At 37.0% G+C, this 57,671-nt stretch carries 59 protein-coding genes and 1 tRNA gene (2 of these 60 cut by a window edge); 20 read left to right on the top strand and 40 right to left on the bottom strand.

The features are described 5' to 3' along the window. From I6J03_RS04320 to I6J03_RS04305, 4 genes are all read right to left on the bottom strand, one after another. Positions 1 to 902, bottom strand: partial view of an OmpA family protein gene (locus I6J03_RS04320; protein WP_003012537.1) — the 5' portion only. 415 nt of this gene lie to the left of the window's left edge; 902 of the gene's 1,317 nt are visible here — the first part of the coding sequence; its start codon is at positions 900 to 902; the stop codon falls past the left edge of the window. A gap of 152 nt (positions 903 to 1,054) precedes the next feature. Further along, on the bottom strand, positions 1,055 to 2,377 hold the full coding sequence (locus tag I6J03_RS04315) for an OmpA family protein (protein ID WP_003012540.1): 1,323 nt from the start codon (positions 2,375 to 2,377) through the stop codon (positions 1,055 to 1,057). 252 nt (positions 2,378 to 2,629) lie between these two features. Then, positions 2,630 to 3,481 carry a universal stress protein gene (locus I6J03_RS04310; RefSeq protein ID WP_003012544.1) on the bottom strand — a complete coding sequence of 284 codons (852 nt, stop codon included), beginning with the start codon at positions 3,479 to 3,481 and terminating at the stop codon, positions 2,630 to 2,632. Then, entirely contained in the window at positions 3,478 to 4,335 is an 858-nt protein-coding gene (locus tag I6J03_RS04305) for a universal stress protein (protein WP_003012546.1), read from the bottom strand. Before I6J03_RS04305 ends, I6J03_RS04310 begins: the two co-directional genes overlap by 4 nt. Before the next feature lie 360 nt (positions 4,336 to 4,695). Here I6J03_RS04305 and alaS point away from each other — a divergent pair, with 360 nt between their 5' ends. The 3 genes from alaS to I6J03_RS04290 all read left to right on the top strand — a co-directional run bounded on the left by alaS (position 4,696) and on the right by I6J03_RS04290 (position 9,217). Next, positions 4,696 to 7,311 carry an alanine--tRNA ligase gene (alaS, locus tag I6J03_RS04300; RefSeq protein WP_201694163.1) on the top strand — a complete coding sequence of 872 codons (2,616 nt, stop codon included), beginning with the start codon at positions 4,696 to 4,698 and terminating at the stop codon, positions 7,309 to 7,311. A gap of 17 nt (positions 7,312 to 7,328) precedes the next feature. Then, entirely contained in the window at positions 7,329 to 8,423 is a 1,095-nt protein-coding gene (locus I6J03_RS04295) for a TlpA disulfide reductase family protein (RefSeq protein ID WP_003012552.1), read from the top strand. A 101-nt stretch (positions 8,424 to 8,524) separates the two neighbouring features. Further along, positions 8,525 to 9,217 (top strand): response regulator transcription factor, encoded by a 693-nt coding sequence (locus I6J03_RS04290; RefSeq protein ID WP_003012554.1) that lies wholly within the window; start codon positions 8,525 to 8,527, stop codon positions 9,215 to 9,217. 48 nt (positions 9,218 to 9,265) lie between these two features. Here the strand turns inward: I6J03_RS04290 and I6J03_RS04285 are convergent, their stop codons facing one another. Then, positions 9,266 to 11,179: a DUF3857 domain-containing protein gene (locus I6J03_RS04285; RefSeq protein WP_003012556.1), complete on the bottom strand. Its 1,914-nt coding sequence runs from the start codon at positions 11,177 to 11,179 to the stop codon at positions 9,266 to 9,268. Further along, positions 11,179 to 13,152 (bottom strand): hypothetical protein, encoded by a 1,974-nt coding sequence (locus I6J03_RS04280; RefSeq protein ID WP_003012557.1) that lies wholly within the window; start codon positions 13,150 to 13,152, stop codon positions 11,179 to 11,181. The genes I6J03_RS04285 and I6J03_RS04280 overlap by 1 nt, the downstream gene beginning before the upstream one ends. A 166-nt stretch (positions 13,153 to 13,318) precedes the next feature. Between I6J03_RS04280 and I6J03_RS04275 the strand changes: the two genes are divergently transcribed. After that, positions 13,319 to 13,891 carry a helix-turn-helix domain-containing protein gene (locus tag I6J03_RS04275; protein WP_201694161.1) on the top strand — a complete coding sequence of 191 codons (573 nt, stop codon included), beginning with the start codon at positions 13,319 to 13,321 and terminating at the stop codon, positions 13,889 to 13,891. 6 nt (positions 13,892 to 13,897) lie between these two features. Here I6J03_RS04275 and I6J03_RS04270 read toward each other — a convergent pair whose 3' ends face one another. Then, positions 13,898 to 14,356: a DUF1801 domain-containing protein gene (locus I6J03_RS04270; protein WP_003012562.1), complete on the bottom strand. Its 459-nt coding sequence runs from the start codon at positions 14,354 to 14,356 to the stop codon at positions 13,898 to 13,900. 17 nt (positions 14,357 to 14,373) lie between these two features. After that, positions 14,374 to 14,844 (bottom strand): thioredoxin,-like protein, encoded by a 471-nt coding sequence (locus tag I6J03_RS04265; RefSeq protein WP_201694160.1) that lies wholly within the window; start codon positions 14,842 to 14,844, stop codon positions 14,374 to 14,376. Positions 14,845 to 15,019: 175 nt separating this feature from the next. Here I6J03_RS04265 and I6J03_RS04260 point away from each other — a divergent pair. Further along, positions 15,020 to 15,093, top strand: a tRNA-Pro gene (locus tag I6J03_RS04260). A 182-nt stretch (positions 15,094 to 15,275) separates the two neighbouring features. Here the strand turns inward: I6J03_RS04260 and I6J03_RS04255 are convergent. After that, positions 15,276 to 16,115, bottom strand: coding sequence for a tyrosine-type recombinase/integrase (locus I6J03_RS04255; RefSeq protein WP_039990626.1), 840 nt, complete (start codon positions 16,113 to 16,115; stop codon positions 15,276 to 15,278). Positions 16,116 to 16,476: 361 nt separating this feature from the next. On the opposite strand from I6J03_RS04255, the gene I6J03_RS04250 reads away from it, so the two are divergent. Then, positions 16,477 to 17,340, top strand: coding sequence for an aminoglycoside 6-adenylyltransferase AadS (locus tag I6J03_RS04250; protein ID WP_003013318.1), 864 nt, complete (start codon positions 16,477 to 16,479; stop codon positions 17,338 to 17,340). Positions 17,341 to 17,529: 189 nt separating this feature from the next. Beyond that, on the top strand, positions 17,530 to 17,985 hold the full coding sequence (locus I6J03_RS04245; protein ID WP_003013292.1) for a GNAT family N-acetyltransferase: 456 nt from the start codon (positions 17,530 to 17,532) through the stop codon (positions 17,983 to 17,985). 369 nt (positions 17,986 to 18,354) lie between these two features. Here I6J03_RS04245 and I6J03_RS04240 read toward each other — a convergent pair whose 3' ends face one another. From I6J03_RS04240 to I6J03_RS04205, 8 genes are all read right to left on the bottom strand, one after another. After that, positions 18,355 to 19,029, bottom strand: coding sequence for a hypothetical protein (locus I6J03_RS04240; RefSeq protein WP_003013290.1), 675 nt, complete (start codon positions 19,027 to 19,029; stop codon positions 18,355 to 18,357). 4 nt (positions 19,030 to 19,033) lie between these two features. Beyond that, the gene (locus tag I6J03_RS04235; protein ID WP_003013289.1) at positions 19,034 to 19,945 is read right to left on the bottom strand and encodes a relaxase/mobilization nuclease domain-containing protein; all 912 of its coding nucleotides are present in this window, start codon (positions 19,943 to 19,945) and stop codon (positions 19,034 to 19,036) included. Further along, positions 19,926 to 20,288 (bottom strand): plasmid mobilization protein, encoded by a 363-nt coding sequence (locus tag I6J03_RS04230; RefSeq protein WP_003013287.1) that lies wholly within the window; start codon positions 20,286 to 20,288, stop codon positions 19,926 to 19,928. The genes I6J03_RS04235 and I6J03_RS04230 overlap by 20 nt, the downstream gene beginning before the upstream one ends. Before the next feature lie 70 nt (positions 20,289 to 20,358). Next, positions 20,359 to 21,240, bottom strand: coding sequence for a toprim domain-containing protein (locus I6J03_RS04225; protein WP_003013284.1), 882 nt, complete (start codon positions 21,238 to 21,240; stop codon positions 20,359 to 20,361). A 142-nt stretch (positions 21,241 to 21,382) separates the two neighbouring features. Next, positions 21,383 to 22,345, bottom strand: a complete 963-nt coding sequence (locus I6J03_RS04220; protein WP_224200403.1) for an AAA family ATPase — start codon at positions 22,343 to 22,345, stop codon at positions 21,383 to 21,385. A gap of 83 nt (positions 22,346 to 22,428) precedes the next feature. After that, a complete protein-coding gene (locus tag I6J03_RS04215) occupies positions 22,429 to 22,728 on the bottom strand; it encodes a helix-turn-helix domain-containing protein (RefSeq protein WP_003013280.1) in 300 nt (99 codons plus the stop codon). Positions 22,729 to 22,885: 157 nt separating this feature from the next. Next, positions 22,886 to 23,887: a coiled-coil domain-containing protein gene (locus I6J03_RS04210; RefSeq protein ID WP_003013276.1), complete on the bottom strand. Its 1,002-nt coding sequence runs from the start codon at positions 23,885 to 23,887 to the stop codon at positions 22,886 to 22,888. 4 nt (positions 23,888 to 23,891) lie between these two features. Continuing rightward, entirely contained in the window at positions 23,892 to 25,223 is a 1,332-nt protein-coding gene (locus I6J03_RS04205) for a site-specific integrase (protein ID WP_003013274.1), read from the bottom strand. Between the two features lie 460 nt (positions 25,224 to 25,683). On the opposite strand from I6J03_RS04205, the gene I6J03_RS04200 reads away from it, so the two are divergent. The 7 genes from I6J03_RS04200 (at position 25,684) to I6J03_RS04170 (ending at position 34,198) form a co-directional block, all read left to right on the top strand. After that, on the top strand, positions 25,684 to 26,928 hold the full coding sequence (locus I6J03_RS04200) for a site-specific integrase (RefSeq protein ID WP_039990341.1): 1,245 nt from the start codon (positions 25,684 to 25,686) through the stop codon (positions 26,926 to 26,928). Between the two features lie 173 nt (positions 26,929 to 27,101). Next, complete coding sequence (locus tag I6J03_RS04195; protein ID WP_003009976.1) at positions 27,102 to 27,380, top strand: helix-turn-helix domain-containing protein; 279 nt, start codon at positions 27,102 to 27,104, stop codon at positions 27,378 to 27,380. Positions 27,381 to 27,909: 529 nt separating this feature from the next. Further along, complete coding sequence (locus I6J03_RS04190) at positions 27,910 to 28,299, top strand: single-stranded DNA-binding protein (protein WP_003009978.1); 390 nt, start codon at positions 27,910 to 27,912, stop codon at positions 28,297 to 28,299. Positions 28,300 to 28,342: 43 nt separating this feature from the next. Further along, complete coding sequence (locus I6J03_RS04185) at positions 28,343 to 29,416, top strand: DUF932 domain-containing protein (protein ID WP_003009980.1); 1,074 nt, start codon at positions 28,343 to 28,345, stop codon at positions 29,414 to 29,416. A 52-nt stretch (positions 29,417 to 29,468) separates the two neighbouring features. Beyond that, positions 29,469 to 29,945, top strand: coding sequence for a DUF1281 family ferredoxin-like fold protein (locus tag I6J03_RS04180; protein ID WP_003009982.1), 477 nt, complete (start codon positions 29,469 to 29,471; stop codon positions 29,943 to 29,945). A gap of 462 nt (positions 29,946 to 30,407) precedes the next feature. Beyond that, positions 30,408 to 32,378, top strand: a complete 1,971-nt coding sequence (locus I6J03_RS04175) for an ATP-dependent nuclease (protein ID WP_003009983.1) — start codon at positions 30,408 to 30,410, stop codon at positions 32,376 to 32,378. Further along, on the top strand, positions 32,378 to 34,198 hold the full coding sequence (locus I6J03_RS04170; protein ID WP_201694159.1) for a UvrD-helicase domain-containing protein: 1,821 nt from the start codon (positions 32,378 to 32,380) through the stop codon (positions 34,196 to 34,198). The genes I6J03_RS04175 and I6J03_RS04170 overlap by 1 nt, the downstream gene beginning before the upstream one ends. 62 nt (positions 34,199 to 34,260) lie before the next feature. Here I6J03_RS04170 and I6J03_RS04165 read toward each other — a convergent pair whose 3' ends face one another. The 23 genes from I6J03_RS04165 to I6J03_RS04055 form a co-directional block, all read right to left on the bottom strand. Beyond that, positions 34,261 to 34,653: a response regulator transcription factor gene (locus tag I6J03_RS04165; protein ID WP_039990344.1), complete on the bottom strand. Its 393-nt coding sequence runs from the start codon at positions 34,651 to 34,653 to the stop codon at positions 34,261 to 34,263. Positions 34,654 to 34,986: 333 nt separating this feature from the next. Then, positions 34,987 to 35,271: a hypothetical protein gene (locus I6J03_RS04160; protein ID WP_003009993.1), complete on the bottom strand. Its 285-nt coding sequence runs from the start codon at positions 35,269 to 35,271 to the stop codon at positions 34,987 to 34,989. Positions 35,272 to 35,386: 115 nt separating this feature from the next. Then, positions 35,387 to 35,836, bottom strand: a complete 450-nt coding sequence (locus tag I6J03_RS04155) for a DUF3872 domain-containing protein (protein ID WP_003009994.1) — start codon at positions 35,834 to 35,836, stop codon at positions 35,387 to 35,389. Between the two features lie 12 nt (positions 35,837 to 35,848). Further along, positions 35,849 to 36,409, bottom strand: a complete 561-nt coding sequence (locus I6J03_RS04150) for a conjugal transfer protein TraO (protein WP_003009996.1) — start codon at positions 36,407 to 36,409, stop codon at positions 35,849 to 35,851. A gap of 21 nt (positions 36,410 to 36,430) precedes the next feature. After that, complete coding sequence (gene traN, locus I6J03_RS04145) at positions 36,431 to 37,324, bottom strand: conjugative transposon protein TraN (RefSeq protein WP_039990346.1); 894 nt, start codon at positions 37,322 to 37,324, stop codon at positions 36,431 to 36,433. Between the two features lie 23 nt (positions 37,325 to 37,347). Beyond that, entirely contained in the window at positions 37,348 to 38,694 is a 1,347-nt protein-coding gene (gene traM / locus I6J03_RS04140; protein ID WP_201694158.1) for a conjugative transposon protein TraM, read from the bottom strand. Continuing rightward, positions 38,681 to 38,965, bottom strand: coding sequence for a hypothetical protein (locus I6J03_RS04135; protein ID WP_003010003.1), 285 nt, complete (start codon positions 38,963 to 38,965; stop codon positions 38,681 to 38,683). The genes traM and I6J03_RS04135 overlap by 14 nt, the downstream gene beginning before the upstream one ends. Before the next feature lie 17 nt (positions 38,966 to 38,982). Continuing rightward, positions 38,983 to 39,417 carry a hypothetical protein gene (locus I6J03_RS04130; RefSeq protein WP_003010005.1) on the bottom strand — a complete coding sequence of 145 codons (435 nt, stop codon included), beginning with the start codon at positions 39,415 to 39,417 and terminating at the stop codon, positions 38,983 to 38,985. Between the two features lie 11 nt (positions 39,418 to 39,428). Then, positions 39,429 to 40,052 (bottom strand): conjugative transposon protein TraK, encoded by a 624-nt coding sequence (traK, locus tag I6J03_RS04125; protein ID WP_003010007.1) that lies wholly within the window; start codon positions 40,050 to 40,052, stop codon positions 39,429 to 39,431. 20 nt (positions 40,053 to 40,072) lie between these two features. Further along, positions 40,073 to 41,068 (bottom strand): conjugative transposon protein TraJ, encoded by a 996-nt coding sequence (traJ, locus tag I6J03_RS04120; protein ID WP_003010009.1) that lies wholly within the window; start codon positions 41,066 to 41,068, stop codon positions 40,073 to 40,075. Positions 41,069 to 41,070: 2 nt separating this feature from the next. Beyond that, positions 41,071 to 41,703: a DUF4141 domain-containing protein gene (locus I6J03_RS04115; RefSeq protein WP_003010012.1), complete on the bottom strand. Its 633-nt coding sequence runs from the start codon at positions 41,701 to 41,703 to the stop codon at positions 41,071 to 41,073. 27 nt (positions 41,704 to 41,730) lie between these two features. Continuing rightward, a complete protein-coding gene (locus tag I6J03_RS04110; RefSeq protein WP_003010014.1) occupies positions 41,731 to 44,232 on the bottom strand; it encodes a TraG family conjugative transposon ATPase in 2,502 nt (833 codons plus the stop codon). After that, a complete protein-coding gene (locus I6J03_RS04105) occupies positions 44,229 to 44,558 on the bottom strand; it encodes a DUF4133 domain-containing protein (protein WP_003010016.1) in 330 nt (109 codons plus the stop codon). Before I6J03_RS04105 ends, I6J03_RS04110 begins: the two co-directional genes overlap by 4 nt. An 11-nt stretch (positions 44,559 to 44,569) precedes the next feature. Then, complete coding sequence (locus I6J03_RS04100) at positions 44,570 to 44,875, bottom strand: DUF4134 domain-containing protein (RefSeq protein ID WP_003010018.1); 306 nt, start codon at positions 44,873 to 44,875, stop codon at positions 44,570 to 44,572. A 210-nt stretch (positions 44,876 to 45,085) separates the two neighbouring features. Continuing rightward, positions 45,086 to 46,924, bottom strand: a complete 1,839-nt coding sequence (locus I6J03_RS04095; RefSeq protein ID WP_003010020.1) for an Eco57I restriction-modification methylase domain-containing protein — start codon at positions 46,922 to 46,924, stop codon at positions 45,086 to 45,088. Beyond that, positions 46,924 to 47,520: an HNH endonuclease signature motif containing protein gene (locus I6J03_RS04090; protein ID WP_003010022.1), complete on the bottom strand. Its 597-nt coding sequence runs from the start codon at positions 47,518 to 47,520 to the stop codon at positions 46,924 to 46,926. Before I6J03_RS04090 ends, I6J03_RS04095 begins: the two co-directional genes overlap by 1 nt. A gap of 3 nt (positions 47,521 to 47,523) precedes the next feature. Next, positions 47,524 to 48,171, bottom strand: a complete 648-nt coding sequence (locus tag I6J03_RS04085) for a response regulator (protein WP_003010024.1) — start codon at positions 48,169 to 48,171, stop codon at positions 47,524 to 47,526. Continuing rightward, positions 48,168 to 50,684, bottom strand: coding sequence for a sensor histidine kinase (locus I6J03_RS04080; protein ID WP_201694157.1), 2,517 nt, complete (start codon positions 50,682 to 50,684; stop codon positions 48,168 to 48,170). Before I6J03_RS04080 ends, I6J03_RS04085 begins: the two co-directional genes overlap by 4 nt. After that, positions 50,677 to 50,877, bottom strand: a complete 201-nt coding sequence (locus tag I6J03_RS04075; protein ID WP_003010031.1) for a helix-turn-helix transcriptional regulator — start codon at positions 50,875 to 50,877, stop codon at positions 50,677 to 50,679. Before I6J03_RS04075 ends, I6J03_RS04080 begins: the two co-directional genes overlap by 8 nt. 86 nt (positions 50,878 to 50,963) lie before the next feature. Then, the gene (locus I6J03_RS04070; protein ID WP_003010032.1) at positions 50,964 to 51,599 is read right to left on the bottom strand and encodes a hypothetical protein; all 636 of its coding nucleotides are present in this window, start codon (positions 51,597 to 51,599) and stop codon (positions 50,964 to 50,966) included. A gap of 2 nt (positions 51,600 to 51,601) precedes the next feature. Then, a complete protein-coding gene (locus I6J03_RS04065; RefSeq protein WP_003010034.1) occupies positions 51,602 to 51,874 on the bottom strand; it encodes a DUF3408 domain-containing protein in 273 nt (90 codons plus the stop codon). Next, positions 51,874 to 52,278, bottom strand: coding sequence for a DUF3408 domain-containing protein (locus I6J03_RS04060; protein ID WP_003010036.1), 405 nt, complete (start codon positions 52,276 to 52,278; stop codon positions 51,874 to 51,876). Before I6J03_RS04060 ends, I6J03_RS04065 begins: the two co-directional genes overlap by 1 nt. A gap of 11 nt (positions 52,279 to 52,289) precedes the next feature. Beyond that, positions 52,290 to 53,057, bottom strand: coding sequence for a ParA family protein (locus tag I6J03_RS04055; protein WP_003010038.1), 768 nt, complete (start codon positions 53,055 to 53,057; stop codon positions 52,290 to 52,292). 678 nt (positions 53,058 to 53,735) lie between these two features. Here I6J03_RS04055 and mobA point away from each other — a divergent pair. The 6 genes from mobA to mobC form a co-directional block, all read left to right on the top strand. After that, complete coding sequence (gene mobA / locus I6J03_RS04050) at positions 53,736 to 54,167, top strand: conjugal transfer protein MobA (RefSeq protein ID WP_002993194.1); 432 nt, start codon at positions 53,736 to 53,738, stop codon at positions 54,165 to 54,167. 8 nt (positions 54,168 to 54,175) lie between these two features. Further along, positions 54,176 to 55,456, top strand: coding sequence for a conjugal transfer protein MobB (mobB, locus tag I6J03_RS04045; RefSeq protein ID WP_003010044.1), 1,281 nt, complete (start codon positions 54,176 to 54,178; stop codon positions 55,454 to 55,456). 96 nt (positions 55,457 to 55,552) lie between these two features. Further along, positions 55,553 to 55,927, top strand: a complete 375-nt coding sequence (locus I6J03_RS04040; RefSeq protein ID WP_002993197.1) for an ArsR/SmtB family transcription factor — start codon at positions 55,553 to 55,555, stop codon at positions 55,925 to 55,927. Next, positions 55,924 to 56,517 carry a mercuric transport protein MerTP gene (gene merTP / locus I6J03_RS04035; protein ID WP_002993200.1) on the top strand — a complete coding sequence of 198 codons (594 nt, stop codon included), beginning with the start codon at positions 55,924 to 55,926 and terminating at the stop codon, positions 56,515 to 56,517. The genes I6J03_RS04040 and merTP overlap by 4 nt, the downstream gene beginning before the upstream one ends. A 7-nt stretch (positions 56,518 to 56,524) precedes the next feature. Further along, complete coding sequence (locus tag I6J03_RS22825; RefSeq protein ID WP_002993202.1) at positions 56,525 to 56,731, top strand: GDCCVxC domain-containing (seleno)protein; 207 nt, start codon at positions 56,525 to 56,527, stop codon at positions 56,729 to 56,731. A gap of 201 nt (positions 56,732 to 56,932) precedes the next feature. Beyond that, positions 56,933 to 57,671, top strand: the 5' portion of a protein-coding gene (gene mobC / locus I6J03_RS04030; protein ID WP_002993205.1) for a conjugal transfer protein MobC. It continues 1,265 nt past the right edge of the window; the window shows 739 of its 2,004 coding nt (coding positions 1-739); it begins with the start codon at positions 56,933 to 56,935; its stop codon lies off the right edge, out of view.

The following is a 57,671-nucleotide window of genomic DNA, read 5'->3' as shown; positions in this document are numbered from 1 at the left end:
ACTTTAGTTCCTGAAGGTGTATTAGGACATTTGTCGTATTTATTAGCTACGCCATCACCGTCATCATCTTTCAGATCAGCATTTAACTGGTCAACCTGGGATTTAAGTGCATTATTAGCAGCTACTAAGGCTTCACGTTCAGCTTTCAACTGATCGTATTTGGCTGTGTAGTCATTTACTAAGGTAGCTACAGGGTTACTGTTGCTCAATGCTGGTTTTGAAGAATTTCCTAATGCAAATTCAACACCTGCATGTGCGTAAGAGAACAGGTCATGTTTGATTGTTCCTACACGTGCACCATCGAAATCCTGGTTAGCCCAGTTTAGTTGGTAACCCAGATCCAGGTTAACACCTTTAGAAATAGCGAATTTAAACCCGAAATCTGCAGGAACAAATAGTTTTGTTTTGGAATCATGCGTAGTTTCAGTGTTTCCTGCTTTTGTAGTAGGTTCAAAATTCAACGCACCTATACCTAACGCAAAATAAGGTTTAATAATACTGTTTAAAAATCTGAAGTTAGTATTGGCAAGGGTGAATTCTCCTGATAATGCTGCTGACCAGGGAGTCTTGGTTTCATAAGAACGGGATCCGTCTTCCGTTTTTCCGGCAACTTTTCCACCTAAGTACTGTGCTTTTAATCCAAAAGAAGGTGAAATTTGTTTTTTGATATAAGCACTGTATCCAATGTTGTTTTCCAGTGAATTGTATCCTCTGCGATTTACGCCGAACACATTGCTCAGATTTAATACACCTGCATTAACACCAAAAGACCATGTACGGTATTCAGATGATGATCCGAATGGTGTGGTTCCTTCAACAGTAGCTGTGCTCTGTGCAAATGAAGTACTTGTTAATAATCCGGCAATAGTGAATACTGCTGCTGATTTTAAATTTAATTTCATAAAACGAGTATTAAAATTTTCTGCAAATGTAATAAAATAACTTTATTTTTTTTCTTACAACGTTGTAGTATTTTGTTTACATTTCAAATGTAAAAAAGAAAGGCTAGCGGATTTCCGCTAGCCTTAACTTTTTTAAAAGAGTAGTTTATCTACTAATATAATGTGAACTCTACACGACGGTTTTGCTGACGGCCTTCTGCTGTCGCATTAGAAGCGATTGGTTGGTTTGGACCGTAACCTGTTGCTTCGATACGTGAAGGGTTAGCACCTTTACCTGATAAGTATGCTTTCACAGCTTCTGCACGTTCTTTAGATAATCTAAGATTGGTTTTCATAGAACCTGTGTTATCTGTGTGACCAGCTAATTTCAGGCTGAAGTTTTTCTCGATTAATAAAGAAGCTACACGGTCAAGACTTGGGTATGAAGTAGAACGGATAGTCGATTTACCAAGATCGAATTCAAGATTTTTGATCGCTTCGTCTACCACTTTTCTATCTTCTTCTGTAACTACAATTTTCTCTACTACTTTAGTTTCAGCAACCGGAAGCGGACATCCTGATCCGTCTACTTTAGTTCCTGAAGGTGTATTAGGACATTTGTCATATTTGTTAGCTACACCATCACCATCATCATCTTTAAGATCTGAATTTAACTGATCTACCTGAGATTTAAGTGCATTGTTAGCTGCTACTAATGCTTCACGTTCTGCTTTCAGCTGGTCGTATTTAGCAGTATAGTCATTTACCAGTGTTGCTACAGGGTTACTGTTGCTTAATGCTGGTTTTGAAGGGCTGCCCAATGAGAACTCTAAACCTGCGTGAGCATAAGAGAACAGATCATTTTTATAAGTACCTGCTGTTCCGCCATCGAAATCCTGATTAGCCCAGTTTAATTGGTAACCTAAATCCAGGTTCACACCTTTAGCAATTGCGAATTTCAATCCGAAATCTGCAGGAACAAAAAGTTTAGTTTGTGAATCCTGAGTAGTTGCTGTTCCGCCTACAGTTGTAGTTGGTTCAAAATTCAATGCCCCTAAACCGATTGCAAAATAAGGTTTAATGATGCTGTTGAAAAATCTGAAGTTTGTGTTAGCTAACGTAAACTCTCCGGATAAAGCTGCTGACCAAGGAGTTTTTGTCTCAAATGACTGCGAACCATCTTTGTACGCACCACCTACTTTTCCTCCCATGTATTGTGCTTTCAAACCGAAAGAAGGGGAGATTTGTTTCTTGATGTAAGCGCTGTATCCTACGTTATGATCTAAATCATCATATCCTTTACGGTTGAAACCAAAGATGTTACCTTGGTTAAGGACACCAGCATTCACACCAATAGACCATGTGCGGTATTGAGACGTAGAACCAAACGGGGTAGTACCTTCAATAGTCTTTGTGTTGTGTTCCTGAGCGAATGATGCTGTAGTTAACAATCCTGCTGCAGCGAACATTGCTGCTTTTTTGTAATTAATTTTCATATAGTGCGTTTTAAATGAATTTGTAATAATGTTATTTGTTACGAGACAATGTGCAATTCATCGGCCAAACTATATTAGGATAATTCTTTTTTGTATTTTTAATCTGTTTATATTCAGTAGTTTATATATTGAAATGTAGAAGGATAACTACAAGCTTTCCCTATACATAAAATGTCCCGATTTCGGGACATTTTATGTATAGGGCTGTATATTTTTTTGTAATTCTGAACAGGTTGTTCAAAAATATAAAACTCAGATTCGGGCAAAAAGATTGGGGATTTTACTTTGGAATGCGAGCTCTTTGGCAATGTTTTCAGAAAAAATATACCGGAAAAAGTTCTTTCTTCCTTTGGTTACTAACAGCAGATCTACTGATTCGTCAATCAGAATCTGCTGGATTGCGTGAGCAATAGTTTCTTTATTTCTGTAAAAGTATGCCGGTGATTTTACGATATAAGAGATATCATCAATCTGTGTTTCCTGAATAATTCTGTCGATCCACAATCTCAATTTCTGATCTACAGTCTCTACATCTTCGTCGGTACGATTAATATGTATAAGCTGCAGATGAAACTTATTTCCAAACAGACTCACTGCTTGTTTTAACACTTCCAGCTCTCCGTCTTTGAAATTACAGAGAAGAGCAATATTATTGAGTTGTAATGCTTCACTATGTTTTGGTACGATCAACACCGGTGTTTCAGTGGTTTTGATTACATCATAAGTATTACTTCCGATGAATACAGAGTCTAATCCGGAGGAACCTTTTGTACCCATTACTATTGCGGCGTATTTTTCTCCTTTGGCTTCATCCAGTAACTGATCTGTCAGCACACCGTCACGAATAGCTGTCGTGAATACAATATCCGGATATCTGGCTTTTACAGGCAGCAGAAATGTATCAAGCTGTGCTAATGCTTCCTTGATAAGCGGTTCCATAAGATCCTTGTTCCATGTGGCATTCGCAAATCTGTTTGTGTGTTCTGTCATGATGTGTATCACATGTACATCACGTTTGGATATATCCGCTATCTGAGCTGCATAAGAAACTGCTGTCTGCGCATTTTCTGAAAAATCTACAGGGACTAAAAGTGGTTTATTCATAATGATACTTTTGAGAAATACGAGGGTTTGTTAATATCCAGAACGACTGCTTTAGACACGGATGGATAAAACAGGCGTTTGAAAAATGATTTTCTTGATTTGGTGATCAATACAATGTCCGGTGCGTGTTGTTCTACCAGTTTATGGATGACTTCCGGTACAGTATCGAGATCCTCTTTATCTTTTTGTTCTTTATCAATGTAATAATTAATGCTTTCTATAGGAAGTTGTTGAAAGATCCTGGATTTCCAGGCTTCAATCTTTTGTATAACGGCTGCTTCCTGCTCGTTTTCCTGATATACGTGGATAAGATCCAGTGCATTGATTTCGCCAAAGGTGTCAATAAATTCATTTAATGTATGAAGTTCTTCTTCTTTAAAATTGGTAAGTAAAGCAATTCTGCCTGTTTTGAATACATTGTAATATCCCGGAATGGCTAGCACTGGAATAGGGGATCTGGATGCTATTGAAGAGGTATTGCTTCCCCAAAGCTCACTTTTGCGGTCTGCCAGTCCTTTTGTGCCCATTACGATGGCTTCATAGCCTTCTTTTCTGGCTTCCAGTGGAAGATTTTCTTTTAGTAGTCCTCTTGAAGTGCGGTGTGTGTAATGTACGGAAGGGAACTCTTCCTGTAGTTTTTTCTCAAACTCCAGAATAGTCAGATCGGCTTTCAATATGGCACTGTTCTCAAATTCTTTACTCAATTCCTCGGAGGGAAAAGAGGAAGATGCTGTCGTATAGTAATGAATAAGGTGTATGGAATAATCCCGTTCAATAGCAAGTTTTGACGCATATTTTGCGGCAGCCATAGAATTGTTCGAGAAATCTGTCGGAACTAAAAGCGTTTTTTTCATTTCACAGTTTTTAATATTTCTTACGATAAGCTAATCCTTATCTGAGGTACTTTAGTCAGGAATATAGTTTCTGCTATATGGACTAATAACAGCTATCAGATCAAATCGTTTCAGAAAACTTAAGTAAGTATAACGAAGTTTTCTGTATCTCAAAATGATTAGCATCATTATTTCCTGGAGTTAACGTTTAAAGGGTAAAATCTTTGTTTTTAAAGGTGGTGATTTACATTTGATCGAACAATAAGGTTTGCTATACTTGACGAAAATATGACCGGATAATATCTTGCCTTCCAATTGCATAAAGCAGCAATTTTGAGTAAGTTTGTACCCAAATTTACAGATATAATTATTGAAATTTCCATGACTAATAGAGAAATTCGCGAAGCATTTTTGAATTTTTTCAAAAGTAAAAACCACCAGATTGTCCCTTCAGCTCCTGTTGTTGTTAAAAATGACCCTACATTAATGTTTACAAATGCGGGAATGAATCAGTTTAAAGATTTTTTTCTGGGGGAAGCACAGCCTAAACATTCGCGTATAGCAGATACACAACGTTGTCTGCGAGTGTCAGGTAAGCATAATGATCTGGAAGAAGTCGGGATAGATACATATCACCATACTTTATTCGAGATGTTAGGTAACTGGAGTTTTGGTGATTATTTCAAAAAAGAAGCTATTGAATGGGCCTGGGAGCTGCTGACAGAAGTCTACAAACTGGATAAAGACCGTTTGTATGTTACCATTTTTGAAGGAGACGATTCTGAAGGATTGGTGAAAGATACGGAAGCCTATGATTTTTGGAAATCATGGATTTCAGAAGATCGTATTCTGTTAGGAAATAAAAAAGATAATTTCTGGGAAATGGGAGAGACAGGTCCTTGCGGACCATGTTCGGAGATTCATTATGATATGCGTACTGAAGAGGAACGCAGAACAACTCCCGGACAAAGTCTGGTGAATGCAGATCATCCTCAGGTTATCGAAATCTGGAATCTGGTATTCATGCAGTTTAACCGTCTGAAAAACGGTAGTCTGGAATCTCTTCCAGCCAAGCATGTGGATACAGGAATGGGATTCGAGCGTCTGGTAAGAGCTATTCAGGGAAAATCATCAAACTATGATACAGATGTTTTTCAGCCTATGATCACTTTTATTGCTCAAAAAGCCGGAATTCAATATGGTGCAGATGAAAAGACAGATATCGCTATGCGTGTACTGTCGGATCACATACGTGCTGTTAGTTTTGCTATAGCAGACGGGCAGCTGCCATCTAATAATAAAGCAGGATACGTTATCCGTCGGATTTTACGTCGTGCTGTGCGCTATGCGTATACCTTTCTCAATTTTAAAACCCCTTTTATCAACGAACTGGTTCCTTTGTTAGCTAAAGAATTTGAAGGGGTGTTTGATGAACTGATTCAGCAGCAGGATTTTGTACAAAAAGTTGTTCTGGAAGAAGAGGTTTCTTTCTTAAGGACTTTAGTGACAGGAGTGCAACGCTTTGAAACGTATGCAGAATCCAATACAGCTGTAGGCGGTGAATTTGCGTTTGAGCTATTTGATACTTACGGATTTCCGATAGATCTGACTGAATTGCTGGCGAGAGAGAAGGGGATGGAGGTTGATATGGCAGGTTTTCAGGAAGCTCTTCAAGTCCAGAAGGACAGATCCCGGGCTGCTACGGCAATTGATACTGGAGACTGGGTGGCTGTAAGTGAAGATGATCAGATTGAATTTGTAGGATATGATAATCTGAAAGCTACTACTGAAATTGTTAAATACAGAAAAGTAACCGCTAAAGGGAAAGAGCAATATCAACTTGTACTCAGTGTGACTCCATTTTATGCAGAAGGCGGCGGTCAGGTCGGAGATTCAGGAGTATTGCTATCTGAGTCTACCGGAGAAAAGATTTATATTACGGATACAAAAAAGGAAAATGGACTGATTGTTCATTTTACAAATACCCTTCCTGTGCAGATGGAAGGTACTTTTGAGGCGAAAGTCGATGTTCAGAAAAGACTGGATACCGAAAATAACCATTCTGCCACTCACTTATTGCATGCTGCATTGAAAGAAGTATTGGGTACACATGTGAATCAAAAGGGGTCTCTGGTAAATGCAGATATTCTCCGGTTTGATATTTCCCATTTTGCGAAAGTGACTGAAGAGGAACTGAAGCAGGTGGAAGATATTGTGAATGCTAAGATTCGGGAGAATATTCCATTGAAAGAGCAGCGTCATGTGCCATTCCAGCAGGCGCTGGATTCAGGTGTTACTGCTTTATTCGGAGAGAAGTATGGTGACTATGTGCGTGTCATCACTTTTGATGATCAGTTTTCAAAAGAATTATGCGGAGGTACGCATGTGAAAGCAACAGGACAAATCGGATTTTTTAAAATTATTTCCGAATCAGCTGTTGCTGCCGGTGTGCGTCGTATAGAGGCTATTACAGGAACTAAATGTGCGGCTGTAATCCGTGAGCATTTTGATCTTGTACACAGATTGGGAGAACTGTTACATAATCCAAAAGATTTTGTGTCCACACTTTCTAAGGTGATTGATGAGAATTCTGCACTGAAGAAAGAGATTGAAAAAAGCATAATTGAAAAGTCTTTAGCCTTAAAATCGGATCTTGAACAAAAGATCCAACAGATTAACGGCGTTAATTTTCTGGCGACACAGGTCGAATTACCAAATGCTGAAGCCTTGAAAACGCTGGCTTATGCACTCAAAGGTGCAGTTGATAATTTATTCCTGGTATTAGGTGCTGATTTTGAAGGAAAACCTAATCTGACTGTAGTCGTGTCAGATCAGCTGTCCAAAGAAAGAGGATTGAATGCCGGAACTATTGTCAGAGAACTGGCTAAAGAGATTAATGGAGGTGGGGGCGGTCAGCCGTTTTTTGCTACAGCAGGGGGTAAGAACCCGGAAGGATTACCTGCAGCAATTGCAAAAGCTAAAAATTACATACAATAATAAGGAGATAAGATATCATGAAAAGATCACTGTTTGCAGCCGTATTAAGCCTGATTATGATGGCATGTTCTAATAAAGAAGAATACACTGTTTCCGGACAAATTGAAAATCCGGGAAATATAAAGGTTGTTTCACTTTATGAAGGTGATCGGAAACTGGATTCTGTATATCTGAATGAGAATCATAAGTTTTCTTTTGTAAGACCGTCTGCACAGGCAAGGCTGCTTTCGCTGGAGGCTGGTAAAAAACGTTATTATATTATCGCTCAGCCCGGTGAAGAAGTAATACTCAAAGCTGACCTTCAAAAGGAACCTTACGAATATGAAGTAAGCGGCTCTGATCTCTCAGCAGCCATTAAGGAGTTTGCACCGGTCAGAATAAGGAGAGATGTTATTCAGGATTCTCTGCAGAATGAATTTGCTAAACGTACAGATAATCTCAATGCGGAACAGATCGAAAGTTTACGTGGGGAATATATGACTAAGTTTAAGGCGGCATTGCATTATTATAATGATCAGGCAATCGCCTTTAAGAATAAGCATCGGGATCTGGCGGGTTTTTATGCAATGAGCACACTGGATCCGGAGGTGGCCGAAGCCGAAATTATTGCTTATGCTGACGAGATTAAAGATGATTTTAAGGACAACGGATATGTGGAGCAGTTTAAACAGGAGACCGCAAAACTAAAAGTGCTGGCAATTGGTCAGCCTGCTCCTTTGTTTGAAGCGTATACGCCGCAAAATAAGTTAGTCAAATTAAGCGATTACAAAGGGAAGTATACTTTGGTGGATTTCTGGGCTTCATGGTGTGCTCCGTGCAGACAGGAAAATCCGAATATTGTAAAACAATATCATGCGTTTAAGGGGAAAGGATTTGATGTATTAGGTGTTTCTCTGGATAATAATCCAGGTCCGTGGATGCGTGCTATTGCTGATGACAAATTGGAATGGACAAATATTTCTGATCTTCAGGCATGGGGATCGGAGGTGGTAGGACTCTATCGCATCAAGGCTATACCTACTTCCTATATTGTCGATCCCACAGGAAATATTGCAGCTAAGAATCTGAGAGGCAAAGATCTTGAAGAATTTTTGAAGAAAACATTAAATTAGATTTGGTGTTATATTAATTAATATTGTGTTACTTAACAATTTAATAACACTGTATTAACGTTATATTGCCATTTAGTACATAATTTAGCAAAAAAACACGTATGAGCAGTGCAAAGCAAAAAATACTGGTGGTGGACGATGAACAAGACATTGTCGAATTAATCGCATACAATCTTAAACGGGAAGGCTATCAGGTGTTTACAGCTTCAAACGGTAAAGAGGCTATCGCACAGGCTAAGGAAGTGAATCCGGATCTTATTATTCTGGATGTTATGATGCCACAGATGGATGGTATAGAAGCTTGTCGTCTGATGCGCGCTATGCCTGAATTTAAGCATACTTTTATGGTTTTCCTGACTGCGAGAAGTGAGGAGTATTCAGAAATTGCCGGATTTCATGTCGGAGCTGATGATTATATCGCAAAACCGATCAAACCTCGTGCTTTGATGAGCAGAATCAATGCTATTCTGAGAAGAAATACTGCAGAAGATGAAATTCATGAAGGCAATCGTCTTGAAGTATCGGATCTGGTGATTGACCGTGACTCATTTCTTGCTTACAGAGGTACAGATAAAATTACACTTGCTAAGAAAGAATTTGAATTGTTGTATCTCCTGGCATCCAAACCTAACAAGGTGTTCACAAGAGAGCAGATCCTTAAAAGTATATGGGAAGATTCAGTTGTTGTTACAAACCGAACAATTGATGTTCATATCCGTAAGTTAAGAGAAAAAATCGGTGAGAATTATGTAGCCACCGTCAAAGGTGTAGGCTATAAATTCGAACTTGCATAATAAAACAAAGAAACCATCTGAATCAGATGGTTTCTTTGTTTTTGACCTTTATTTAGTCACTAAAGATTTTTTGGAGATCGTATATCGCCCTTTATCAGCTTGATTGACCTCTTTTATAAAATTGCTGAATTCTGCATATTTCTCAGCAGGATAAAGCCCTTCCTTAAGTTGTAGCTTTCTGTAGAAGTGAAGTTTGTCGTCCTTGACAGAGGTTTCAAATTCAAAAGTACCCATATCACAGGTTAACTTTTTGGTTTCAGGTTTTAGATTTCTGCTATACTCTTCCGGTAGTTCAAATGTAATCTCATCGATATCTGTATATCCTCTGTTTATATACAGGGGGTTGGCTCTGTTTTTTAAATCAGGTATGTTATTTTTTACATTAAACATATTCGGGTGGAGGATCATCTTGTCTCCGGAGTGAACTGCATAATTCTTTACAAAGATGGATAGATTCTCTTCCAGAGCTGGTGTATCCAGCTCCAGTTTGTTGTATTTGATCTGTTGAAAATAGATGTTATCGATATCATAATACTCACTTAATTCTTTGAGTTGTTCATTTCCAGTAAGGAACATTGCTCCAAAGTGATTGGAATACTGTGTTCCTGAAAATTGGGTTGACACACTACCGGTAATGGATCCGTCTTTATCTATTGTAAGTTGTGCTGTTCTTTTCTGCAGGTTATCGTTGTAAGGATATTTTGGAGTACGCAGCACTTTACCTCCTTCAGGTGTGACAGCTAATACCAGTCTGTCATCTGTAAAATCGCCCAGGTAACCGAAGGGCAATTTCTGACTGGTACATTCCAGCCATGTTGTGTCATTCGCAAAAGGAAGAGCCAGAATTATATGGTTTCCGTCAGAAACATTTGCAAAATCTATATCCACATCACTCTTGGTATTACCCGCTTCCACTATACAATAATAAGAGGGGATATTGACAATATTCAGCAGGCTCTGCATGTAGTTGACCAATGCTTTGCAATCACCATATCCTGTCTTATCTACTTCCTGTGCAGAGAAGGGTTGCAGCCCGCCTATACCTACCTGAATACTGATGTAACGGGTTTTGTTTTGCATGTACTGATAGAGGATTTTAGCTTTTTCCTGATCCGTTTTTGCATCCGCAGTCATACTTTTTACCTTTTGGACGGTTGCTTCGCTCAATTGCTGCTTCCCTGCCAGAAGGTCGGATGATACCCATTCCCCGAATTCTTTCCAATTCGTGAATGTTCCTTTCTTGTCATAGTAATTGAATCTTTCGGGAACTACTTTTACATTCGAAGTAGTCAGATACTTTGGCGGAGAGTAGATTTCTTTTTTACGTGCAGCAATATCAGCGACTTCCCAGGTCCATTTTTTGATGCCCTTGATCTCTTCTTCATTGGATTTGCCATTGAAGTGCTGGGTTTTGATTCTTATCTTTTCTGTTGCCGGACAGGAGAATGTAAACGTGCTTTTTTCTACAGAGACATCATCCGAATAGTTGTAATTCCAGGTTGGAATAGAAAGATTCTGTTTGTTCTTCAGTTCATAGGATATAACGACGGTGTACGGATAGTCTTGTATTGCAGGCAGAAAATGCTTGACACGGCTATCATTGTACATACTTACATTGTCACTGGCACTTTCATCTGCGAAATTTTTCTGATTAAATTCAGAAACAGGCAATCCAAATGCATTATAGACTTTACCTTTTATAGATTTGATTTCCGAACTTTTATCATAAAAGAGTACAGTACGTGCATATTCATCACCGGCTTTATTATATATGGTGATAGCTTTATTGACATTCACAATAACATTGTTGTCCGCTTTCATCTCGACATTCAGGTCATAATGGCGTATGGTTGCAGAAGCTCTGCTTTTGAGTGCGTCCGGAATGAGATCTATAGCATAATTTTGTGCAAATGACAGTGATGAAAGTACACTGCATATGGATATTAGTATATATTTTTTCATTAGTTTTTAGCGAAATTGTAATCGATTTTTTGTTGCTGAATAATGCGGGACATAAATTCCTTGAGGTGAAAATATTCTTCTACATTATATACAGGTTTAGTAAGATTTATGATTTGCTCAAAATTAAATTCGTTTGCCTGATAGGTCCCTTTATATACGAATTTGGCAGCGGCATCAGGTAAGGTCAGGGCTATATTTTTAGGTCCGTCCTGAAGCTTGTATCCTTCCGGAAATTTGATACGGTAGGTAAAGGTATCATAACGCGCAAAACCCAGGTCTACCGGATAATTTCGGTCAGATAGATTAAAAGGATTTTTGGTCAGTCTGTTTAAAAAGTTCGGGTTGAAGGTGATCCTTTTGTCATCAGATGCACTGTTCATTTTATATTCAATATCGTATTCTTCCCACAATGGATCTTCTATTGCCTCCAATCCTTCTATCTTAGAATTGAGAATGGTAATATTCGGAGTTTTTTCTTCAAATTTTTCCACATATTCTTCTACTGTATTGACTGCCTTTATTTCCATTCTTTTATTGTATGCTTCTGTTTCGAAACTGGAAATGATCAGTTTTCCTTTGAGTACTCCATTGGGCTGAAGTTCGCCTTCGAAATTGTAGTTTTTGCTGATACGCTGTACGGATTTGATCGGAATCCAATCGGAGGATTTTTTGGACAGAATAATCCGGCCTTCATCATTCATACATCTCAGGGGCAGGTGTCCGAATGGCATCATCGGTTCGGAAGCATCCAGCAGATAATCCACACCATCAATCGTTGTCCTGGCGATCACATAGTCAAAATAGGAAACAACAGGAAAGAGCTTATTGGGTACACCGTTATTACGGGTGGAAAGAATCACCGGATATGTCTCGATCTGAGCGGCATTTAATGCAGCAATAAGTCCCAGATTGATATCTCCGATATTCCCTGAATGTATTTCCAAAGCTTTTTTTATACCTTCCTCACTGTATTTACCATAGTATTTGTTCCATTTAATCTGCTTCTTTATATATTCATAAATATTACGGGCTTTCTCATACGTACTGAGCCTGGCAGGAGCGATCTCCGGTAATATATCTGTGAATAGTTCATCTTTTTTGAGCTGGCCTCCGAATTTTTTGTCTGATAACAACTCCCTGTCTACATCACTCCATTTTTTTGTAAAACTTTGTTTAGAACCATTCATATAGATGATGTCCGATAGTTCAAAATAAATGGCCGATCTGAAGTTGGAAGCGGCAGTCATATAGTCTTCCTCTATAAATGCCGGTATATTCTTCATGATAAAGGTCAGCTTGGAACAGTCCAGCCGCTGCCCGCTGAGTACAATACACTCTTTCATGATTTCGGCTTTACGATCGGTTAGCTGGAAAGGACCGCGTAAGAGGATATTATAGGTATAATTGGCCGGAATATAGCCGATATATATGCTGCTAACCTTAGGAATGTCATCCTGAAAATCCCAGTTTCTGAAATTGAAAGTGTGAGGAGACTTGAGAATATAAGTGACGTCAATAATAGAACCTTCCTTAATATTTGGGAGGGTGAATTTGGTTAGGGTGGTATACTTCGAATAGTCTTCTTTGAAAACTTTCTTATTGTCCATTTCGGTAGACGTGATGAGGCCGTTCTCAATATTATAGGTAATACCTTTTATATCCGTAATACGTTCTGAATTAGATCCGTCTTTATATCCGCGAATAGTGAAGTTGGCTTTCTGAAATCCTTCCTGATTCAGAATAAGAATTCTTACTTTATACTCATGGTGGACATATAACCTTCCCTCAATTTCATCCAGAACGAGATTGGTTTTGCCGATTTCTTCCAGTACGACAGCATTTGCTGTAGAATCCAGTTTTCTGATGTCAAAATTAAAGTCCTGAGCTTTAGGTTTGTCGAATATATATTGTTGAGCAGTAGCATCTGAAAATGCATAAAATGCCAGCAAAAATAGCAAAAGTAAGCGGCGCATGAATGATTATAAAAGTTAATACGGTTTCTGTTCACTAAGATAATGCTTTAATGTATTCAAAACTAATATTCATTAAAGAATAATGTACTTTAAAAATGTCTTTCTTCTCAACATATATTAGATATGGATAATTTATTATATTTGTTTTAAACCAAAGGGAGAATAAATGACTGAACTCAACATTAAAAACATGGTGTGTGACCGATGCATACATGTAGTCAAAGGAGAACTAAAAAAAATAGGTTACGAAACTGCTGATGTTGGTTTGGGGTATGTGAAAATAGATCAGAACCTGAATAAGGAAAGCAGGGAGAAGATTGGAAATCTTTTGAGTAGTTTTGGATTTGAGTTATTGGATTCAGATAAAGCCAAGATGATCGAACGCATCAAAAATTTGGTCATAAGCCGTATTCATCATACAGACGAACTGGATCTGAAAGTTAACTGGTCAACTTTATTGTCTACCCAACTGAACCATGATTATTCTTTCATCAGTTCGTTGTTTTCTTCTGTAGAGGGCATCACTCTCGAACAATATATTATCAGACAGAAAATAGAGCGAGTCAAAGAATTGCTGTTCTATGATGAGCTTTCACTCAAAGAGATTGCTTATAAGCTTGATTACAGCAGCGTACAGCATCTTTCCACGCAGTTTAAAAAAATTACAGGACAAACACCTACAGATTTTAAAATGAAAAGGGCAGACCGTCTGCCCCGTCAGGCCATTGATCAGATATAAATACTCTTATTTTCGCACAAAGGATTTTTCATAGATGTCGATCCACTCCTGTACACTGATTTTACCGGCAAGTTGACCTATGATTTCAAATGGTATTTTGTCCATTTTTTTGAATCGTACACAACCTTTTCCCATATCCGGTTTTGTGTTGTATAGAGACGTGTATGCTTCTCTGAACCAATCATAGATTTCGGAATCAGCATAGAGTCCCATATGGTATATGGCAATAAAGTTCTTTTGTGAAGCAATATTCATAAAGGGAAGAGGAAGTTTCGGGGTGCAATGATAACCGGCGGGATACAAGGTGTGAGGAACTACATATCCTATCATATTGTAACTTATGGTCTCTTCGAATCCTTCAGGTATATTTTTAAGAATATTCTCCCGAAGTGTGATTATAGGAGTTTTGCGCTCTGGGGGCACATTTTCAATATACTCTTCCACATTGTCTGCTTTGATAATCATATATTCATAAATTTAAGTTAGTCAGTCTGCAAAAATTTAATTCCCGAAAGCCTGAATATATTCCGCTCCCGTTTCAGCAATAGCTGATAGATGGGTTTGCTGTTGTTGGTAAGTGAGCTTTTGGAATAAAAGGTTACATAAAGATCAGCCTCATAATTGCGATCCTTCTTAATGGAAATCCGGTTTTCCTCCGTTTCATCCAGAGGGATGATCTGATGTTGCATGAGATTATTTAGAAATATCTTTCGTTTGACACGGGTAGGATCGTAAATATTCCTTTTTTCCAGTGTACATGATTGACATTTTATCGCTGCGGTAGTAAGTTTTTTTAAGGCATTGCGGTCTTTTGCATGAATAGCCATCTGAATATTTTTGATTGCATGTACCACTTCAGTATGCTCAAATCTAAACCCGTCATCTTTTGCCTGGGCAAAACAGCAGGTTAGTATTGAAATGCATAAAATGATGGTTAAGATGGCTTTATTCATATGCGATACTTTATATCAAAAATAGAATTTAAGATTGATAATCTAGTCTTAAAATAAGTTTTTGAAATATATTTCCCAATTATTCAGTTACTTAGCTTTCAGGTGTAAAATAATGTTTGACAAACAATAAAATCACCGTATATTTGTGCCACACAAAACAAAGGTGATACCTTTTCGGGGTGTAGCGTAGCCCGGTATCGCGCCACATTTGGGATGTGGAGGTCGTAGGTTCGAATCCTGCCACCCCGACAAAAGCCACTGATAATCAGTGGCTTTTTCTTTTTTCGGACACATTTCGGACAAATTATATCTGAATATTGATTATTCAATAACCTAAGCAAAGTTAAGTTAAGCTAGAAGAATAACCCTTCTTAAAGAATGATTGGAACATAATGCTTGTTTCTATAGAGCGTGAAAAGTTCATCTTATTCTTATAAAAAATCAAGAGGGCTAGGAGTCTTTTGCTTGTCTATGTCAGTGATATGAGTGTAGATCATAGTCGTTTTTATATTTTCATGACCCAATAACTCTTTTACAATTCGGATATCGATACCTGATTGGATTAAATGTGTGGCATAAGAATGTCGCAATGTATGTACAGAGCCTTCCGACTGAACATTTGCTTTGATCAATGCTTTTTTCAGAATCAACTGTACACTTCGTTCGCTATACTTGCCACCCCTCTCACCTTCGAAGAGGTACTCCTTTGGCTTGAATGCTTGATAATAATGTCTCAAAGTCGCCAGCAATTTGTCTGGTAATGATACAATCCGATCTTTATTACCTTTGCTTTGATGGATTCTGATAATTCCATCGGAAGATTTTATGTCTTTGATTTTGAGATTCAACAGTTCGCTAAGACGTAGTCCACAACTATAGATTGTCATCAGAATAGCCTTGTGTTTTAGATTTTGAGTGTTATCGAGAATATTTCTTACTTCTTCTTTTGAAAAGAATTTAGGTAATTTAGAAAATGATCGTTTCGGGTATAAGTAATCCAGTTGGATTTTTTTGTCCAATATCAGTTCGTACATCTTCTTGATTGCGCCCACTAATCCTTTTTGATAGGAAACACTAATTTTCCCATTTTGAACTTTTTCGTTTATAAACGCCTCAATATCTGACAGTGGAATTTCTTCAAGGGAGGGATATTTGCTAACATGTTTAAGAAATATACTAGCGTAATCCTTGTACGATCTAATGGTATTGCCAGCATATCTCTGCATCAGCAATCTCTTTTCGAAGGTTTCAAGTATGATTTCGCTATTCATATCAGGGAAATAGTATTTTATAATATTTTGTTTCGCTATTTGTGCGGTTTTATTTTTTAAATACAAATATATCAATATCTTATGTAGAAAGAAAAGTCAAATAACGAAACACGTATAGGGTTGGTTAAGCGAAATTTTCCGTATATTCGTTTCGTTAAAACAGATGTTGTTAGCAATCCGCTGCGCTCCTTGCTAACAATGGCTCGGCGACTTACGTCGCTTGCCGTAAGCCGCCGCTTCGCGGACTGCTTACAACAAGCGACTTGGCTAAATAGCTCCGCTTTTGTATCTTCGATACAGCTTCGCTACTTCGCCAAGTCGCCGAGCCATTGTACGACATAGTAAAACCGAACCAAACAAAATGAAAGTCAGAGAAGAAAAGTTAAGAACAATTATAGAATGGTCGGAGAAAAACGAAGATGTAAGAGTTCTTCTTCTGACAAGTTCACTTGTAAATCCTTTAGCACTTGTTGACGAATTTAGTGATTTAGACATTGAATTTGTTTTTGAGGATAATACAAATTACATTTCAGACAAAAGCTGGACGCTTAAATTCGGAAATCCAATTGCTATGATTGAAGAAGACGAAAGTTGTTTTAACCATAAACACGCAATGAAAATGCTACTTTATGAAGACGGTGTGAAAGTAGATTTTAAACTTTACAGCAAATCAAAATTTATAAAGGAAACGCAAGAGAAAGAATTACCAGAAGATTGGGATATTGGTTATAAAATTTTAATTGATAAAGATGGTATTACAAAGCAAATGCTGAAACCAACTTATCAAATTTCCATTATCAAAAAACCGTCTGAAAAAGAGTTTCAAAATCTAATAAACGATTTTTGGTGGGACACAACTTACGTGGCAAAGTGTCTTGTGAGAGATGAAATATTCTATGCGAAATTTATGTCGGAAACCGTTATTCGCACAGAATATTTAATTCCTTTAATTGAATGGCACATTGCAAGTGAACACAATTGGAACATAACGACCAATAAATATGGACGGCTTTTCAAAAAGTATCTTAACCAGGAAATGTGGGCTAAAACAGAACAAACATTTTCAGGGAGCGATATAAAGGAAAATTGGACTGCTCTATTTTCAATGACTGATTTAGTTTCAGAAATAGGAACTGAATTGTCAAAAAAATTAGAGTACAAATACCCGGATAAATTAGAAAATGACATACGAAAATATTTAGCTGGACTAAAACCCAAAACATAACTACGTTGTACAACATCGTATTGGCAATAGGCGGGCTGAACGGCTTCGTATCAACGGAAGTGCAAAATTCAACTTCTGTTCTTCGATTAAAGTTCAGTGCTAAAAATCCCGCCCATCGCCAATACGCGGCACGTTAGCGGTCAGGCCAAAATAGCTTTATAATATAGAACAAGAGAACATCCCCGAAAAATGAAAACATTACAATTTAAACGAGCCAAACCAAACGATTCAGAACTTTTATCAGAAACCGCATTTAAGTCTAAGAAAATTTGGAACTATTCAGATGAACAGATGAATTTATGGACAAACGAATTGACAATAACAGATTCCTATATTAAAAGAAATAAAGTTTTTAAAATATTCGATAGCAAAAATTTTTTAGGTTTTTGCTCTCTTGTCTATAAGGAAAAACATATTGAAATAGACCACTTTTGGCTTTTACCTGAAAATATTGGGAAGGAATATGGGAAAAAAACTTTTGATTTCATCAAAGAAACAGCTAAAGAAAGCAGCTCGAATATTATAAGAGTTTATGCGGAACCTAATTCTAACGGTTTTTATAGAAAAATGGGTGGAAAAATAATCCAAAGAAAAGAGAGTAAAATAAAAGGACGATTTTTAAATGTCTATGAATTTGAAGTTTAAACAAAATAAAAGCCCGAACCGCTAACAAACAGTTTGCCGCAAGGGCGGTTATGGTTTAAAATTCAACGGTCGGTTTTCTTTGTACGCAAAAACCATTTATTAAACTTTTTGATTAAATTTAAAGCTTAAAAATGGTTTTTGCTCGGGTCGGTTCTGAAATCGAAGTTTTGGCTTCTTTTCCCGCCCCAGCGGCAAGCTGCAAAACGTTGTTAGCAATCCGCTGCGCTCCTTGCTAACAATGGCTCGGCGACTTACGTCGCTTGCCGTAAGCCGCCGCTTCGCGGACTGCTTACAACAAGCGACTTGGCTAAATAGCTCCGCTTTTGTATCTTCGATACAGCTTCGCTACTTCGCCAAGTCGCCGAGCCGTTATTCAGGACTGTTTAAGTTTTTGATCTCCTGACGTTTTTGGTCTATACTGTTTAATAGTTTATTTTCTTCCTCTCTTTTAATCACCAAATTATGGAATTTCTTAGGGTTAAGAGAATGAGTAGAATCGATATGCGATGTTACATGCGGTAGCTCCAATTCTATCATTCGGTAACGCATTTCATACGATTTTCTATCGTCTAATTGTTTGTTCTTCTCGTATAGAACACCGAGACCTAGCGAAATAATGGTAGATAATGCTATCATAACAATGATCAGAGGTGTTGATTTGAGATCAATGCCGTAATGATGTTTTACAATGACCTGATCAGGAATTTCAGCTATCTTTGAAACAATGTCTTTTTCTTTGATTGTTAATACAGCTAATTCCTGTCTAGTTATTGTGGAGATTTCATTAGCTACATCCTGAAGTGTCCCATAATCGTTAATGATCTTAGATAGTACATCGTTTTCTCTTTTAATAAATTGCTTGATCTGTTGTAGTAGTTCCTGATCCTTTGCTCGCATTTCATGAAATTCCTGCATTTTCTTTTCATTTTCAGAAAGTAGGGAGACAATTGTAGGCATTATTCGTACAATATCCTGCGTGATCAAGTCTGTGTTTTCCTGCAATGCGCTTACCTGTTGCTGTATATTTTCTAATTCTGTGTTCATGGTATTAACGTTTTAGTCCGTAATTCTCTTTCTTTTTTCTTTTCTTGATCAACGGATCATCTTGCTCTGGTGTAATTTCGGGGTTCGAAAATAAAGCTGATGTTATGTGACCAAGTGTTTCTCCGATATTTCTGTCTATAGAATGATCCTTCGAAACATAGCTTCCAGTAATTTGATTTAGTTCAATAGAATTATCTATGCTATTTAAAGCCTTGTCGATCTGTCCGAAGCTCAATGAGCGGTCTATGGCAGAACCCCGAAATGTCTGTTCATCTTTGATGAACGAAATACCTTGAACCTCATCCGACCCCAATCTATATTTAAACTGCATTTCCACACCTCTGTAACGGATATAATTTTGTAGTTCCTTCCAGTTTTTACTGTGTCGTATGCCTGCCTTGACGGTGTCGTAAATTTGGTATTTCGTTAGATCATTACCTTTCAGTCTACCTCTGTTGACATTTCGTTTTCCTTCGGACTGCTTAAAGCCATATAATGCATTTAATTCTTTACAAGCTTTAAAGCTCTTATACCGCTGATTGCTATTGGAGATAGTTTTGCCATGATCGTTTACCCGATTAAAAATAATATGGATATGATCATGTTGGCGGTCGTGGTGGCGCACCATTAAGCATTGGGTATCCCTAATATCTAATTTTGATAAATAACGCTTAGCTGCGGATAGCATGATGTCATTATTCAGCTTGTTTTTATCTTCTGTATTCCACGAAAGAATAATGTGTCCGACTGCCTTGCCCAATCTTGGATTCAGCATCCGCTGAAAATTAAAGTCCTGTGTGATGGTCTTTGCCGAATCCGTCCGTAATCCATTTACATGGATAATCTCACTATCTTTTTTCAGGGCGTATCCAACGCATCCGCCGAAAGATCGGCCCTCAATTATCTTCGCTATCATGGTGCAGTAGTTTATTGATACAATGGTTAATGTGATGGATCGTATTTTTGCATTCCTGTGTCACCTCAATCAGTCCAGACTGGTGTGCTTTTTTAGTTAGCTGATTTAGATTGTTCGAAGCCCCAGTAATCGCCCTAAAAGCTTTCAATTGTTCTTCGGTAAACCTAGGTGTAATTTTTCGTAGGATCGCAGATTTGCGTACCCATTCCGATTTGCTCATACCTGCAATTTTTGCATTATGCAAAACTCTGTTATGTTCGCTTTCATCGAAACGGACATTGATCCTGAACTGTTTTTTATTTTCGAGTGCGGGTCTTCCGCCTTTTTTCTTGTTATTTTTCATCTTGTTTCTTTTTAGCTGTGACCATCGGGAGCCAATCGGTTTTGGGGTCACCAAAACACAACCTTGCTTCCTACCTATTCGATAGTTTTCTTCCCGATTGAATATTTTGGGTCTGTTCTTTGGATGATGTGAAAATCAGATAGTCATTGACATCCTTGATCCTGTTGTCTTGCCTCTGCAATTCTTCCATTCCATTTTTTACGGTGTGCGTTTTTTCAAAATGGCTTCGCAAACTGTTGTACGATTTTAAACCACTGCTATCTGTGTCCAGATAGCTTGTTATTCCGTTATGTCGCCCTAAGAATGGATATGCTTTTTGCAGATTGGCGGTCGTATTCAGGATACAGAAGTTCGTATTTAGATACGGCTTACCTGCATTCTTTTTTAACGTCATAAAGGATAGCAGATCCGTGAAGCCCTCAAACAAAACAACATCTTTGTTGCCGTTATCGATCGTGGTGATCCCCTTTGTCAATAGGGAGCGTTTATCATAGCTGTTGCGCAGTTCGTATCCACCTGCATCATTCTTAAAACTTGCGGCAAAGTACGTCTGTCCTTTTGCCGTCCGGTAATAGATTTCCTGACAGTATACTCTGGCAATTTCAATATCTATTTTGCGTACGTCGGTCAGATAGTCTGTCAGAGCTTTGTTTCCGAGAGGCTCAACGGAAAGGATGGTGTAAGCGCGTTCATTTTCTTGTTGCATGACCTGTACTTTATCCAATACGGTCTGCTGGTGAAAAGAAAAGATATTTTTTCTTTCATCAGCCCAATCTAAAACAGTTGATAGGTTTTCCGTATCCAAAAACTTCATCAGGAAGTCAATGTTATTTCCTCCGAATCCTTCCGAATGCGAGTACCAGATATTCCTATGGATATCCAACTTTGTCGAAGCCGTTCTTTCGTCTCCTCCATTGAATGGGTTTTTAAACCATGCTTCACGGCTGTTCATCCTTGCGCATGGTATCTGTAGATAATTTAATATGGATATGAGCGGTATGCGCTTTAATTCATCACATGTCATAATCTTAATTTTAAAGTAGGTTTAGTTTAGTCTATTACTATATAGGGGCGGACTAAACTAAACCTGTTTTTTAATAATAGAATTCAGGGTTGAACCGGTAGGTCTTATCGTTTTTGATGACCATCCGTTTGTTTTCCAGAAATGTCTTCAGCTGTTTGGCTTTATTGATGCCGAAATTGAAGCCCTTTGCCAGATACGCATTCCGTAATCTGCCAACATATTCATCATATGTGCAGGTTATTTCACTGCCGTTGAACATTTCCTGTAACACTTCCCGATGGTTCTCTTTGGAAAGCTCCTGATAGTCGAATCCCTTTCTCGATACTGTACCTGACAGGTCAAAGTTCTCATCCAGTACGGGCAAACCATCATCGATAAAAAAGGTAAATGGCTCAAACTCGATATCCCTGATGAACTTTGGCGCCACGGTGCTGTAGTTTGTATCCAGATCGCTTTTGGTGACCTGTAATATGGATTCAGCCTTATTGTTCAATTCTGTCCCCAAATGCCCTCTGGTGTTGTCATCACCCTTGTTTAGGTGCAGTACGGTATGGATGTGTATATTCAGCTCCTGTGACCATTTCATCAGCTTGCCGGTAATTTCGGTCGCTTCCGTAGCATTATTGATGTCGTAAACAAGATCCCTGATCCCGTCTATGATGACCAGACATATTTTGCCCGCATATTTGGACAGGGCATATTCGATGATACTTATGCGCTCTTTAGTGGGGTATTCCCTCAGGGATATAAATTTTAGGTTTTCATGGACTTCCGTTGTCGGGTAATTTATGAGTTTGTAAACCCTTGAAATCAACCTGTGGCAATGGAATCTGCTCTGCTCCGTATCGCAGTACAGTACCAATGGACGGTTTATGGGAACTTTGACCTTATACTGTAATATCTGTTTTCCGCTCAATGCAGCAGCGACCAATGAAATCACATTGAATGTTTTCCTACTCTTGGCCTTTCCGGTGGATGCGCTGAAATTTCCTAATGTACCGATAACGGAATCGGAATTGCTGATTGTTATCATGATCGGAGGTTCTAAAAATTTATCTGTTATTTTTACTATAGCCCTATCCAATGCAGTGGCTATGTCCTGGTTAAACGAGATCATTATTTACCTCCTTTGTTATGGTTGAAGTTCGTCATGGATGCCATAACATCTTCTTTGTTGAAGTAAATGCGCTTTCCCATACGTTTATAGGGAATACGCCCCTGTTTCATCCATTCGGTCAGGCTGACAAGGGAAATATCAAGCTCGTTTGCCATTTCCTTTTTGGTCATTAGTTTTGTCGGTTGCTTTTTTTGCGGAGGATCGTCCATATTACCAACCTTTGAAATAAAAACCTGTAGTTCTTCCCTAACTGCATCCTTGACACAATCTCTAAGGGCATTTCGATCCAGTGTAATCATACTTTGCTCATGTTTATCAATTTAAGAATGTCGAAGTCATGGCCACTTTCTTCGTTTAATTAACTTGACACAAAATTGGGCAAGCAAGACCACAAAAAATGCCGTTCAGAATTTTGAACGGCATCTCTGCAAGGGGGTGGTATGATTTATCTTCTGGCTATTCAATTGGAATAATTTTGAATTTGCGATCTGAATTGTCAATGTCGGTGGGTTTACCGTCACAAAAATAGTTCTCTACTGTTCCGAATGGAATTGGCTTATCATGTTCCAAAAAATGATTGGAAATGATTTTTGCCCATGTTATATGGGCGTTAGTCCCTAGGAATGTTTCTGCTTTTCCGTTGATTATTATCTTTGCTTTCATAAATTCATCAAACAACGCGATCAGATTAAGTTTGTCGCCGTTCAGTATATTGATTTTATGATGATCCAAGGAATTCAATCGGGATTTCTCTTTTTTGAGCTTTTTAACCTGTTCTTTAAATTCATCCAATTCTTTTAATGTCGTATTATACTGTGCTAGCAAACGATCGAGATTTTGTTTCTGGATGAATTGCTTTTTTAATTCTTCCTGTTCCTCTTTGTTCGAATCTAGATAGTTCTCCAGAATAGTTTTTATGGTATTTATATTGGATTCTGTACTTGCATTGGATGAATTGGCAAGTTTCGTAAATGCCGAATCGATCAATTCCTGTGTCCGCTGGAATTCTATTTGAGTTTTGCTCTTTACTTCTTGCAATAGTTGCTCGCTGACTATCTCATATTTTTTTGACAGACTTACCGTGAAATTCCATCGGTCATATTTGGGAAGGATATTCTCGATGAAATACTGGAATTTCTGTATTCTAAGGTCGTTTCTTCTTTTCTGTGTCGCCGACAGCTTTTCCTGTGATTTGCTTCTTTCCTTTTTTAGCTCGGAATTAACAGTCTGCCATAATTCTTTAAAAAACTCTCTGCCGTCAGTATCGTTGAATTCAGCTTTGTAATAGTTGAAGTGGCGCAAAAAGAGATCTTCAAGTTGACTCTCTGGAAGTCGCTGAACTTTTATAAGAAAGTGTACATCCGCATGCGTATCGTTCTTGGAAAAAGGGACGCCCACGTCCAATGGATGCGGATCAAAGTCAAACGGTTTTCTTCTTCTGAAATATTTACTGTTCATAATTTTAAAATTTGTTCAGTGCATCGATTAACGAATCCGTGTTTGCCGATTCGTATTTCATTAAAGTCCTTATGTCGGAATGTGCGGTCAGTTTCTGCACAAGTGTAATGGGTACGTTCCTGCTCAATAGGTTCGTTACCATTGATCTTCTGCCGACATGGCTCGATAGGAAGTCGTACTTCCTTTTTTCTATCACCAGCTTTTGCTTACCTGAATACCTTGTGATCTTTATGATTTCGTCCATTCCTGCCAGTTTGCCGACAGTTTTGATATATTCATTGAACTTCTGGTTGGATATCTTGGGCACGGAGTAACCGATACGCTCCAAGATATCCTTTGCTGGGGCAATATACCCCTCAAAAGGTACGATCACCCTTTTTTTGACTTTTACCGAAATGAAGTCCCAAGCATTGTTTTTTATGTCCTTTGGGTCAAAGTTGATCAGATCCTCAAATCTTTGCCCTGTGTAGCACAATAGACAGAACAGATCCCGTACCCTTTCCAGACTGGGTCTGTCCGAAAGATCATGGTTCATCAGTTTCTGTATTTCGGATTCTGACAGGGCAATGATCTCATTGTAGGCTTTCTTCTTAAAGTTTGTCTTCTGGGTCTTGAAGACATCGGGATGCACCAAATAATCATTGTCGTTGCACCACTTTAGGAATACCTTTAACGTGGAGATGTACTTGTGGATGGTGTCATTCAGCAAGCCCTCTTTATCTCCATCGTTCGTGTTCTTTTTCCTGCTTAGAAATACCTCAAACTGATCGAGAAATTTACCGTCCATTTCCCTAAGGATAAGTTTTGTTCCCTTATGCTTCTCAAAATCCTCCAATCCCTTAAAGACTGTCCGGTATTCTTTTAACGTACCCTCTTTGACAAAATTGGATTTGTAGGAAAGGAACTGGGTTTTCAGGTGGGAAATGGATATTTCACTATTGACGGCATTGTCCCTGTCAATACAGTCCTGTACAATCTGTTTATAATCCTCTTTGGAAAGAAACTGGTTTGTTTCTTTTTTTCGCATTGCTTCCCTTGTACAGCAGTTTGCAAGGTTGTTCAGTTCAACATTGAATTCCAACGCTCCGCTGGCACTTGGTTTAAGCCTTTCCTTTTCAAAATCCCAACTTTTGGGCAATATCTTATAGTTTGTCCTGTATTTTATCCTACAGGATTTATCCGGTGAAAAGAAGAGATACAGTGCAGTGGGCGATGGATTCCAGAACTTTTGTGCAAGGTTCTTCTTTTTCCCTCCAACCTTTGCCAATTCCTGTTTGACCTTTTCAGGCGAAATATCGGGATTATAGGGCTTATCTAAATAAAAATTCACTTTCATATTTCTCGGACATATTTCGGACAGAAATGCTTAATATTACCATATTTTACCTTTGTAAGGTTAGGTAAAGATAGGTAATAAAATTTGTAAATACCTAATAATCAGAGTAAAATAAGAAAAGTAAAAGTAAGATATGATAACGGTTCGAATCCTGCCACCCCGACAACACAAACACTAAGTGTTATCAAAAACCCGCAAATTCTATGGATTTGCGGGTTTTTTGTTTTATTTCATATCAAGAAACCCCAAAGAATATCAATGTAAATGTGAGTAAAACGGTGAGTCTTTTTAAGTTTTAAATTTACTCACCAAATAGCTTGTAAATAACTGTAAATCATTTGTTTGATTCATTTATTTTGATGCTATTTATGGCTGTTTGACTTTTTTATTGTTCTCAATGTGATGATTGAGGTGAGTAAACTACTCCAGAATGAATGAGTTGAACATAAAATAAATGGATATGAAGAGTAGAAACACCTTTGGGATTCAATTCGTATTACGGTTGCCCAAAAACAAAATTGATGAAATGGGAACAGTTTATGCAAGGATCACCGTAAACGGTCGCCGAACCGAAATATCATTAAAGAGCAAGATTTCCATCAAAAACTGGAATGAGGGAAAAGGTAGAGCAAAAGGAAAGCGAGAAGAAATTGTAAAGCTGAACAGCCATATGGAGCAAGTGCGGTCATTGATTTTTGATTGTTACAATCAGCTCATACAACAGAGTAAACCTGTAAGTATTGAAGCCGTAAAAGCCTTGTATCTTGGAGAAGATATAGAAGAGAGAATAACAATTTTGAAGCTGATTACCTATCATAAACAGGTATCGGAACATAAACTAGCTGCTGGAACAATAAAAAACTACCATACAACGGAATCATATATCAAGAAATTCTTAAAGGAAAGTTATAAAAAGAATGACTTGCTACTGGACGAGTTGAATTTTCGGTTTATTCTAGATTTTGAATCGTTTCTTACGAATTATAAACCCATAGATCACCATAAACCGTTAAATAATAACGGTATCATGAAGCACATGGAGCGCTTGCGAAAGATGATTAATTTAGCCATTACAATGGATTGGTTGGAGAGGGATCCATTTGCCAAATATAAACTTCGGTTTGAAAAGGTAGAACGAGGACATCTATCAAAAGAAGAGCTGGAAATACTTGAAAACAAGACCTTTTCTATAGAACGTCTGCAATCTGTATTGGATATGTTTTTGTTCAGTTGTTATACCGGACTTGCTTATATTGATATTTCTAATCTTAGTCGAGAAAATATTATGAAGGGAATTGATGGCAAGGACTGGCTTATGACCAAACGCCAAAAAACGGATACCCTTGTAAAAGTTCCTTTGCTCTATCAGGCTTCTACTATTATTAAGAACTATAAAGAGCATCCTGTAGCAAAAGCAAGCGGCACCATTTTTCCTGTAATATCCAATCAACGTATGAATGGTTATCTCAAAGAGATTGCCGATATCTGTGGCATTAGCAAAAACCTGACATTTCATTTGGCTAGACATACATTTGCTACAACGGTTACATTGAGTAACGGTGTTCCTATTGAATCTGTAAGCAAAATGCTCGGACATACCTCAATAAGAACAACACAAATCTATGCTAAGGTACTTGAGCATAAATTGAGCGAAGACATGAATAATCTTCGTTTGAGAATGGTCTCAACTAAGCAATCAGGATAATGCTTTAATTTAGATTAACCTTATATGGTGCCTTTGAAAGCCAAAGGAAGCCATTAAGTTCCATTCGGAAGGCACTGTGCTGTTCTTTTAGTTCATTTGCTTCGATATGGTAGTGATCAGATTATTTTTTATTACTGCCGAATTGAAGTGAGATAAATTAAAAGAGATGGCATATGAAAGTAGAACTGATTACTAAAGAGGATTTTGAAAACTTTAAAAAGGAGCTTTTTGAGGAAATAAGAAAATACAGAGGGCGTTTAAGAGGTGCAGAACCAGAACCTAAAGAATGGCTAAAGAGCTATGAAGTCAGGAAATTATTAGGGATTTCACCAGGCACTTTACAAAATTTAAGAATAAATGGAACGTTAGCTTATACAAAAATCGGAGGATTGATGTACTACCGATACCATGATATCCAAAAATTGATGAACGGAAAAAATGATGATAGCTAACTATAGCTTTATGAAATTTTAGAAGCAGAACTCTAACGGTTCTGCTTTTTTTTTGTCCATTTTTTTATAGCCCAAGCACATTTACTTTCATCGCCCACGCTGTGCAGTAAAAGAGCTTTTGGCTACTTTTTGAAATAGAAAATCGAAAAACATAGCCCTACACCACACACTTCATTATATTTTTCGATTCCCTATTGTGGGCTTTCATAGCCCAATCTATAATCCATTTTTAAAAAAATTAGAACAGAATATTTCCATAATCAACCGGTAAAAAGACAGCCAATATATGGCGGTCATCCATCGCTCCAGTCCAGCCAAAAGACTACGGCATAAACGGTTTCCTCCCTAAAGGTACCCTCCAATTATTCCGTTTCCTTTTGGCTTTTCCTATTGACCGCCCTGATAGTCTGCTTTCTTTTTTCCGGTTTTTCTTTTGGAAAAATTTATGAAAGGCGAAGCAAGGCGAGCCACACAGCGAAGAACCGACAAAGAGAGCGTAACAGAATAATAATTTTTAAAAAGGACGATTATGAACATTATCGGAAGATTGACGAGAGATGCGGAAGTACGCACAACGTCACAGGGCAAACAAGTGGTAAACTTTTCAGTAGCCATCAACGACAGCTACCGAAACAAGCAGGGCGAACGAATTGAGCAAACCACCTATTTCGATTGTGCCTACTGGATTTCTGCAAAGATAGCAACACTACTGACCAAAGGCACATTGGTAGAACTTACAGGGCGAGTAAGCCCAAGAGCGTGGGTAAGTAAAGACGGAGAACCAAGAGCAGGGCTGAATTTCCATACTTCAAACATCAAACTGTTCGGAGGTAGTAAGAGAACGGACACCGTACAAGCTACTGCACAATCTAAAAGTAACGTATTTACATCGCAGGAAACAGAAGATTTACCATTCTAACAAGTAACATTCAATCACTTTTTAACATCAAAATTTTAGCATTATGGCACATAATATCAATTTCAACGAGAGAACAGGACGTTATTCATTTTTTAGCGTTAAGCAAAAAGCGTGGCACGGTTTAGGGCAAATCGTGGAGCACTACCCAACAAGTGAGGAAGCTATCCGACACGCAGGATTAGACTATGAAGTCGTAAAATCCCCACTGTTTACCAAAGGTTCGGGCATTATCGAAAGCGTAAACGGTATCGAGATAGGCAGTTCCGAATTGGAAGTACCTAACTATTTCGCCAACATTCGCACCGATAACAATGCAGTATTGGGCGTGGTCGGTAAAGATTACCACATTGTACAAAACCGTGAAGCCTTCAATTTCTTTGATGCTATTGTAGGCGGTGGCGATGGTATTCTGTACGAAACCGCAGGAGCATTGGGCAACGGAGAGCGCATTTTTATCACAGCCAAATTGCCCGACTATATCCGTGTAGGCAATGGCGATGATGTAACAGAAAAGTACATTTTCCTAACTACTTCGCACGATGGTAGCGGAAGTATTACAGCCGCTTTTACGCCTATTCGTATCGTATGCCAAAACACCCTAAACGCTTCTTTACGTAATATGACCAACGTAGTCCGTATCAAACACACTTCGGGAGCAAAACAACGTATCGAGAATGCTCACAAGATTATGGGACTTGCCAATACGTTGAGTAATCAATTAGAAAACATTTTCAACGAGTGGACTAAGGTTAAAGTATCAGACCGAGAAGTAAAAAAACTAATCCAATTAGCACTTTGCCCGAACAAAGAAACCCTTGACCTATTGAAGAAAGGTGCGGAAGATGAAGTTTCTACCGTCTTTAAAAACGTGGTAGATGATGCTTTTGGCTATGCGATGATGAGCGATACCCAACAAATGGACACGACCAAAGGTACATTGTTCGGAGCATATAATGCTGTTACAGGCTACTATCAAAACGTAAGAAATTACAAAGATGGCGAAGCTAAATTACAGAGTATCGTAATGGGCGGAACGGCTCAACTGAAATCACAAAAAGCATTTGAATTGTGTACCGCCTTTGCTTTAGACGGTGCGGAAATCTTAAACCTTAATTAAATAACCACAGGCTACCGCCTTAATCGGTGGTAGCCTAATAAAACAAATCATTATGGCAAATTGGTGCAGTAATACGGTTGTTTTTGATGGAGAATCCGAAGCAATCACAACAATACAGGAGGTTTTTCGAACGATGAAAAATAAGGAAGATGAAAGCGGACAGGGACAATTACCTGACTTTATTTCCGAAGATAATGGTGGGTATTTCTTCAATATCTATTGGAATGAGGGTGATGAAGGCGTATTTCAATATGAAACAAAATGGTCGCCTAATATTGAAATAGTCCAAAAGATAGCAGAATACTACCAAGTAGATTTTGTACAGGACTATGAGGAAATAAGCAATCTTGTATATGGCAGGGCAACATTTTCTGACAAGCTTCTCACAGATGCTTATTTGGAAGATGAGGATTTTGAACAGTACGAGTTTGATGAAGAAACTGATACCTATTCTTTTGAAGGCGAAAGTTATGAAAGTGATTGGGAGATATTAGAAACCTTATTGGAAAGAAAAATTCGCCAGCCCTAATGCTTTAGGGCTGGCGGCGAAAAGACGAATCCTTCCATTGGTCGGAACCGTCTTTTCGCTTTTAAATCGGAGCAACCACTTTGCCAAAATGCTACGCATCCGGCAAACAGCCTGCAAAATATTTTGACGGATTTGAGAATCCGTAAATTGAATTGGAACTTTAAAGCAAAAAACAATTTCTTCCGATGGTCAAAAACGTTTTTTACTAAATATAGTGCAACCACTTTGATGAAAATGTTTACTTCGTCATTTTATCAAACAGGTTGCGATATTTTTGCGAGGGATATTCTTTATCTCTTTTGTTGTTTTGGAGAACTTCTTTTCTGACTGCGACCAAAGAAAAGAAGCAAAAGAACATCGCTTGGTTAATAATGTTATTACGAATACTCTATCTCAGCACACTATTTTTTCCTTAATTTAGCAAAAGGCTTAAAAGTATTTAGTTGTTTTTTATTTGATTTGATGAATACTAAGCTCAAATTAATTTTAAACCAAAATATCGAAATGTATTTAGCATATATAAAAGTTGAGAATTATAAAGGAATCGAAGCAATAGAAACAGAATTTGATCCCAAATTAAATATAATTATTGGTGAAAATGGATGTGGAAAATCAGCAATAATAGACGCTATACGACTGTTATATAATATTGGAGAGCCAATCAGAGAGATTTCTGTTTCGTCGGATGATTTTCATCAAAAGACAGTAGAGAACGATGGAATTAAGACTATTCAGAAGTCTTCACTAATTACTATAACGTATATTTTCAAAGGACTATCTACAGCACAAAAAGGAGCTTTTTATGAATATATGGTGATCGATCCTAATAAAATCGAAGAAGATTATGCTAAAGTCTCGATTTCTTACGAGGAGAAAGATGGAAAATATCCGAACTTCTCATACAATACAGGAAATATTGACGGACAAAAAGCCGATTATAAAACATTTGAGCTTTTCCAACATTACTATCTAGGAGCATTGAGAGATAGTACTAAAGATCTACTGAGCACTCGGAATAATATTCTTGGAAAAGTTATAAGGCGATTTGTAAAGAGAGAAAAGTCTGAGTCTGAAATTGAACAAATTATTAAAGATGCTAATTCTCAACTGTTGAGTCGTGATGAGGTGAAAAATACGAGAGATGGGGTGAATACAAATCTCGAAAGTATTTTTAAGAAAGTCATTGATAATAAAATTGGGGTTAGAATTGAAGAAGCAAAAACTGAATATATTGTTAATGCTATTAAACCCTATCTTCCACATGATAGATCAACACTAAAGGATGAAGGATTTCATTTATGGCAAAATAGTTTAGGTTTAAACAATCTGATATACATAGCAGTAGTTCTTGGTGATATAAAAGAGCAAATTGAAGATAATGGTCTTCCCCATTTCGCCTTATTAATTGAAGAGCCTGAATCTCATCTGCATCCCCAATTGCAATTAAGCCTTTATAACTTTCTCAACAATGCAAATGCTACCGAAAATAGTCAGCTATTTATAACTACTCATTCGCCGACTTTAACTTCAAAAGTCCCACTAAAGAATCTTATTCTCTTGGATTGTGGCAAAGCAACAAAACTTGATAAACAATTTCAAAATAGAGAGTCTGAAAAATTAATCGAGGATACCACCAAAAATAAGGAATTGTTAGATCCTGATTTGGAAAATAGGATGAAGAAGCTTCAGAGATATATAGATGTGACGAAATCTCAACTTTTATTTGCAAAATCAATTTTGTTCATTGAAGGAATTTCAGAAGAACTATTGATCTCAGCGTTTACTCTTTTGGAAGACTATAAATTGGAAGATTATAGAACCGAAATTGTTAACGTAAAAGGAACATCTTTCTATCCATTCCTGTATCTTTTTAATAATTCAAATCTATTAGAGAGAATTAACAAACCTATTTCTATCATCACCGATGATGATAGATTTACAGATTCGAAAAAATCTGAATACAGTTTTGATAGTTTAATAAATGATTACACTGTTCTTGATCTGTTAGATGATTCTATTCAAAAAGGCAACGCAGTATCGAGAATAAAAAACTTGAATTCTGTAAAAAATAATGCAGATAACATTAAAATCTTTGAGTCATTCAAAACATTAGAATACGAAATTGCATTGCATAACATAAATGATGATAGGAGGAATTTTAAAAATAACTTTTTAGTACAATATTTAGACGTTGTAGAGGGTGCTAAAATCAGTGAAATTGTTACTTATATGGCGACATTTGCAACAGACTTAATGACAGATGAGCAAAGAAGGAAAGTTGCCATTCTCCTATGGAAAACTTTCCCCACTAAAGCTGAATTTGCACAGGACTTTTCAATTCATTTGCTGGATAATTTGGAGAATGCAAAAGCATCATTTATGGTTCCAAAGTATATATTAAATGCATTAACTCATTTAAAAAACGGATTATAATGTATTTTGAAAATGAGGAAAGATTAGCTTATCTACAAGCTAGGGGAAAAGTTATTCTGAATGCCTGTCCAGGTAGTGGAAAAACAACAACTATTGCGAAGAAGATTTTAAATTTAGAAACTTCAAAAGAAATCGGAGGTCATTCTGGTGTAGCTTGTTTATCGTTCACTAATTCTGCTAAAGACGAAATTAATGAAGCATATAGAAAGCTAAGCGGTAAATCACTTCAGTTTCCTAACCATGTATCAACCATTGATAGTTTTATAAATAAATTTATTACGCTTCCTTTTTATAATTTGCTTAATCGTGATTTCAATAGACCAAAGATACTTGATCATACAAATATCTTAGATGATATGTGGAAAACGACCTACGTAAAAAACGGAAAGACACTAGATGGTTTATTACGACCATTGAATAACGCAGAATATAAAGCAAAAAATAATCGCAGTATTTTTCATTTATATCCTCCAAGCGAAATAAGAATTGAGCCTGATGGTACTTTTTCAATAAATGGTAATCAACCATCTACTGATAAAGTAGATAGAGAGAATTTTAATAAGTATTGCCAGCTAATTAAAAATAGACAATTTACAAAAGGGCTTATATCAACTGGAGACTCCGCATATATTGCACTTCATTTATTAAGAAATAACCCGAAAATTTGCCAGTGGCTTAGTTTAAGATTCCCTTTTATTATAATTGATGAGGCGCAGGACAATTCTTTAATACAGCACGCCATATTTGAGGAATTGGTAAAGCAGGGGCTAAAAAATATTGAATTAATTGGAGACCCTTATCAAAGTCTGTATGAATGGAGAGATGCAAAACCTGATGAATTCTTAAGAAAATATGAAAGCGATCAAACGTGGCAATCGTATGACTTGACAGACAATAGACGTTCACCTCAAAGTATCATTGATGTTTTTTCTAAAGTTAGACGTTCAGAGGACTCAGCAATTAATAGTGTCGATTGTGAAGAGCAAAATAACTCTGTTTTGGTGTACAAATATTCAAGCACTAATCACCAATTAATAATTAAACATTATGACGATTATTGCGCAACAAAGAAACACCTTAATAGTTGTATTGTAGTTAGGGGGAATTCATTAAAAGATTCGTTGTTGGGAAAAAAACTAGAGCAGAGACCGTGGGGAATAGAGCTACCCAAAGATATTATTTATGCTAAAAACCTGTATATCAGTGGTGATATTAAAAATGCAATAAAAGAAATACGAGCAATAAGCATTCAGCTTATTTATGCGGGCACATTTGATTATCATACACTTAAGGAAGTTGAAAAAGAAAAGAGTGTTGATCCTCATTTTAATTCTTCAATGATCACCCTTTTAGATGAATTACCTGATTTTAACAAAACTGTACAAGACTGGACAACAGAAACTCAGCTTTTCCTAAAAAACAGATTGAAACTTAATTATGACGTTGACTTTAGTTTACGAAATAGAAAATCAAAATATTTCGAAAAAACTACTTTGTTGGAAACCGTAAGCCAGCATTTCAAGAAGTCTTTTTCTGCTTTTAATATTCCCATTACAACAATACACCAAGTCAAAGGTCAAACCTTGGATTCAATTCTTGTTTTCTTCAATGAAAGAAAGCATAAGGATAATATCTTATTTGAAAATATATCAAACAATGGAAATATTTTTCCTGATGAAACGAAGAGATTAATATATGTGGCCCTATCCAGACCAAAATATCTATTAGCAATGGCCTTTCCTGATTCAATAACTGATGATGAGCTAAAAGAGAAATTTGGAGATAAAATTATAATAATTACACAAGATGAATTAAATTAAATATAATCAAGTTGTATTATTTCATACTATGTAAATCCAAATTTCCAAATAACGAGTATATTCTAGCCATTGACAGTCTTGTCAATGGCTCTTCTAAAATCATTCACATCGCTACCAACCAGTAAACAACAAGAAAAACCAATATCTAAAAGAGCTTTACCTATTTTCTCGTCATCAATATCACTATGGGCGATTAGCTTAATGGTTGGGTATTGTGCTCTTAATTCTTGAAGTTGTACCAGCACATTTTTGTCGTAGAAATCAAGGTCGATGATACAAGATTTCGGAAATTCTTCCAAGTTAGATAACTGAGATAATCCATCTTCGATTGTTTCACATCGGAATATGATTTCAAAGCCTGAAGCAATAAGATCGTTGCAGATTACATCTAAAACCGGACTTTTATCATTGATAAATGCAAGGGGGATTTTGTTGAGTTTTGTATCGGTTTCCATATCAATATCAAATTTAAGTTTATGGAGTTCCTGCACAAAAAAAGAAGCGCAGGCAACTACAACTTACCGATACTGAGGCACTGGTATACCCGACAACGAATAAGCGAGCGCCCACGCCTATAGCGTGAGCGTTCTTCCTTATCGTCTTGTTGTCTTAAAAATTACCAGTTTTCAGTACCAAGACTTAAAGCAAAAACACTTTAAGATTTTCTATATTTTACTATAGCAAATATACTAAAGTCGTTTTGATAGGACGGTATATTCTTTATAAAAAAATCGGATAGCCAGTTTGACTATCCGATTTTCATTCAAGGCTTATTCAAGAACAAAACTCTATTTTCGAGATTGTTCTATCTTCTGCATTCTATGATAATCCTGTTTATGTTTATCTCCTTTAGTAGAAGCCCAGATTCCTAATGACCCAATAATAACTAAAGCATAAGCAATCCATTTTCCTACACTTTCTATAAAGCGAATAAATACCGAGGATTCAAAACTCGAAAATCCTTCTTCACCCATTGCGTTGCGTCTGTAAAATTTTCTACGGCTTATCCAATAGATAAGTCCAATGCCTAGTACCAGGGCAATAATGCCCATAATCAATGTAGGAATATCCATGAGCTACACTTTTAATTAGTCACTTTGATAAAAATAACCAAAATCCAGTCATTAGGAAAGTTAAAAGGTAAAAACCGACTTTTAAAGTCAGTTTTTATTTACTGATATTTCCTTCTTAATCCCTACTATTAAACTGAAAACTCACTTGCTTTTCATTTCCAAAACTGTCCGAAATCCAAACGTCAAAAGATTGTGATACTGCAGATGTTGAGGTATAATACAAGCGGAGTTGCTCCGTTGGTAACTGGTACAAATCGTTCGGTTGATATGGAGGTTCATCGTAATACTGTAACGTTCCTGTACCGTCAAACTGGAAGTATCGAAGAAAATACTGTGTATTGGTGTAATTACCTGTACGCTGTATAGTAATTCGAATTTCTACTTTCTGTCCCTTGGCAACGTCTTTGGGTACTGGCATTACATTAACCTCAAAAGGAAAATTATTCTTTATTTCCAACTCATCATCTTTGCTACAAGATACCAAAGAAATCGAAGCTGTCAGGATTACCAGAAATACATATAATGGCAGTAGCCCTGTTCTTAATTTATTAAATATTGCTATCATTATTTCTACGTTTTAAAAATTAAACCTTAATCCCACACCTGCCGACGGTCGGAACTGTTGCAGATCAGTACCCCATACTATCTTTGTACGTCCTTGTAGAACCAGTACAAAACGGTCAGACAGATACGTTTCAAAAGTTAATCGACTGCCACCACCATAGATAAAATTATCTTGACTTAGTATCTCCGCACCATCGTATAACATCACTTCGCTACGGTTAATGGTTTCGTAGCCAAATACGCCTGTTATGCCTAAATTTAGGGTAACGTTCTTGCGTGCATCACCCAGCAGGAAGAAACTGTAACCGCCTTCGGCTGTATAAGTTTCCTGTGGGATGCGCAGGTCTTTGTAGTCGTGGTATCGATGGGTATATTCCAGCGCCCAAAGCTGATAATTACCATTTTTACTGTTTATGGTCATGGCTGTACTGACGTAATAATCGTTTCCGATTTTATCATTAGACAATACACCTGTGCTTATTTCCAAGCCTTTTTGCTTGGGCAGCATCCTTTGTGCCTGTGTAACCGAGATGCCCATTACAAGGAGCATCACGGTATAGATATACTTTTCCATTCTGATTACTTTAAAAAGTTATTAAAATTTTAGGTGCATATCGTTAATCAAACGAGCTTGGATTAAGTCGGAATTTTCGACCTGCAAGGTTTGATGTCTGCCTCCGTTTTTCTCGTAGATTTCAATCAACAACACCTTGTCGTCGGCAATGGTAAACTGGTCTAACAGGAACACGTTTTGTTCGGTAGTTTTCCCAATAATTTCATTCAATGGTTTGTATGTTCGTAAGGGCGTTAATGGATGTTCCTGTACCACGGTTCGCTTGGCGACTTTTTTATCCACCACTTTGAAATTGATAAAATCAATCCCGAAAGGTACATTGGTACTGTTGCGTAATTCGGTATGGAAATAGTATTTTCCGCTGTGGATGTAAATGCCTTTCAGAATAAACTGAATACCGAAACTTTTGGCACCGATATGTTTTACGATACGTTTGTCTTTTTTGTAAATGGTTTCCAATAATAAACCTGCCAGCGAAGGAGAGTTGTGACCCAATTCTTCAAAAAGAACATCGTTACCATTGGCTCTATCTACTGCTTTTTGCATGGTCTGCAAGTCATAGCTCATTGCTTCGGGATACGAACTGTAATACACATTGAAGTTGTAAAAACGCCCGTCGTTGGTAATTACAGAAAAGTTGGTTTCCTGTTCAAAGTCCTTTACCGAAGCTTTTATACGCAATACATTTTCAGCATCTTCGGCTTTACCAGCAATCAGGTATTCACTGCCTAAATCCACGTAACGAATGGCGGTTGGGAAAATCAAATGAGAAGTTTTATCGTAGGTTACTTCCATTTTGTAAGGTTCAATCTTGCCCAATGCAAGTGGTATTCTGATGCTGTCCTGTGCAAAAGAGCTTATAGCAAAGCCCATCGTTAAGGCAAATGCACAAATTGATTTTAAAAGATTATTCATTGTTTTAATATTTGAGTTCAACATTATTTTTTAGATACCAAGAATACCTGATGTCCTGCTTTTAGGGTTACTTTTGGTGTACGAACTTTTTTAGCGAAATAACCCGAAATACCCTGTACTACACCACGGCTGAGGTCTGCTGCAACTTGTTGTCCGGCAGATTGCGTCATCATAATACTGCTTCCCGAAGACTGGCTCATATTGCCTGCCATTTCGGTAAGCGCATTCATTTCAGGTGAATACGGTACGTTTAGCCCTTTTTGCCCGTCCAGATCGTAGATGGTTATATCTACTGGAATGATATTACCCTCCAATTCTACCGAAGTGATTTTCAACTGCAATCGTCCACCTTCAAACTTACCGTTGGCTATTACTATTGTTCCTTTCGGTATGGTACGCTGTGGTGTTTGGGCTGCTTCCATCAATCGTAAACGCACACCAGCTTCGCCAACAATTGTTTGCGTTTCGTGTACGCTAGCTTTGATGCTGTTTTTGGGTTGTACCACTTGTTCTGTAGCACCAGCCGTGTAAAACCCACGGTTTTTGGTTTGGCTCCAATCGGCTGTAAACGCACTGTCGGTAGGCTCACGATATAGCGCCGATACAGTGTTTTTTCTTGCGGAAGTGAACGATACAAAATGTTCCTTTTGGTTGGTTTGGCTGACTGTTGTAGCTACGGGAGCATTACCATTGACTGGAAAATTAGTTCCAGAACCTGTATTTTGCGGAAGATATTTAGCTGCCATTTGATAAGATTTTTCCATTAAGGCGAGTTGGTCGTCCACTGTAGTTGGTTTTGGAATATCTCGGTCGGCTAATTGTTCTTTCAGTTCATCCAGCTGTCTGCGTAATTCCATTGTTTCCGAATTATCGTTGCTATAAAATGAACCCAAAGCATTTTGTGAATTTCGATAACTGTTTAAATTGGAGTTGCCAAAGCGTCTCGAATTATCGTTACCGCCAAAACTATTTTCTTCATTTTCCTCTTCAAAAGCAACCTCGCTGTTTGCGGAAGAATTATCCTCACTCCAATAATCGGATAGCGTTGTCAGCGCATTGCGTTTTTCTTGATCTTTTTGTTCTAGCATTTCCAGTTCGTAAGCTTTCCCTTTGTCGTCGGGCATTCCTGCTCCGGTAGCTTGAGGAACAGCATCATTCAACCCAATGTTTTCCAGCTCTTTTTTGTCTTCGAACGGTTTAAAGATGAGGTACATGCAACCTGCAAAAACCATCGCCATTAAACCGAATATTAAAGGCTTTTTTAGCTTTTCTTTATTAGTCTGTGTGTCATTTTGCAACACATCAGCGGTTTCTTTCGGACTTCCCTCAGTTATCCGAACAACCGATTTTTTGTTTTCATTTTCGTTCATAAATCTGATTTTTTAGAATTGTTGATATACTATCCTGCAACTTTGCAGGCGTTTTATTTTTAAGGACAGGGTTTTCGATATGCTTGATGTGCATATCGTTTTCAGATGCTCCTGTATCGTATATGACTTTACCGATGACAACTACTGTAAGCAGTAGGTAGCCCACAAAGAAGTACAGCATATATTGGTGTTGTTTGCGTAAAGGCAATGCCTGCCAACACTTGTCCAATTGATCAAAGTATCGGTCTATAGTTGCTCTTAATTTTTTCATACCTTAATGATTATCGGTTATCGCATTCTGAACCGCCTGTTTTGGTTAGATAACTGCTCTTTGGGCTTTTCGGACACTTGTACTATGGCTTCTTTTTTCGTTGGAACCGAATTGGCAGATAGATCTGTTAATTTTGATTGTTTCAATAGTTGCCCGTACTGATCTATTCTTTCAATATTCATTTTCTGTACATCGAATAGACCGTTTTCATACTTTACCCACATATTGCATTCAACCTTTGGCCTATCATAGGCATTCCATTCCAGATAGGTTTTCAGCATCATGATGTTAGGCAACATCGGTTTGTCAGTTCCGTTATTACAAGCCTCCAAAAATCTGCTGATGCTATCTTTGAGCTTGCCGGCATAAGACGCTTCTGTTTGGAAATAACCGTCATACCCTTTATCCGTTAACGTTTTGGCGAATGTGTCTAAATCAAGTAAGTGTTTCATTATTTCTGTATTTAGCGTTCTATAACTTCGATGTCTTTGTTTTCCACGACGGCAAATTTTTCAATATTGAATCCTTGTGGATTATTGTCTGACCGAACAGAATTAACGAGATAACAGGATGTAATCAGGTTACGGCGGGTTACATTGCTTGACCGTATGATAAACTGTTTGGCATAGGTTCGTACTGAATACGGATGGCTATCAAAATTGCAGATTACACTGTCCACCTCGATGCGCTGTTGCACATTACCCGATATGATGCGGTTGTAATAGCCCTTTTCCGAAAGGTCTTTGTAGTAATCAAATGCACTTTTGTCGGCGAGGTGAAACGCCCGTTTCATATTGCTTTCAATAGCATTTTTGTCCGGGGCAAGCGTAAAGAACAGTTCGTGAAAACGACGAACGTGTTCTCTTGCTTCAACCGGTCGGTTGATACCGGCATCTTGCGATAAAGCCAACATCAATGATTTGCCGTTATCCAATACATATACTTTTTGGCGTTGTTCTTCGGCAAAGCGGTAGGACTGCCACACGGCATATCCCACCACGCTGATGCAGAGAACCGCAAATGCAATGGCATATAATCTTATCTGCTTAAAGCTATTTTCGATATTTCTTAGCGTTTTAAATTCCATTTTTTAAATGATTTGATTGTTTATTTTCCCATTAATTTTCCACCGATATTCCCAACAGTTGAACCTGCACCAGCTCCGGCAATGTTTCCAGCTTTTATAGCCGTTGAGTTTACATTTCGAGTAAAGTTTCCTGCGCCACCTGCCTGAATAATCCATCCCGTTACCGTTGGTATGGTAAAGTATCCCACAATACCGATAATCATAAAAATGATGTACACCGTATTTGAGGTATCAGGGATGTAATTTGGGTCGGATAACATCTCAATGTCTTTTTCCAATATCAGCGATTGTATCCTTGCTAACATAGAGCTGAATAAATCCGAAACAGGAAGCCAGAGGTAAACACTAACGTACCTTGTAAGCCATTGGGTAAGGGTGGATTGAAAACCATCCCAGACGGATATAGCAAAAGCAATTGGCCCGAGTATGGAAAGTACGATCAGAAAAAAAGTACGTATGGTATCAATGACCAATGCCGCTGCCTGAAAGAGTATTTCCAATAGATTGCGGAACCAGTCTTTTATAGCTTTTTCGATTTGATAGGCACCTTTGTCCATATACATTCCTGCCATTGTTCCAATGTCGGAGGGCGACCAACCTAATTCTTCCAATTTTTTATCAAATTCCTCATCGGATACCATAAAGGCGGTTTCAGGATTTCGAACCATTGCCTCATATTCCAATTGGTCTTTCTGTTGTTGAAGTTTATTCAAATCAAGCACCTGGTCTTCGAGGATATTATGTGTTCCCGTAACTACAGGACTTAGCACCCCATTAATGGTTCCCAGTACAATAGTTGGAAAAAACATAATACAAAGTCCTAAAGCGAACGGACGTAAGAGTGGAAACACATCAATAGGCTCGGCACGGCTTAACGCCTGCCAAACCTTTAATGCTACATAGAACAAGGCTCCCAATCCTGCCAGACCTTTTGCTACTGCTGCCATGTCGCCTGCAAGCGGCATCATATCATCGTATAGCGAGCGCAAAACTTCATGAAGATTATTCCATTCCATTGTTACCAGTATTTTTGATTAGAAGTTCCATAGAGATCAAGCACTCTTTTGGCATCGCTTTTCTTTTTCGCTCTCAGGTAGCTTACTGAAATGTTCTTGTTGGTATAATAGCGAACCAAACTATGGTAGTCTTTTACTTCTTTATACACGCGGTCAATGATGTCCATGCGTTCTTTGTCGTTCAGTGAAAGACTCGATGAGGTTACGATTTGCTTTAATTCTTTCAACAGTTCGGTACTTTCATTTAATAAGGCAGAATAGCCATTGCCGATAGCGACTAATTCCTGTGGAGTGAAATTGGGATCGTTCATCATTTTACTAAAATTCTGTACGTACATTTCAGAAACATCACCTGCCAACAAAACAGTCTGCTGTACTTTACGAGCATCTTTTACCAAATTGTTGATGGCTTTCAGCTTGTCGTAATACTCTTTCCCTTGCTTATAGACTTTTTCAACTTCTTTAAAATTCTTCACCACATTACTTACCGTGGAAGAAGTTTGGACGATTTCATTAGCAGAATTAAGAATACCCGAAGCCAGATTTGCTGGATCGGTTACGACAAATTGTGCTTTTGCAGACGGTGCTACGGCAAGCATCAATGCCGTACACACCATAAAAAGAATCTTTTTCATTTTTTTAAAATTTTAAATGATTAATAATTATTGATTTGCATTATCGCGTCTTTGCATAGCAATATGCTTGATAGCGAGTTCGACGTTCCCATCGAGTTCCGATGCGAGTTGCATCACTTCCATTTTTTCGGTTTCTTCCGTGGTATAGGCTAAATATTCCTCCAAACTCACTTCGGTGGCGTAAACTGCCGAGTGTGTACCACCTAAACCAATCCAAACCTCTTTGTACAAGCGGTTGGCATCGTTGTTCATATTGATAGAAAGCACTTGTCCTTTCTCTTTATCCGTAAGTCCTAGCATTGCCTGTATATCATCAAACTTATTCATATACTTGCGCTGGTCTAAGAGTATCTTGCAATCGGAATTGTTGATGATACTTTCCTTTACAATGGGCGATTGAATGATGTCGTCAACCTCTTGAGTTACGACAATGGCTTCTCCAAAGAACTTTCTAACCGTTTTGAAAAGATATTTTATGTATTCCGCCATACCTTCTTTGGCAATTGCTTTCCAGGCTTCTTCAATTAAAATCAGCTTGCGGACACCCTTCAATCGGCGCATCTTGTTGATGAAGACTTCCATAATAATGATGGTCACAATCGGAAAGAGGACTTTGTGGTCTTTGATTGCATCAATCTCAAACACAATAAAGCGTTTGGAAAGCAGGTCTAATTGTTTGTCAGAGTTTAAGAGATAATCGTATTCGCCTCCTTTGTAATAAGGTTCTAACACGTTTAGGAAATTGGCAATATCAAAATCCTTTTCTCTTACTTGTTTTTCTTCTAAAACCTTGCGGTAATCACCTTTTACATATTCGTAGAAACCATTGAACGAAGGATAAAAATCATCCGTTTTGATGTGTTCGATGTAACCCGAAACGGCATTAGACAATGCTACTTCTTCAGAGCGAGTTGGCGGTTCATCATCACGTTTCCAAAGTGTCAGTATCAAAGTTTTGATACTTTCACGCTTCTCAATATCAAATACACCATCATCGGTATAGAAAGGATTAAAAGCAATCGGATTATCTTCAGTATATGTGAAGTAAACACCGTCTTCACCTTTGGTTTTTCCCTTAATCAATTCACATAAACCTTGATATGAGTTCCCCGTATCTACCAGCAATACGTGAGCACCCTGTTCGTAATACTGCCTAACCATATGGTTTGTGAAGAATGATTTACCCGAACCCGATGGCCCCAAAATGAATTTGTTCCGATTTGTGATAATACCCCGTTTCATCGGCAAATCAGAAATATCCAAATGAATGGGTTTTCCAGTCAAACGATCAGCCATTTTTATTCCGAAGGGCGATGGTGAATTGTGGTAGTTGGTTTCTTCCGCAAAGAAGCATAATGCAGGTTCAATAAAGGTGTAAAAGCTTTCTTCACTTGGAAAATCCCCTGCATTGCCGGGCATTCCTGCCCAATACAAAGTGGCTACGTCTGTGGTGTTATGACGGGGTTTGCATTCCATCAATGCCAATGCACTACCGCAATCGTTCTTTAGCCGTTTCAGTTCCGCAGGATCTTCCGACCATGCCATAATATTGAAATGTGCTCTGATCGAAGACAGTCCAAAACTGTGGGCTTCATTCAAATACTTTTCAATCCACTCTTTGTTGATCTGGTTGGCACGGCTGTATCTTGCCAACGAGTGCATATTCCTTGCAGACTTTTCGAACTTTTGTAGGTTGTCTTCGCTGTTATCCAAAAACAAATACTGGTTGTAGATGTGGTTGCAGCTTAACAGCAAACCCACAGGCGCAGCAAAGGACAAACGGCAATCGCTTCGGTCTGTAGATAGTTTTTCAAAGCGTGTATCTGCTGATACTGTTGCAGGTAGGTCGTCTGTATCGGAAAGCGTGTGTAAGGATAATCTTTTGTTACCGACACGTACTTCCTCAGCTCCCAAGCCAATGTCCTGCATCGGTGTTCCGACTTCTCGTGAAAGTGTCATATATTGTTCCAATAATCCCTGTTTTTCATTTGTTCCGATGATGTCGTCTTCGCTTAATCTTCGTAAGCTTACAAATCCACTATCATTTACAATACGTTCAAACTGAGCAACCGCTTCCATAAAACGATGGATCGTTTCCTTGTTAATTTCCTTTGGGATCAAGGCACCTTTGCATAGCGAACTGAAGTTACTCTGCATTCGCATTCTGTTTTTCGTTGTCTTGGTCAGAAACAGGTAGCAATAATGGTTCAGAAATGGTCGCTCATTAAAATGACGCTGATAGGATTTCGATAAGAAGCTGTGATTTTCGGTTGCTAAATCAGGCGTATAACTTTCTTTGATGTACCAGTCTTGTTTGTGGATGACCGTAAAATCTGGAAGGGTTTTAATCGCCTTGTGCCAAGCTGAATGTATGACTTCGTATTCTGCTGATGCTACTGTGAACAGTTCTGGCAATCGAACTTCAAAACAGACGGTAATGTCTGCATCTTTGGAAAGGATGCAATTGTTCTCTACTGCCAACAATGGAAATTTACTTTCTAATGTGGTGGTTTTCGCTACATTTCTCATACGGCATTTTGTTTAGGAGTGAATTTTAAATAGCGGTGAACAGGCTTGCGACAGATAATGTATCGTGGATGTCTTTTTCTTGCACCAACTTTCATCAATCCGTGTTCTCCATATTTTCGGTTCAGCGAAAAGGTTTGCCAAATGATGAGCGAAGCACCACCAGCACCAACGAACAGGCAAACGTAATTGCTTACACCAGCCATATACAGTATCATCACGAGGATAAGTGTACCGAGCAGACCACCCGCAAAAATGAACAAGTATTGTGCTTTCAGCCCTTTAAACTCTACCGTTCTGCCAATGCCTTTGTTGATATTGTAATTCATAAGGCATGGAATTAAAGGAAGAAGGAACGTAGAATAGTAGCAGCAACAATCAAGAAGATACAGGCACCAAACCACGAAGCTGCCGTTTTGGAAGTGTCAGGATCACCAGAGCTGAATTTATTATACACCTTAACACCTCCGATTAGTCCTACGACGGCACCGATGGCGTAAATTAATTGGGTTGCGGGATCGAAATACGACGTTACCATTTGGGTAGCTTCGTTGATACCTGCCGTACCGTTTCCCTGCGCAAACGCACCAATTCCTGACAGCATAACTACGGCTGTCAGCAAAACTTTTTTTCTTTGTTTTTTCATAATTGAAACACATTAATTTGTTATCGTTTTTCCGCACCTTGCGGACTTTCGGAACAAAAGTGTTTCAGAAATCAAGGCAGTATAAGAATGTGGCAGTCAAAGGAATTGTTTGGCGGTGAATGGCATTTAGATATTTAATTAGATACAAAAAACGCCAAGCATAATAAATGCTTGGCGTTTGACTTTTAGTGTATTTTAAAGTCTGTATATCTATAATTTGATATTATAATAATCTTCTAAGAAAGAATCAATATTACTTTGGTCAGGTTCATTAATTAAAAAGTCAATATCTTTTTCAGTAAAATCAGGTATACCAAAATTTTTGATATACGTTCCGTTTAATGAATAATATGCTGATGAATAAGGTTTACTTGTTGTTTTGATATAATACCAAAACAACCGAGATTCTAAAATTTTTTTAATTAATAGCATTTCATGTTCTGAATGCCCAATAATTGCCTGACCATTGTAAAATAATAAATCATCATCATTACTAATTAAATAATTTGGAATTTTATCTGAAAATTTCGGAAAAAACAATTTGTTCCCAACTTTTTCTAAAGATTGAGTCCTTCCAAAGGCAAACCATTTTTCATACTGCCCTTTGCCCTTATCTCTTTTAGCTAATTCATCTTTTTTCTTTTTTAGGTATTTATAGGCATTGGGATATCTATTTTTTAAAACATATTCTTCCAGAGCTTTAGGTTTTACGTCATCATTGTAAGGAAATAAAACCTTTTCTTTTACTGCTTCAAAATCAATACTCCTACTCAATTTATTTGAGTTTAATATATCTTTGCATATTCCTTTTTCTATAGGATATAAACTTCCATTTTGAAGATAATAAAATTCATCATCTTCTTTTACTGGCTTAAAAATATACAGGTCGTTTCTTAGTGTTGCAATACCGTGTCTGGTTCTGTATCTTTCACCAAAAGGTGTTCCTATAGCTTCAATCCTAGAAATAATTTCGTTGTCATTTAGATTCCAACCTTTTCTTGCATCAAGACTTGTGTAATTAATCCTACTGTATTGATTTCTATTCGTTGGTAATTCTTTATCTATTGACTTATGATATTCAATATAGTTTCTACCAGTATTTTCTAAAAAACAAATACAGGTATATGTACTTTTGGATTTAAAAATTTGCTGGGTTCCAAAATCAATAATTTTAATAGAAATATTATTCCTTTCAAAATAACTTCTTAAAGCTCTCCCGTTTAGACTTTTGAAAAAAGTGTTCATTGTGATATATCCAAGAATACCATTTTCTGCAAGATTCTCATAACCGATTTGAAAGAAAGGAATATATAAATCTGGGTTTCCGGTTGTACAAACTTCCCAAAGTTTTACATTTTCTTTTGCCTCCTCATCAAGATTACGAGCGGAAACATAAGGCGGATTTCCCACAAGGATTTGAAATCCCTCAAAGTTTGGATAATGCTCTTCCCAACTAAAAAGCAAAGCGTCTCCACGATGTAAATTAAAATGAAATTCTTCCACATCCTCTCCATCTGACAATGCCAATAAACTCAATAGCAGTTTACTCCGAGTAACAGAATATTCCTGAATGTCTAAGCCAAAAATCTGATTTTGAAAAATATGCTGATAGGTATTTCTTGTTTTTCTTTTTAGCTCTTTAGATGCGGTATATAGAAATCCGGAACAGCCACACGAAATATCCGCTATAGTAACTTCGTTAAGAATATTTGCATTATTTCTGAATGTTTGCCGTACAATGTAATCTCTTATTTCAGAAGGTGTATATATCGCTCCGTTAATAATTCTATCTGAAGGTGAAATAACGAATTCAAAAAGTTCGATTAAATCTTCTATAACAAATTCATTCTTTATGTCGTTTATTGTTTCAATAAACCCAATCAAGTTTTCAAAATCTTCATCATTTTCACGAATACAATATTCTAATAACAGCCTATTATTAATTAATTGTATCTGGTTTATGTACAGAAATGCAGAAATAATAAGCCTATCCACAAACCAGGGATCTGTGTTACATTTTTGACTTAAATATTTTGTAGCTTCTTTCATTATATAGTTCCCAATTGTTTTACATATACTCTGTATCTTAATAAAAGAGCTGTAATGCGTTTATATAAACCAATATCCTCTAAATTTTTCAGATCCTCTTCTAACTGATCAATTATTATATCCAACTGTTCAAGGTTATAAATAATTTCGTGTTGCGGTTTATCTAATTTTAATTCTTTTCGCATCCATTTGCCGAGATCAGTTAAGGCTTTAATTTGACCATTTGGTAACCTTTCAAACTGATCGTCATAATCTACCTCACAAGGATCAATAAATCCTTGATTGTTATGGTTACAAATGTTCTCATCATTTGTTGGCCATTTATTGCTCTTTGCATTATTACACGATTTACAGGCATAAATCAAATTAGAATAATCAGTTTCTGTTTTAATGGTTAGAAAAGGCTTTTTATTTTTTATCCTTGGAATAAAATGATCTATTTCAAAAGAAGCTGTCCTATAAAAATGTACATCATTACAATAACCACATCTTTCTTTAAAATCTACAGTTAAATCTGCTCTATGGGCACTATAATGTTTTACAGCAGTAGTAATATTTCTCCGTGAAGGAATTTTGCCAATTTCTCTGAAGCTCATCTCTTACTTTTTATTAATCTTTTTTAATTCCTCAAGTATTTCTTTAGCTTCATTAACGAAATCGTTCAGTTGCGTAATAGCTCCTTTTTGTATTAGATTAGTTGGAATTTCTTTGCCATCCGGATGTAATTCATCATAGAGCATATACAATTTTGTTAATTCCTCTTCTTCAACCAAATCCAACTCAGCATTGTCTCTTTTATCAACTAATTCCGCTATTCTTGAATCGGTATATTCTATCTTTTTGTAATAGTTTTTTATGTTAGAAATGATCTTTGAGTTAAATACTTTAAACTCATCTCCATTTTCACCATTAAGAATATCCTTGTTGTAAATCAAATGAACATTTTCCATATGGTCAATTGCCTCTGGTTCCCAAGAAGTCAACATTATTACCGGAAAATGAGGATATTTTGTCTTAATTGTATTAAACAATTTATCTCCATTAAAATTGACATTTCCTTCTTCCTCTAATTTATAATCTGTTACTATTGCATCTACTTCATTATCAAAACATTCTTTCAAAATTGCTTCAATTGTTGAGGTTTCCTCGACTTTAATCATAGTTAATTCATAGTCATTCTTAAAATGACTATAGAAGTTACTTAATGAAGCTTCTTGCTCATCTATATAGGCTAATCGGTAGCTCATTTTCTTACTTTAAAAGTTATTTTAAAACTTAATCCTTTAGAGGATTCAATTATTTTAATTGTCGAATTGCTGTATTCGGATATTATTGTTTGAACTATTGATAAACCAAGTCCTGTTCCGATAACATTACCATATTGGTCAACCTTCGAAGATTCAAATAAATCAAAGATCTGTTCAGGATTATCTTTATATTTATTATCGAGTCCTTTACCATTATCTGAAAAGAGTATTTCGATGTTGTCATTTACATTTTGACAAGAAATTGAAATTTTCTTTTCGATATCACTAAACCCCTTAAGAGCATTAAGAGCATTAGATAATAAGTTATTGAAAATACAATCTAAATCAATTTCAAACGCTCTAATTACGCATTGGTCTGTAGCATCTCCTCTAAATTCAAATGTGATTTTTCTATCCGTTAAAGAATTTTGCCAAATAGATCTAAAGTCTTCAAAATACTTATTTAAATTAACATTTTTTCGTTCTCTCTTATCTCTTTTTAAAGTATTTAGAGAATATACTAACCAATGTTGAAGTTTTAAATCTTCTTGCTTAATCAAATCCAGCATATAATAGGGATTTTCATACTTTGGTTTTCCTTCAAATAAATTTTTATCAATATGCTTACTCATTTCTTCTTCCAAAAATTTGGTTCTTGGAACAAGTCTATTCTTCAAATTATGCAATTCGTGGGCAAAAGAAGAAACAATTAAACCTACGCTGGCTAAACTTCTTAATAATCTAATTTCATCATCTTTCTTTTCGTTTTCTTTTTCGAGTATCACAAAAGCGTCTGCTAGCTTTTTTGCTGATCCAGAATAATCTGTTCCATCAGAAAAGTTAGTTTTTGTGTTACCATCACCATTTTCATCTTGATTTTTAAATTTTTCCGCCTCTTCTTTTCCTTCTCTTAGTTTTTCTGCTTCCTCATTTTTTATTTTATGTAATTCTGAGAGACTGTACATTATTACATTTCTATCCCTTTCAAATAAGGATATTATTTCGCGTATGATATTTTTGAATAATTCAAATTCATCATTCTCAATCAAACCCTCTCGTCCAGATTTGTCTTGAAAACTTGAATTATGAAGCCTCGAAATTTTAATAGTCCCGGCTATCTGATTAGGTCTAATTCTATATCCACCTAATCTTTGTCCTGCACCTCCTGGGCTTTGAGCCTGACGTTCACCCAACCTTAGCCAATCATCACCATTTTCTCCATAAGGCCTTATTCGAAAATCATCTCTGAATATTTTAATACCACCAAATTTTTTTAACCAAGATTTCCTATTGGCGCTATTTATACTATTGTATGGGTATTTCTTTAAATCCCCATCTTCCTTATCATCTGAAATGGTATTTTTCAAGAAGTAAAATGTAAAATCAAATTTTCCTATTCTTTCCAATAAGTTTTTATCTACTTCTTCTGACGTTAATTTTTCTATAGGGATATTAAGTTCGATTTTCTCATTTTTGAAATCTTCAAGTCGATACGGAGATTTTTTCATCAAATCAAATTCAAATACTTCTGGATATTTTTTCTCTAAAGCATCTAAATCTAGTTCACTACGATAAATTTCTACCTTTAGTGTTTTACCATCATCTTGGCAATATGAGGCATTGATCTTATAATCATAATCATCATAATATGCTCGTTTTACATTCCCAAATTCCTGCAGGTTATTCAATAAGAATAAATCAATGTTAAAATCATTTTGCTCTTCTGGTGGAAGCAACATTTCTAGATTTCCGAATAACTTGCTTAACTTATCTTCATTCCATTCATCATTGAGTTCGGTAATTTCAATTACTGTACCCGATTTAAAATCGATCTGTTCTAATAGTTTTTTGATTTTAGGATAAGAGGAAAATCTCTTTAAAAACTCCTGTTTAAGATTTAAATTATCCTTAGCAGACAAAACCGCTTCAACATCAGAAACTGTAGCACCTTTTTTATCGAAGTCTTTCCAATCAACTGTCCAATCAAAGCTTGTATTTGTAATGTTTTCGATTAATTTGGTTTTTGGCTCTTCTTCTGAATCTTTTTCAATTTCGCTACTCTCTTCATCTATTACTTCCAATAAGTTCGGAAGAGAAGTCATAGATGTTAACATACCTAATCTGTTGAGAGCAAAACGACCAATACCTTTTGCCCCAGTTTTTACTCTTCCTCCTTCTGTAGTATGCTCATAAAGTTTATTATCTGTACCTATAGTCATCCATTGGTTTTGAATAATTTTATCGTTCATTCCGACACCATTATCAAAAATATAAATGCTACTATTCTCCTTGTCAAATTTTTCTACTTCGACTTCTTCTCCTTTTTTATTTTTTTCTTTGACTTTTTTCTTTTTTAAGTCAAAAATTATGATGCAGTTTTTTGCATCAGCATCATATGTATTTTTAACCAACTCAATAACCGCACCCTCTTCGGTTGAAAAGTTCTCTAATCCAATTAGCTTTGCGGTTCTAGCAGAAACTTTAAATGGTACTTTTATTGCGTTGTTAGTCATTTAATAGAGATGTTAGTTTTACATTAAGTTTTTCAGCAATTTTAACAAATGTCTTTATAGGCGGTTGAACTTCATTTGTACACCACCGTGAGATAGTAGCCTCATTTTTGCCAAGCTGCTCCGCTAACCATTTACTACTCACATTCTTTTCAGCAAGTACCACTTTTAATCTATTAATTGCTTTTTTACTCATAAAAATTGCATATCGTGCAAAGATATTGATTTTTTCAATCCAATAGCGAGAAATTGAACTTGGTAATAAAAAAAAGAGGAGCTTGCTTATACAAACTCCCCAATATCAAAATTCTCTAAATCACTTTTCCGCAAAGTGGAAGAACTGGCTTCCGTTTCAGAGGTGAGTGTCCTATCCAAAAGTTTGGCAATTTTTTGGGAAGCACCTTCAATGGAATTTTCCAGTAGGCTAAATAATTCGGTTCCCTGCATTTTCTGAACTATGGCTTTCGCTGTTTCCTTTTGAGCCTGTTCCAATTTTTCTTTTTGGAGCAATACCCCTATGGAGCTAAGTTCTTCAAAGGTAACCCCTTGAGCAAAACCATTATCGCCACCAAATGTTCCGTACCTGTTCCATTCTTCTTCCTCTTCTTCAAAATCAGATATATTACTGAAAGCATCATCCAGTTCTTCCTGCGGAATTTGAACGTCGACGGTTTCATTGTCGTCGTATTCAATGTCTAAATTATCAGGTACCGCTTCTTCTTCCGTTATTTGGCTTTCATTGGCACTGTTTGGCAGGGATTGGCTTCTTACAGACTTTGGCTGCCCCATTATATCGGGTAGATTGGGATTGACTTTTTTTTGTTTCGGCTTTTGCTCCTGTTTCTTTTTATTGACAATCTTGTCCTGCAAAAGCAGGGCAATGCCTATCAGCAGACAAATCACAATTATTATTTCCATAGCTAAAAAATTTCTTTGTCAAAATTGTTATAAACTTCTCTCATTTCCACCCCGAAATCATCAAAATGATGTTGTAGCAGATTGTGTAGGTAATCTGAAAGTGTCAGTTTACCGCCACCGACCATAAATACAAGTTGGGTAAGTTTGTGATGAAACTCTTTGTTTATATACACTGTTTTTCCATTCCGAGCCAAAAAATCTGTTGGTGTAAGAAATGTAGTTTTGTATTCGGTTGTCTGTAAAACTTTTTTCGATTTTTGTTTTGCTTTTTTCATTATATAATAGGTTTAAAGCGTTCGTTAAAATATTCTGTAATATCATCGCCAAATTCCTTAAAATGATGTTCAAGAATATTGTCGATGTACGAGTACAAAGTGGTCTTTTCTTCCCTTGTCAGTTGCACAATACGTAGCAGTCTTTCGTGATATTCTGGACGGATATAAACTACCTTTCCGCTTCGACCAGATGGAAAACGATTGACCAAAAATGTCTCTTCATAATCCACTTTTTTTGTCGGACTGCTTCGTGTTTTTTCTCTTGGTTTTATTTCTTTTTGTATTTCCTGTTTTTGATGCGTTTCGGGTATGGTAGAAGTTTGATTTCCACTCATAATATTCATTATCATTTCTTCATCAACATCAGGTTTTTCAAAGTCTTTTCTTCTTTTATCTGAGGACATACTAAACGATTTTATAGATTGATAATTTTTAAAAACTCTTTTACAAATAGATCCAATCGGGTTGTTTTCATTAGCAGGGGGTCCGCAGGCAGCAGACTGGAACGGAATACACTGTTTGGTGTGTCGTCTGTTTCTTTTCTAAAGCGCTTACTGTCCATTATTCGTGAACTCATTACAGATAAATCAAGTTCATTAATAACACTTTGGTATGCTTCGTATATTCCTGTCTTTTCCCGACCGTCCACTTGGTTCCAGAACAGCCACATTTTTTGTTCTTTATTCCGCTCATCGGTTTCTGGCAGTCCGATGAATGCTTTGGTAAAGCTCAACGTACTTTCCATAACCAAACGGTCGGCAGTGATTGGAGAAAAAATAAAATCCATTGTCCTTAATGTAGTAAGCACTCCTTTTGTATTGGCAGTTCCCGGAAGGTCGAAAAAGATGATATCAGGATCTATTGAGGATTGTTCTACATATTCCAGTGCTTTTGACAATGCGGTTTCCGCCTTGCAACTGATAATTGGATATGCTTTTTTATTAATGCTTTGGTACAGTTTCATTGCCGCCCTTTTATGGTAATCGTTTTGCATAATCGTCTTCAAATCCCGTTCTCTCATATTGGCTAAGCTGTGTTGCGGAAAGTCGCAGTCCATTACCAGCACATTAAATCCCAAGCGGTAATGTAAAGCACTGGCGAGAAGTGCTGTCATCGTTGATTTTCCAACACCACCTTTAGGTGTTGAAAAGCTAATTTTTAAAGATTCTTTTCCTGTTTCCATGTCTTAAAGTTTTATTGTTATACACTTTATTTACTTTTTTTACATTTTTGAATACTCCCTCATTTCTGTATTTCTGCCTTGTTTGTCGGGAACTTTTCTGTACAGCTTTATGCTTTCTTTTCAGTAGGGTAAATAATGTGTTTGGGTAGTTTGTAAACTTTATAAAAGGTAAAATGCTTTACCGCTTTTATGCTTTTACATTTTTATACTTTTAAAACCTTATGCTTTTATTGCAAATTGTCTTTATGCAAACCCAATTTCTTTCATTCCCTGTTTCTTTTTTTTACTACCTGTATTAAAACTGTAGGGCAAATAAAGCGAATGATTTATCCGCTATTTGTTGTGTGGCAGTGTTTGGCATCCAAAGGCATTGTTTGGCTGGGTGTTGTATTGCAACACTCTTAAAAGCAAGGCTTTACTTTGTGAAATGAATTTTAACAACAGATTTATGCAAAGCCTTTTTAGACAAATCGGAAGTAACAGTGAACAGCATCAAGCTGTTTTTTCCTGTTATATTTAATCCGTCCCGCAGGGCGGATTTTTGTGTTCGAAAGAACACGGCAAGTTGTGTTTTGAGCATCTCGAAAAGATTTCCGATGCTCAAAACAACTTGCCCTGCCAGGGGCAGAAAACGTCCTCCGAAGTCGGCGTTTTGTATGAATTAAAAATGGATTAGTGATGAATGAAAACAGCAGAAAGCAGTTAAAAAAGGGCGGGCGTCCTCTAAAAAACGATCCCGCTAAAATCCGGTACACGATTTCCTTTAATGAGGAAGAGCATGCCCGTTTTCTTGACTTATTTGAAAAGTCCGGTATGCAGGTTAAGGCACATTTTATAACCTCTTGCATCTTCGATAAGACGATAAAATCTGTTAAAATAGACAAAGGAACAATTGATTTTTATATGCGATTGACTTCGTTTCACAGTCAATTTCGATCTATTGGCGTGAATTATAATCAGGTCGTAAAGCTATTGTATAAGAACTTTTCGGAGAAAAAGGCAGCAGCATATCTCTATAAATTGGAAAAACATACGGCTGAAATGACCGCCTTGTTTAAAGAAATTGTCCAGATAACGGAAGAATTTGATGTAAAATATCTGAAAAAATAACAGCAGAAATGATTGCGAAAATTGGTAGAAGCGCAAATTTATACGGAGCCTTGGCATATAATCAGCTCAAAGTGGAGAACGAAAATGGACAAATTTTGTTCGCCAATAAGATAATTGAAACTGCTAACGGACATTATTCCGTAGCACAATTAGCCCAATCTTTTGCTCCTTATCTCATCGCCAACCGCAATACCGAGAAACATACGTTGCATATTTCGCTCAATCCTGATCCCAAGGATAATGTAGATGATGATAAGTTTAGGGAAATGGCGGAAGAATATATGCGTGAAATGGGTTACGGCGAACAGCCTTTTGTGGTCTTCAAACATACCGATATTGACCGTAGTCATATCCATATCGTATCGGTCTGCGTGGACGAACAGGGCGTGAAAATTTCGGATAGTTTTGAGAAAATGCGGTCTATGAGTGTATGCCGTGAACTGGAAAGAAAACACGGTCTGATACCCGCAACGGACAAAGAACGTAATCACAATGATAAGGTTTTTCGTCCGGTGGATTATCGGGCAAGTGATATAAAAAGTCAGATTGCTTCGGTCATTCGCCACTTGCCGAACTATTATCAATACCAAACTTTGGGAGAATACAATGCTTTGCTTTCCCTGTTCAATATTACCACCGAGAAAGTGGAGGGAGAATTACACGGAAAGGCACAGCAGGGTTTATTGTACATTCCATTGAATGAGAAAGGCGAAAAAGCAGGACATCCGTTCAAGGCTTCGTTTTTCGGAAAGAACGCAGGGCTTCCGGCTTTGGAATTGCATTTTGCGAAATGCAAAACAACCCTGAAAGATACCGCAACCAAACAGACTTTAAAATCAGCCGTTACCATTGCCCTGCAATCAACGGTTGACGAATTGAGCTTTAAAAAACAGTTAGGCGAGCAAGGTATCAATGTAGTGATACGCAGAAACGATACCGGACGAATTTACGGTATGTCGTTCATTGACCACAACTCTAAAAGCGTTTGGAACGGTTCACGATTGGCAAAAGAACTTTCTGCCAATACCTTTAATGATTATTGGAACAATAATATCAAAGCGGAGATTAAAGAGCCAGTTGCACCCCTACCAAAATTGTCCAAACCAACTGATACGGAGGATTTACCTGCGGAAGAACCACATCATTTGTTCGACTTCTTAAATACTGAAAAACACGAAGACGGTTTGATAGAAGCCTTTGGAGGTTTGCTCATACCTGAAGCACAGAGGGAAGATTACGAGGAACAGGATTTTGCTAATAGGATGAAGAAAAAGAAAAGAAGACTATAGTAAGTCATCTTTTGGAATTAAAATCTGCTTTTAAAACGATTTGTTAAATTGTATTTTAGCATTTGCTTAAATAAACGAATTAACTATATTTGCACTATGGGTAATAATTCTTGTATACGTCAACAAGCAGACATTGAACAAATAAACCGCTGTAAAGACCGGGTTTTAGAGCTTAACGATTCGTTTGATTATTTATCGAATGGGCTTGAATTGGCAGGAAATACCGTAAGACTTAAAATTCTCTTCCTACTTTACGAAGAAAAACGACTTTGTGTTTGCGATATAAGCGACGTTCTTGGAATGACAATCTCGGCAGTTTCACAACATTTACGAAAACTTAAAGACCGTAATCTAGTAGAAACAGACAGGGAGGCCCAAACTATTTTTTATTCATTGACCAAGGAATATGAAAAATTGCTAAAACCGTTTTTTAAAATACTTGATGAAAACAAAGTCATAGAAGCAATATGAAAACAAACAACAAACTTATCGGCGCAGGACTTTTGACTGCAATTGCAGCTTCACTTTGTTGCGTTACACCAGTTTTGGCTCTCATTGCAGGAACAAGCGGACTTGCCTCCACTTTTTCTTGGCTTGAATCTTTCAGACCGTATTTTATCGGTTTGACAATTTTGGTTCTTGGTTTTGCTTGGTATCAAAAGTTAAAGCCTAAAAAGCAAATTGATTGCAATTGTGAAACAGCAGAAAAACCAAAATTCATTCAGTCGAAAACGTTTTTAGGAATTGTAACATCATTTGCAATAGTAATGCTTGCTTTTCCATATTATTCAAGTGTTTTCTACCCAAAGACAGAAAAGCAAATCATAATAGTGGACAAATCCAATATTGAAAAAGTAGAATTTACGATTAGCGGAATGACTTGTGCAAGTTGTGAAGAACACATAAATCACGAAGTGAATAAATTGATAGGGATTGTCAATCTAAAAGCTTCTTATGAAAATGGAAATACAATCGTAGAGTTTGACAACTCGAAAACAAATATTTCTGAAATTGAAAAAGCAATAAACTCAACAGGGTATTCTGTAACCGCGAAAAATTAAAATTAAAATGGAAATCAAATTGCAATCAATAATCACTTGCCCCAACTGCGGACACAAGAAAGAAGAAACAATGCCGACAGATGCTTGCCAATATTTTTACGAATGTGAAAAGTGCAAACATGTTCTTAAACCAAAGCAAGGCGACTGTTGTGTTTATTGTAGTTATGGAAATGTTCCTTGTCCACCTATTCAGCAAAACAAAAAATGTTGCTAACGGGTATAAAACAAAAGAAGGTCGATATAACTAAAGTATTTTTATTTTACTACCTATAAATATTACTATATAAAAGGGGTATAGAAGCTATACCTCTTATGACCCAGCCGAACCCTGCCACTCACCGCCATCCACTACCACTTTTCCAAAGCCAATCTTTATAGTCTTTAAATTCACGCCCGAACATTAAAATTAAAAATAATGCAAGGAGAAGACGATTTAAGAGGTTTAGCCAAAATAATGGCTTTTATGAGAGCAGTTAGTATTCTATTAGTACTGATGCATCTTTATTGGTTTTGTTATGGTTTCTTTATGGAACGTGGCTGGACACTAGAAGTAATCAATAAAATATTAGGGAATTTTGACCGAACAGCCGGTTTGTTTTCGCATACTTTATATACCAAAGTATTTGCAATCGTGTTATTGGCTTTAAGCTGTTTGGGAACCAAAGGCGTGAAGAACGAGAAGATAACCTGGTCAAAGATTTACGTGGCTTTGGGAATTGGTTTTTTGCTGTTCTTTCTGAATACACCACTGTTAAAGTTGTCGCCCATCATTGGCACATTCTTTTATATACTGACTATCGGACTAGGTTATATTGCTTTGCTGATGGCTGGGGTTTGGATAAGCAGGTTATTGAAAAACAACCTGATGGATGATGTTTTCAATATGGAGAACGAAAGTTTTATGCAGGAAACCAAATTGATGGAAAATGAATATTCCGTAAACCTGCCTACTAAATTTTGGTACAATAAAAAGGAACACAAGGGCTGGATCAATATCGTAAATCCTTTCAGAGCAACGATTGTTTTGGGGACTCCGGGTTCTGGTAAATCGTATGCCGTCGTTAACAATTATATCAAGCAACAAATTGAAAAAGGTTTTTCGATGTATATCTACGATTTCAAGTTTGACGACCTTTCTACTATTGCTTATAATC

The organism is Sphingobacterium spiritivorum (assembly GCF_016724845.1).
In the GTDB taxonomy this organism is placed as follows: domain Bacteria; phylum Bacteroidota; class Bacteroidia; order Sphingobacteriales; family Sphingobacteriaceae; genus Sphingobacterium; species Sphingobacterium spiritivorum_A.
Note: the sequence above shows the minus strand (reverse complement) of the source record. Positions and strands in the feature narration are given on the sequence as shown.

Excerpts from the sequence above, each read along its gene's own strand:
- I6J03_RS04315 (WP_003012540.1), bottom strand. The coding sequence starts at position 2,377 with ATGAAAATTAATTACAAAAAAGCAGCAATGTTCGCTGCAGCAGGATTG.
- I6J03_RS04310 (WP_003012544.1), bottom strand. The coding sequence starts at position 3,481 with ATGAATAAACCACTTTTAGTCCCTGTAGATTTTTCAGAAAATGCGCAG.
- I6J03_RS04305 (WP_003012546.1), bottom strand. The coding sequence starts at position 4,335 with ATGAAAAAAACGCTTTTAGTTCCGACAGATTTCTCGAACAATTCTATG.
- alaS (WP_201694163.1), top strand. The coding sequence starts at position 4,696 with ATGACTAATAGAGAAATTCGCGAAGCATTTTTGAATTTTTTCAAAAGT.
- I6J03_RS04295 (WP_003012552.1), top strand. The coding sequence starts at position 7,329 with ATGAAAAGATCACTGTTTGCAGCCGTATTAAGCCTGATTATGATGGCA.
- I6J03_RS04290 (WP_003012554.1), top strand. The coding sequence starts at position 8,525 with ATGAGCAGTGCAAAGCAAAAAATACTGGTGGTGGACGATGAACAAGAC.
- I6J03_RS04285 (WP_003012556.1), bottom strand. The coding sequence starts at position 11,179 with ATGAAAAAATATATACTAATATCCATATGCAGTGTACTTTCATCACTG.
- I6J03_RS04280 (WP_003012557.1), bottom strand. The coding sequence starts at position 13,152 with ATGCGCCGCTTACTTTTGCTATTTTTGCTGGCATTTTATGCATTTTCA.
- I6J03_RS04275 (WP_201694161.1), top strand. The coding sequence starts at position 13,319 with ATGACTGAACTCAACATTAAAAACATGGTGTGTGACCGATGCATACAT.
- I6J03_RS04270 (WP_003012562.1), bottom strand. The coding sequence starts at position 14,356 with ATGATTATCAAAGCAGACAATGTGGAAGAGTATATTGAAAATGTGCCC.
- I6J03_RS04265 (WP_201694160.1), bottom strand. The coding sequence starts at position 14,844 with ATGAATAAAGCCATCTTAACCATCATTTTATGCATTTCAATACTAACC.
- I6J03_RS04255 (WP_039990626.1), bottom strand. The coding sequence starts at position 16,115 with ATGAATAGCGAAATCATACTTGAAACCTTCGAAAAGAGATTGCTGATG.
- I6J03_RS04250 (WP_003013318.1), top strand. The coding sequence starts at position 16,477 with ATGAAAGTCAGAGAAGAAAAGTTAAGAACAATTATAGAATGGTCGGAG.
- I6J03_RS04245 (WP_003013292.1), top strand. The coding sequence starts at position 17,530 with ATGAAAACATTACAATTTAAACGAGCCAAACCAAACGATTCAGAACTT.
- I6J03_RS04240 (WP_003013290.1), bottom strand. The coding sequence starts at position 19,029 with ATGAACACAGAATTAGAAAATATACAGCAACAGGTAAGCGCATTGCAG.
- I6J03_RS04235 (WP_003013289.1), bottom strand. The coding sequence starts at position 19,945 with ATGATAGCGAAGATAATTGAGGGCCGATCTTTCGGCGGATGCGTTGGA.
- I6J03_RS04230 (WP_003013287.1), bottom strand. The coding sequence starts at position 20,288 with ATGAAAAATAACAAGAAAAAAGGCGGAAGACCCGCACTCGAAAATAAA.
- I6J03_RS04225 (WP_003013284.1), bottom strand. The coding sequence starts at position 21,240 with ATGAACAGCCGTGAAGCATGGTTTAAAAACCCATTCAATGGAGGAGAC.
- I6J03_RS04220 (WP_224200403.1), bottom strand. The coding sequence starts at position 22,345 with ATGATAACAATCAGCAATTCCGATTCCGTTATCGGTACATTAGGAAAT.
- I6J03_RS04215 (WP_003013280.1), bottom strand. The coding sequence starts at position 22,728 with ATGATTACACTGGATCGAAATGCCCTTAGAGATTGTGTCAAGGATGCA.
- I6J03_RS04210 (WP_003013276.1), bottom strand. The coding sequence starts at position 23,887 with ATGAACAGTAAATATTTCAGAAGAAGAAAACCGTTTGACTTTGATCCG.
- I6J03_RS04205 (WP_003013274.1), bottom strand. The coding sequence starts at position 25,223 with ATGAAAGTGAATTTTTATTTAGATAAGCCCTATAATCCCGATATTTCG.
- I6J03_RS04200 (WP_039990341.1), top strand. The coding sequence starts at position 25,684 with ATGAAGAGTAGAAACACCTTTGGGATTCAATTCGTATTACGGTTGCCC.
- I6J03_RS04195 (WP_003009976.1), top strand. The coding sequence starts at position 27,102 with ATGAAAGTAGAACTGATTACTAAAGAGGATTTTGAAAACTTTAAAAAG.
- I6J03_RS04190 (WP_003009978.1), top strand. The coding sequence starts at position 27,910 with ATGAACATTATCGGAAGATTGACGAGAGATGCGGAAGTACGCACAACG.
- I6J03_RS04185 (WP_003009980.1), top strand. The coding sequence starts at position 28,343 with ATGGCACATAATATCAATTTCAACGAGAGAACAGGACGTTATTCATTT.
- I6J03_RS04180 (WP_003009982.1), top strand. The coding sequence starts at position 29,469 with ATGGCAAATTGGTGCAGTAATACGGTTGTTTTTGATGGAGAATCCGAA.
- I6J03_RS04175 (WP_003009983.1), top strand. The coding sequence starts at position 30,408 with ATGAATACTAAGCTCAAATTAATTTTAAACCAAAATATCGAAATGTAT.
- I6J03_RS04170 (WP_201694159.1), top strand. The coding sequence starts at position 32,378 with ATGTATTTTGAAAATGAGGAAAGATTAGCTTATCTACAAGCTAGGGGA.
- I6J03_RS04165 (WP_039990344.1), bottom strand. The coding sequence starts at position 34,653 with ATGGAAACCGATACAAAACTCAACAAAATCCCCCTTGCATTTATCAAT.
- I6J03_RS04160 (WP_003009993.1), bottom strand. The coding sequence starts at position 35,271 with ATGGATATTCCTACATTGATTATGGGCATTATTGCCCTGGTACTAGGC.
- I6J03_RS04155 (WP_003009994.1), bottom strand. The coding sequence starts at position 35,836 with ATGATAGCAATATTTAATAAATTAAGAACAGGGCTACTGCCATTATAT.
- I6J03_RS04150 (WP_003009996.1), bottom strand. The coding sequence starts at position 36,409 with ATGGAAAAGTATATCTATACCGTGATGCTCCTTGTAATGGGCATCTCG.
- traN (WP_039990346.1), bottom strand. The coding sequence starts at position 37,324 with ATGAATAATCTTTTAAAATCAATTTGTGCATTTGCCTTAACGATGGGC.
- traM (WP_201694158.1), bottom strand. The coding sequence starts at position 38,694 with ATGAACGAAAATGAAAACAAAAAATCGGTTGTTCGGATAACTGAGGGA.
- I6J03_RS04135 (WP_003010003.1), bottom strand. The coding sequence starts at position 38,965 with ATGAAAAAATTAAGAGCAACTATAGACCGATACTTTGATCAATTGGAC.
- I6J03_RS04130 (WP_003010005.1), bottom strand. The coding sequence starts at position 39,417 with ATGAAACACTTACTTGATTTAGACACATTCGCCAAAACGTTAACGGAT.
- traK (WP_003010007.1), bottom strand. The coding sequence starts at position 40,052 with ATGGAATTTAAAACGCTAAGAAATATCGAAAATAGCTTTAAGCAGATA.
- traJ (WP_003010009.1), bottom strand. The coding sequence starts at position 41,068 with ATGGAATGGAATAATCTTCATGAAGTTTTGCGCTCGCTATACGATGAT.
- I6J03_RS04115 (WP_003010012.1), bottom strand. The coding sequence starts at position 41,703 with ATGAAAAAGATTCTTTTTATGGTGTGTACGGCATTGATGCTTGCCGTA.
- I6J03_RS04110 (WP_003010014.1), bottom strand. The coding sequence starts at position 44,232 with ATGAGAAATGTAGCGAAAACCACCACATTAGAAAGTAAATTTCCATTG.
- I6J03_RS04105 (WP_003010016.1), bottom strand. The coding sequence starts at position 44,558 with ATGAATTACAATATCAACAAAGGCATTGGCAGAACGGTAGAGTTTAAA.
- I6J03_RS04100 (WP_003010018.1), bottom strand. The coding sequence starts at position 44,875 with ATGAAAAAACAAAGAAAAAAAGTTTTGCTGACAGCCGTAGTTATGCTG.
- I6J03_RS04095 (WP_003010020.1), bottom strand. The coding sequence starts at position 46,924 with ATGAAAGAAGCTACAAAATATTTAAGTCAAAAATGTAACACAGATCCC.
- I6J03_RS04090 (WP_003010022.1), bottom strand. The coding sequence starts at position 47,520 with ATGAGCTTCAGAGAAATTGGCAAAATTCCTTCACGGAGAAATATTACT.
- I6J03_RS04085 (WP_003010024.1), bottom strand. The coding sequence starts at position 48,171 with ATGAGCTACCGATTAGCCTATATAGATGAGCAAGAAGCTTCATTAAGT.
- I6J03_RS04080 (WP_201694157.1), bottom strand. The coding sequence starts at position 50,684 with ATGACTAACAACGCAATAAAAGTACCATTTAAAGTTTCTGCTAGAACC.
- I6J03_RS04075 (WP_003010031.1), bottom strand. The coding sequence starts at position 50,877 with ATGAGTAAAAAAGCAATTAATAGATTAAAAGTGGTACTTGCTGAAAAG.
- I6J03_RS04070 (WP_003010032.1), bottom strand. The coding sequence starts at position 51,599 with ATGGAAATAATAATTGTGATTTGTCTGCTGATAGGCATTGCCCTGCTT.
- I6J03_RS04065 (WP_003010034.1), bottom strand. The coding sequence starts at position 51,874 with ATGAAAAAAGCAAAACAAAAATCGAAAAAAGTTTTACAGACAACCGAA.
- I6J03_RS04060 (WP_003010036.1), bottom strand. The coding sequence starts at position 52,278 with ATGTCCTCAGATAAAAGAAGAAAAGACTTTGAAAAACCTGATGTTGAT.
- I6J03_RS04055 (WP_003010038.1), bottom strand. The coding sequence starts at position 53,057 with ATGGAAACAGGAAAAGAATCTTTAAAAATTAGCTTTTCAACACCTAAA.
- mobA (WP_002993194.1), top strand. The coding sequence starts at position 53,736 with ATGAATGAAAACAGCAGAAAGCAGTTAAAAAAGGGCGGGCGTCCTCTA.
- mobB (WP_003010044.1), top strand. The coding sequence starts at position 54,176 with ATGATTGCGAAAATTGGTAGAAGCGCAAATTTATACGGAGCCTTGGCA.
- I6J03_RS04040 (WP_002993197.1), top strand. The coding sequence starts at position 55,553 with ATGGGTAATAATTCTTGTATACGTCAACAAGCAGACATTGAACAAATA.
- merTP (WP_002993200.1), top strand. The coding sequence starts at position 55,924 with ATGAAAACAAACAACAAACTTATCGGCGCAGGACTTTTGACTGCAATT.
- I6J03_RS22825 (WP_002993202.1), top strand. The coding sequence starts at position 56,525 with ATGGAAATCAAATTGCAATCAATAATCACTTGCCCCAACTGCGGACAC.